A 57671-nucleotide genomic window follows, 5' to 3' on the forward strand; every position below is an offset into this window, starting at 1 on the left:
CGCACCTCGGCGACCAGCGCGCGCACCGCGGCCAGATCGGTCACGTCCAGCCGCCGTGCTGCGACTCCCGGCACGGCGATCTCACCGCCGTGGAACGTACCGACGACCGTGAACCCGGCGTCGAGGCCCCGCCGACACACCTCTCGCCCCAGAAACCCACTGCCCCCGACGACAAGCAACCGCATCTGAACCCACTCCCCCACCGACGATCAAGAGGTTTGCGTCATCTCGCCGGGCGATGATGACGCAAACCTCTTGATCAACCAAGCGAAGGGCGGGTGGGGGTGCCTCAGACCGGGTCGGCTACCGGGGCTGCGGGGCCGGCGGTGCCGGTGTGGGCCGCCGCGGCCGGCTTGGGCTTGGCGTCGATGCCGGCCTCGGTGCGCTGCTGTGCGGTGATCGGGGTGGGAGCACTGGTCAGCGGGTCGAAGCCGCCCCGGGTCTTCGGGAACGCGATGACCTCACGGATCGAGTCCGCGCCGGCGAGCAGCATGCAGACCCGGTCCCAGCCGAAGGCGATGCCGCCGTGCGGCGGAGCGCCGTACTTGAACGCCTCCAGCAGGAAGCCGAACTTGTCCTGCGCCTCCTCGGGGGTGATGCCGAGCAGGTCGAAGACCCGCTTCTGCACGTCACCCCGGTGGATACGGATCGACCCGCCGCCGATCTCGTTGCCGTTGCAGACGATGTCGTACGCGTACGCCAGGGCCCGGTCCGGAGCCTCCTCGAACCGGTCGACCCACTCCGAGTTCGGCGAGGTGAACGGGTGGTGCACGGCCGTCCAACCGCCCTCGTCCGTGCGCTCGAACATCGGCGCGTCGACCACCCAGCAGAACGCCCAGGCGCTCTCGTCGATCAGGCCGGACCGCTTGGCGATCTCGACGCGGGCCGCCCCGAGCAGCTCCTGTGCCTCCCGGGTGGTGGCGCTCGCGGCGAAGAAGACCGCGTCACCCGGCTTCGCGCCGACCGCGTCGGCGAGCCCGCCCAGGTGCTCGGCGGAGAGGTTCTTCGCCACCGGGCCACGTGCCTCGCCGGTCTCCGCGTCCAGCACCACATACGCCAGACCGCGCGCGCCACGCGCCTTCGCCCAGTCCTGCCAGCCGTCCAGCTCCTTGCGGCTCTGCGCCGCGCCGCCCGGCATCACCACCGCGCCGACGTACCCGCCCCCGTCGATGGCCCCGGCGAAGACCCGGAACTCGGTGCCGCGCAGGTACTCGGTCAGCTCGGTCAGCTCGACGCCGTAGCGCAGGTCCGGCTTGTCCGAGCCGTACCGTGCCATCGCGTCGTGCCAGGTGATCCGCGGGATCGGACGGCTGATCTCGTGCCCGGCCAGGTCCTTCCACAGCGCCGAGACGATCGCCTCACCAAGGTCGATCACGTCGTCCTCGGTCACGAACGACATCTCGATGTCGAGCTGGGTGAACTCCGGCTGCCGGTCGGCGCGGAAGTCCTCGTCGCGGTAGCAGCGGGCGATCTGGTAGTACCGCTCCATGCCGCCCACCATCAGCAGCTGCTTGAACAGCTGCGGCGACTGCGGCAACGCGTACCAGCTGCCGGGCTGAAGCCGCACCGGCACCAGGAAGTCGCGGGCCCCCTCCGGCGTCGAGCGGGTCAGCGTCGGCGTCTCGATCTCCAGGAAGTCCCGCTCGTGCAGCACGCCCCGGGCCAGCTGGCTGGCGCGCGAGCGCAGCCGCAGCGCGTTCGCCGGGCCACTGCGGCGCAGGTCCAGGTAGCGGTACCGGAGTCGAATGTCGTCGCCGGCCTCGATCTGGTCGTCCACCGGCAGCGGCAGCGGCGCCGCCTCGGAGAGCACCTCCAGCTCGACGACGGTCACCTCGACCTCGCCGGTGGGCAGCTCCGGGTTCTCGTTGCCGGCCGGACGGCGGGTCACCTCACCGACGACCTTCACGCAGAACTCGTTGCGCAGCGCGTGCGCGTCTTCCTCGCGGAACACCACCTGGACAACACCGGAACCGTCGCGCAGGTCGACGAAGATGACCCCGCCGTGGTCGCGGCGGCGGGCCACCCAGCCGGCGAGCGTCACCGTCGAGCCGGCGTCCGCGGCGCGCAGGCTTCCGGCATTGTGGGTACGGATCACGGCTGGCAACTCCTCATCGTGGAACAGTCCTCACCCGCATTCTGTCAGGGGTGGCCGCCCCGCCTCCGGGCACCCGGCAGGCCGGCACGATTCGCTGGTGGGGTGGACCCGCGAACCCGACTCCCCCGGCAGCCGAGCCGGTTAACGTGGCGAAATGCGGCCCGTACCGAACTGGGCCGTCGCCACGGCGGCGGCGGCACCCGTGCTGCTGGTGGCCGGTTGGACGGTGGCGGAGGCCCGACAGCCCGTCGGGTACGACCCGGTCCGGGACACCATCAGCGAGTTGGCAGGACAGGACGCCACCGACGCCTGGATCATGGTGGTGGCCCTGGTGCTGCTCGGCTGCTGCTACCTGTCGGTCGCCGCCGTCCTGCACGCAGCCGGGCTGCCCAGCCGTTTCCTGCTCGCGATCGGTGGGGTGGCCACCATCGCGCTCGTCGCCTTTCCCCGGCCGCCGGTAGGCGGTTCACTCAGCCACGGCGTCGCGGCGACGGTGGCCGTTCTCGCCCTGGTGCTCTGGCCGGCCGGCTCGGCACTGCGGCTGCCGCGCGGCCACGACACCGAGCACCCCACCCGATCGGAGCCGCCCTGGGCGTTCCGCCGGGCGGTCGGGCTGAGCGCCACGCTTGTGTTGCTCGCGCTCTTCGGCTGGTGCGCGTTCGAGGTGACCAGTGGCTCCCGCACGGGGTTGGCCGAGCGGGTGACGGCGGTGGCGGTCTCCCTCTGGCCGCTGCTGGCGGTTCTCTCCGCCCGGCGGGCGTACCTCGCCTGGTCGACCGGCGGCACCGTACGCGTCGGCCCGGACCTGCCGACCATCGGCGTCGTACCCCCGGATCCCCTCGGACCACCGAGCGGGCCTGCTTCCGGGCGCCCCGACCGGCTGCCGTGAGTCGGCGGCCCGTCTGATCTTTCCGTCGCCCGCGCCTGTTCGAGCGTCCGCACCGGCGGCCGGTCAGCCCGAGCATGCGGCCCGGAAGCGGCTTCGGTCTCGCATCGTTACGATCGCCCGATGTCCACCGTTCCCCGTTGGGCCCTGCTGTCAGCCGGCGGCGCACCACTGTTCCTTGTCGGCGGCTGGACTCTGGCGCAGGCCGCCCAGTCCGACGGATTCGACCCGGTGCGGCAGACCATCAGCGCGCTCGCCGCCACGGGTGCGGACCATCGCTGGATCATGACGGTCGGGCTGGTCGGCCTGGGCCTCTGCCATCTGACGACCGCGCTCGGCCTGGTCGGCGCCGCACCGGCGGGCCGAGCGCTACTCGCACTGGGCGGGCTGGCGACAGTGGTCGTGGGCGCGTTCCCGCAGCACCTGACCGGTGACTCGACGACCCACGCCGTGGCCGCCGGTGTGGCGTTCGGGGCGTTGGCCGTCTGGCCGGCCCTGGCGGTGCCGCGTCGCGCGAGGCCGTCTCTCGACCGCGAGCACCACCACGCTCCGGCTTTCGTACGCCGGCTGGCGCTCGCGGCGGCGGTGGTCCTCCTCGCGCTGGTGGGCTGGTTCGCCGCCGAGCTCTTCACCGACGGAGCATGGATCGGGCTGACCGAGCGGCTGGCGGCGGCCGCCGAGGCGGGCGTACCGCTGGCCGCCGTGCTGGTCTCCCGGGGCCGACCGGGACCGTCCGGGCCCGGCTGAGCGTCGTCGTGTTCGGTGGCTGTCAACGCGACGCGGGCCGCCGGAGAGTTCCGGCGGCCCGCGAGCGGTGCGTGGATCAGAAGACGCTGACGCCGTAACGGCTGAGCGCCTCGGTGACCGGCTGGAAGTAGGTCGTCCCACCGGTGCGGCAGTTGCCGCTACCACCGGAGGTCATACCCAGGGCGGTGCCGCCGGCGAAGAGCGAGCCGCCGCTGTCGCCCGGCTCGGCGCAGACGTTGGTGCGGATCAGACCGGAGACCGAACCCTCGGCGTAGTTCACCGTGGCGTTGGTCGCGTTCACCGAGCCGCTGCGCAGGCCGGTGGTGCTGCCGGAGCGCTGCACCGACTGGCCGACCGACGCGTTGCCCGAGCCGGTGATGTCGCGGAAGCTGCCGTTGTAGAGGGAGACGTTGCCGGCGGCGTTGGCCGAGTTGCTGTGCCGCACGATGCCGTAGTCGTTGCCCGGGAAGCTGGTGCCGGTACGGGTGCCGATCAGCGAGGTCTGGCCGGAGTTCGAGTACCAGCTGGCCGAGATGTTGGTGCAGTGCCCAGCCGTCACGAAGTAGTAGGTGCTGCCACTGCGCACGTTGAAGCCGAGCGAGCAGCGCCCGCCCCCGCCGGCGTAGATGGCCTGGCCGCCGGAGATCCGGGTGCTCAGCACGCCCGCCTCGGCCTCGACCCGAACCGCGCCGTTGGCCCGCGCGGCGGCGGCCTTGACCCGCTCCAGCTTGGCCCCGGTGACGGTGCTGTCGACGGAGACGACGACCTGGTTGGTGACCGGGTCACTCCACCAGGCGGTGCCTGGGATCTTGGCGGAGCGCTCCAGCTCGGCGGTGGCCCGGTTGAGCTCGGCGGCACCGCGGGTGACGTAGCGGACGACGGCGCCGGCCTTGCTCGCCTTACTGGCGGCGGCCGCGTCGGTCACCGTGACGACGGATTTGCCGCTGGCGTCGATGTACGAGCCGGCGGAGCGGTCGCCGAGTTCCGCGGAGATCGCGGCGGCGGCGTCGGGGGACGCGGCAGGAGCGGCCTGGGCGGGCGCGCCGATGAGCGAGCCGACGACCAGGGTTCCGGAAACGGCGACTGTGGCCGCAACGCGGAATGAGGACCTCGTGGGTCGCATGTAACAAACCTCCTGGGCGGGGGAGCGGGTCTGCCGGGGGCGACTGACCCGAGGGCAACGCGGCCGATCTGGGGAAACCGGCCGGCTGAGACTGAAGTATTCACATACTTAAGATCATTAACAAGGCTTGGATTCGCCCGAATTCGTCGACCTCGGCTGGTCGCACGGCCGCAACACCCCCGACACGCTGGTGAACAGCCACCGTCACACCCAATCGGCGACCGCCGCACTTTCGGCGCGTACGGTCATCGATGCCTGCTCTGAGTCGCCGCTCAGCGTGGGGCGCGCCCTCGTCGGGTCAGGGGGTACGGCGTCGGGCGCCGGGGCCCGGGCTGGGTACCACGTCACGTGGCCGCCCCACGTCGTGACCGTCGGCGCAGCGCAGGTCGGCGCGTACCTCGGCGCCGCAGTTGCGGTGCGTGACGCGCAGCGGTGGGCCCTCAGCGTCGGCGAGGTACCGGTCGCCCCAGGCGAGGACGGCGACCAGCACCGGCCAGAGGTCCAGACCCTTGTCCGTGAGCCGGTACTCGTGGCGCAGCCGACTGCCGGGCTCCCGGTACGGCTCGCGACTGAGCACGCCCTGCTCCACCAGGGTGGCGAGCCGATTGGTCAGCACCTGGCGCGGAATGCCGGTGCGTACCCGCATGTCGTCGAAGCGGCGTACGCCGGTGAACACCTCACGGAGGACCACCAGAGTCCACCGCTCACCGAGGACCTCCATCGCGCGGGCGATGGTGCAGTTCTCCACTGACCAGTCCAGAGCCGCGGGTCGCATCCGACCAGGCTAGATCTCGTTGACAGACTCAGCAACCGGCTGACAGGCTGCGTCCATGACGCAGACGCAGGAACCAGCGCGCAGCCGTACCTTCACGTGGGCGGACCCGGCGACCAACGCCGCCCAGGTCGGTCGGCGAAGCGGCCTCGACATGCTCCGGGCGATGATCGCCGGCGAGCTGGCCGCGCCGCCGGTGATGCACCTTCTCGACATGGCCAGGATGGAAGCCGACGAGGGCCGGGTCGTCGTCGAGCTGACTCCACAGGAGTTCCACTACAACCCGCTCGGCAGCGTCCACGGTGGCGTGCTCTCGACCCTGCTGGACACCGCCGCGGCGTGCGCCGTGCACACCACCCTGCCCGCCGGGGTGGGCTACACCTCGCTGGACCTCAACGTGAAGTTCCTCCGCCCGGTCACCGTCGACAGCGGCACCCTGCGCTGCGAGGGCACCGTGCTGCAACGCGGCCGCCGTACGGCCCTGGCCGAGGCCCGCATCACCGACGCCACCGACCGCCTGGTAGCCCACGCCACCAGCACCTGCCTCCTACTCCCCCTCCCCTGACCCCACCTCCTCCCCAAGTTGATCATGAAGTTATTGCCCCGACACGCCGACGCGAGTGGCAACAACTTCATGATCAACAGGCTGGTGCCGGGGGACAGGGTGGGGTGGGTTTCAGCGGAGGGCTAGGCGGGCGGCTCGGGCGTCGCGCTTCTCCTCGAAGCGGCTCGCGGCGCGGTCCAGGCTCTCCAGCTGGGCGGCGAGCTGCTCGCGGGCGGCCTCACCGTCGGCGTTGAGGCCGGTCACGTTGAAGACGTCCCACTGACGCAGGACCGGCTGCAGCACCTCGTCGCGGTGCTGGCGCAGGTCGTAGATGCCGGCCAGGGCGATCGCCACCGACTTGCGGGCGAACCCGTCGATGCCGCTGCCCGGCATCTGGAAGTCGGCCACCACGTCGGCGACGGCCCGCATGGCCTGGCTCGGGGCCAGCTCGAACGCCGCAGCGAGCAGGTTGCGGTAGAAGACCATATGCAGGTTCTCGTCGGCGGCCACCCGGGCCAGCAGTGCCTCGCAGGTGGGGTCGCCGGTGGCCTTGCCGGTGTTGCGGTGCGAGATCCGGGTGGCCAGCTCCTGGAACGAGACGTACGCCAGCGAGTGCAGCACCTCGTCGCCGTGGGCGTTGGTGTAGCCCTCCGACATGTGCGTCATCCGGGCCCGCTCCAACGCCACCGGGTCGACCGCCCGGCTGACGGTCAGGTAGTCGCGGATCGCGACGCCGTGCCGACCCTCCTCGGCGGTCCACCGGTGCACCCAGGTGCCCCACGCGCCGTCGCGACCGAACAGGGTGGCGATCTCGTGGTGGTACGAGGGCAGGTTGTCCTCGGTCAGCAGGTTCACGATCAGCGCGGTGCGGGCCACGTCCGGGATGGTGGAGTCGGTCGGTGACCACGCCTCGCCGCCGAGCGGGCCGTCGAAGGTCCGTCCCTCGCTCCACGGCACGTACTCGTGCGGGAACCACTCCTTGGCGAGCGAGAGGTGGCGGTCCAGGTTGCGTGCGACAACCGGCTCCAACTCGACGAGCAGCGCGGTCTGGCTCACTGTGGTGCTGACGGTCACGAGAAACTCCCTACGGTGGCGTAACTTACGCTACCGTAGGTCCCCGCGGCCGTCAGCGCCAGTGGGGGCACTCACCCGACAGTGGGTTTGAGGTCTCCCGGGGGTGGCGTCCACTCCCCCGCACCGGCCGTGACCTGCTCACCGGAGCGGATGTCCTTCACCTCGTCCGGCGCCCCCTCGGCACCGGGGAACCACACGTACGGGATACCGCGCCGCTCGGCGTAACGGATCTGCTTGCCGAACTTCGCCGCGCTCGGCGACACCTCGGTCGGCACCCCACGCCGCCGCAGCGCCTCGGCCACCCGGTTGCTGGCCGTACGCTGCTCCTCGCTGGTCACCGCGACGAGCACGGCGGTCGGCACCTCCCGCGAGACCGACAGCTCCCCCGCGCCGAAGAGCAGACCGAGCAGCCGGGTCACACCGATCGAGATCCCCACCCCCGGGTACGAGACAGCGCCGGCGCTGGCCAGATTGTCGTACCGGCCGCCGGAGCAGATGGAGCCGAAGCGCTCGTAGCCGCGCAGCTGGGTCTCGTAGACGGTGCCCGTGTAGTAATCCAGCCCACGGGCGATGCGCAGGTCGGCCACGCAGAGGCCGGGCGAGTGCTCGGCGGCGGTGTCCACCACCCGGACCAGCTCCTCGATGCCCTCGTCGAGCAGCGGGTCGCTCACCCCGAGCGCCCGGACGGCGTCGGCGAACGAGGCGTCCGGGGCGGAGATCTCGGCCAGCGCCAGGCACGCCTTGGCCTGCGCCTCGCTCGCCCCGGCGGTCTGGGCCAGCAGCTCGGCCACCTTCGCCGGGCCGATCTTGTCGAGTTTGTCCACGGCCCGCAGCGCCGCCTCCGGGTCGGTCAGCCCGATGCCCCGGTAGAAACCCTCGCAGATCTTGCGGTTGTTGACCTGGATCGTCACCGGTGGGATCGGCAACGAGCGCAACGCGTCCCCGATGACCAGCGGCATCTCCGCCTCGTGGTGCGCGGCCAGGGTGTCCCGGTCGACGATGTCGATGTCGGCCTGGACGAACTCCCGGTAGCGGCCCTCCTGCGGCCGCTCTCCCCGCCACACCTTCTGGATCTGGTAGCGGCGGAACGGGAAGCTCAGCTTGCCGGCGTTCTCCAACACGTACCGGGCGAACGGCACGGTCAGGTCGAAGTGCAGGCCGAGCTGGTCGTCACCACCGGCACCCTCGGCGTCGGCGTGCAGCCGCCGGATCACGTAGACCTCCTTCGAGGTCTCGCCCTTGCGCAGCAGCTGGTCCAGCGGCTCCACGGCGCGGGTCTCCAGCGGCGCGAAGCCGTACAGCTCAAAGGTGGCCCGGATCCGGTCGAGCACGAACTGCTCGATCATCCGCTGTCCGGGAGTCCACTCCGGGAAGCCGGAGATGGGCGTGGGCTTGCTCATCGGCGTACTCCTTGCGGTTCCGCGCCGGTGGCGCGGTGGTGTCGTGGGTCCGCGCGCGGCGCGGACAGAAGATCTAGAGGCCCCGGGTGGGAGCGGCCGGCGACGTGCCAGCCACCTCGATGAGGTACGGGTTGCTGGCGCGCTCGCGGCCGATGGTGGTGCTGGGGCCGTGGCCGGGCAGCACGACGGTGTCGTCGGCCAGCGGGAGAATCTTGTCGCGCAGGCTGGTGAGCATGGCCGGCATGCTCCCGCCCGGCAGGTCGGTGCGGCCGATCGACCCGGCGAAGAGGACGTCACCGGAGAGGCACAGCTCGTCAGCCTCCCAGCCCGACCCGGCGCCCGGCAGCCGGAACAGCACCGACCCGCCGGTATGGCCCGGGGCATGGTCGACGGCGATCTCCAGGCCGGCGAGTGTGAGGGTGGCGCCGTCGGTCAGCTCCGCCACGTCCTCCGGCTCGGTGTAGCTCAGCCGGCCGCCGAAGAGCGACGTCAGGTCGGTCGAGAGGCCCTTCGACGGGTCGGCCAGCATCTCCCGGTCACCGGGGTGCACGTACGCCGTGATGCCGCGCGCGCCGCAGACCGGCGCGACCGAGAAGGTGTGGTCGAGGTGGCCGTGGGTGAGCAGCACGGCGGCCGGATGCAGGCGGTGCTCGGCGAGCAGCGCGTCGAGCTGGTCGAGCACCCCGATGCCCGGGTCGACCACCACGCACTGCTCCCCCGGCGCGATGGCAACCACGTAGCAGTTGGTGCCGAAGGCGTCCGCGGGAAAGCCGGCCACGAGCACAGGCGCTGTCCTTTCCGTCGAGCAGCTGTCGTCCTGCACAGCAGCCTATCGGGCGGGCCGAGCGAGTTTGCCGCGTCCGTCCCACACGTCCCGTCAGGCACAGTGACAACCTCCGATAAGCGCTGCTCGGGATGGGGTGGACCTCGTACACCACATTCCCAGTCACTAGCCGTACACTCTGGCGGGCGTGTGGCGCGGCACACGTGACGCCCGGACGGGCCGGGGCGACCGGCCGCCGGCGACGACCAGGTAGAGGAAAGGGGAGCACCGGTGGCTTCCAGCAGGGACCGGCAGCGCAAACTGGCGCGGGCCAAGCTCGACCGGCAGTTGGCCCGCCGGGCCGCCTCGACGCGGCGCCGACGGCAGATCCAGGCCGGAGTCGGGGCCGCTCTGATCCTCGTGCTGGTCGTGGCCGGCTCAGCCTGGGCGCTCGGGGCCTTCGACTCCGACCCGAAGCAGAACACGGCCGCGGAGGACACCTGCCTCTGGACGCCGCAGGACGCGACGGCCAACACCAACCTCAAGGACGTCGGCACGCCGGCCACCAAGGATCTGCCCACCGACGGCACCCGGGCGATGACAGTGACCACCAACCAGGGCGCGCCGATCACCGCGGAACTGAACCTGACCAACTCTCCGTGCGCGGCGGCGAGCATCGCCCACCTGGCGAGCCGGTCGTTCTACGACAACACCAAGTGCCACGAGATCACCGCCGAGGGCGCGCTGCGCTGCGGCGACCCCAGCGGCACGGGTCTTGGTGGGCCGACCTACTCGTTCTACGACGAAGAGGTGCCGACCGTGCCGTCGGCGTCGCCGTCGGCCAGTCCGGCCCCCGGCCAGCCGCCGACGTACCCGAAGGGCACGGTGACGATGGTCTCCAACCCGCCGGGCAGCAACGGCAGCCAGTTCCTGATCTTCTTCAAGGACTTCACCACCGCCGACCCGAAGTACCCGGTCATCGGCCGGGTGACCGGCGGGCTTGACGTGGTGGAGAAGATCGGCGCCCTCCCGACCGTGGACAATGGGACCGGGGCGAAGGTCAAGCCCAGCACCGATGTGACGATCCAGAGCCTCACGGTCGGTGAGCCGGTCACCGGTGCGGCACCGGCTCCGTCGGCCTCCGGCACCCCGGCCAGCAGCCCGAGCGCCGGCTGACCGGGCGCCACCAACAACCCAAGCGGCACCCAGCAGCAGACAGCCAGGAGGATCCAGGCGTGACGTCCACCAGAGAGCGGCAGCGCGCGGCGGCACGCGCCCGGCTCGAGAAGGAGATGGCCGAGCGCGCGGCCAAGGCCCGCAAGCGCCGGCAGACGACGGCGATCGTCAGCGCGGCTGCCGCGCTGGTGCTCGTGGTCGCCGGCACCGTCTGGCTGGCGGTGAGCCTCGGCGGCGACGACGACAAGAGCGACACCGCCGCGCCGGCGGCCGGTGCGGCCGAGTGCGCGTACAACGCGCTGCCCACCGACCAGCGGCCCCCGCAGATCAAGGACGTGGGGGTGCCGAGCAACGAGCAGTCCGCCACGGGCGTGCAGACCATGACGATCGACACCAACCTCGGCCCGATCACGGCCAAGGTCGACCGGTCGCTGGTGCCGTGCACGGCGGGCAGCTTCACCTACCTCGCGGAGAAGAACTTCTTCGACAACACCAAGTGCCACCGCCTCGTGAGCGAGGGCATCAAGGTGTTGCAGTGCGGTGACCCCAGCGCCACCGGCAACGGCTGGCGGGACACCGACGGCCAGGGCGGCCCGAGCTACCGCATGGCCGAGGAGAACCTGCCCACCGACAAGCGCCCGCCGTACCCGGAGGGCGTCATCGCGATGGCCAAGTCGCAGGATCCGGGGAGCACCGGCAGCCAGTTCTTCATCGTCTACGGCGACTCGCCGCTGGACCCGGCGTACACGGTGCTGGGCACCATCACCGGCGGCATGGACCTGGTCAAGGACGTGGCCAAGGCCGGCGACGACGGGGCGTTCGCCCAGCAGGCCGGCGGCGGCCACCCGAAGAAGGAGGTCATCATCAAGGACCTCACGATGAGCAACCCGCAGGGCTGACCCCACGCGCACGACGAAGCGCCCGCCGGCTGAGCCGGCGGGCGCTGTCGTGTTCCCAGGGTACGGGGTACGGGCGCTCAGGCGCCTGAGGTGACCCGGTAGGCGTCGAAGACGCCGTCGACCTTGCGAACCGTGGCCAGCAGGTGGCCCAGGTGCTTCGGGTCGGCCATCTCGAAGCTGAACCGGCTCACCGCCACCCGGTCACGGGTGGTGGTGACGGTCGCGGAGAGGATGTTGACCCGTTCGTCGGAGAGCACCCTTGTGACGTCGGCCAGCAGCTTGTGTCGGTCCAGGGCCTCGACCTGGATGGCGACCAGGAACGTCGACGCGGAGGTGAGCTTCCAACTCACCTCGACGACCCGCTCGCTCTGCGCGCGCAGGTCCTCGGCGTTGGCGCAGTCGTCGCGGTGCACGCTCACCCCGCCGGAGCGGGTGACGAAGCCGAACACCGAGTCCGGTGGGACCGGTGTGCAGCAGCGGGCCAGCTTGATCCAGACGTCGCTGACGCCCCGGACCACCACGCCCGGGTCGCTGCTGCTCTGCCGGCTGCGTGGAGGCCGGGTGGCGACGGCGGTCTCGGCGATGTCCTCCGCCGCGCCCTCCTCGCCCCCGTACGCGGCCATCAGCTTCTGCACCACCGACTGCGCGGAGACCTGACTGTCGCCGACCGCCGCGTAGAGCGACGCCACATCGGCCAGGTGCAGGTCCCGCGCGATCGACATGAGCGCGTCGGAGGTGAGCATCCGCTGCAACGGCATGCCCTGCTTGCGCATCGCCTTGACGATCGCGTCCTTGCCGGCCTCGATCGCCTCCTCGCGCCGCTCCTTGTTGAAGTACTGGCGGATCTTCGTCCGGGCGCGAGGGCTCTTGACGAAGCCCAACCAGTCCTGCGTCGGGCCGGCCGTCTCGGACTTCGACGTGAAGATCTCGATCACGTCGCCGTTGGACAGCGTCGATTCCAGCGGCACCAGCTTGCCGTTGACCCGCGCGCCGATGCACTTGTGCCCCACCTCGGTGTGCACCGCGTACGCGAAGTCCACAGGCGTCGACCCGGTCGGCAGCGGGATGACGTCACCCTTCGGGGTGAAGACGTACACCTCCTGGCTGGACAGGTCGAAGCGCAGCGCGTCCAGGAACTCGCTCGGGTCGGCCGCCTCACGCTGCCAGTCGAGCAACTGCCGCAGCCAGGTCATCTCGTCGATGTGCGCGGGCGGGCCGACGATCTGGGTGCCCTTGTGCTCCTTGTACTTCCAGTGCGCGGCGATGCCGAACTCAGCGGTGCGGTGCATCGCGTACGTGCGGATCTGCATCTCCACCGGCTTGCCGGTGGGCCCGATGACCGTCGTGTGCAACGACTGGTACATGTTGAACTTGGGCATCGCGATGTAGTCCTTGAACCGGCCCGGCACCGGCTGCCAGTTGGCGTGGATGACCCCCAGCGCCGCGTAGCAGTCCCGAACCGTGTCGACCAGGATCCGTACACCGACCAGGTCGTAGATGTCGTTGAAGTCGCGACCCCGCACGATCATCTTCTGGTAGATCGAGTAGAGGTGCTTCGGCCGCCCGGTGGTCTCCGCCTTGATCTTGGCGGCCTTCAGGTCCGTCTGCACCTTCTGCGTCACCTGCCGCAGCAGCGCCTCGCGCTGCGGCTGGTGCTCCCCGATCAGCCGGTTGATCTCCTCGTAGCGCTTCGGGAACAGCGTGCCGAAGGACAGGTCCTCCAGCTCCCACTTGATCGTGTTCATACCGAGCCGGTGCGCCAGCGGCGCCAGGATCTCCAGGGTCTCCTTGGCCTTCTGCTCCTGCTTGGGGCGGGGCAGGAAGGTCAGGGTGCGCATGTTGTGCAGCCGGTCGGCCAGCTTGATCACCAGCACCCGCGGGTCCTTGGCCATGGCCACGACCATCTTGCGGATCGTCTCGGCCTTGGCCGCGTCACCCAGCTTGACCTTGTCGAGCTTGGTGACGCCGTCGACCAGCAGGGCGACCTCGCCACCGAAGTCGGCGCGCATCTGGTCGAGGGTGTACTCGGTGTCCTCGATGGTGTCGTGCAGCAGCGCGGCGACCAGCGTGGTGGTGTCCATCCCCAGGTTGCCGAGGATCGTCGCCACGGCAAGGGGGTGGGTGATGTAGGGGTCACCGGACTTGCGGTACTGCCCGGAGTGCCACCGCGCGGCCGTGTCGAAGGCGCGCTGGAGCAGCCGGGCGTCCGCCTTGGGGTGGTTGTCCCGGTGGCTGGCGATGAGCGGCTCCAGCACCTCGCTGACCTGGGAGGTCTGCCAGGGCGCGTTGAACCGGGCCAGCCGGGCCCGGACCCGCCGACCGGTGGGCGCGTTGGACAGCCCGAACCCGCCGCTGGGCGACGGGTCGATGCCCGCGTCGGTCGGGAACGGCACCACGACGCCATCGGCGCCAGGGGACGCCTCGACGTTCGGCGGGCCGCTGGTCGGCTTCACCGCGCTCTCGCCGGGAGCCCGACCGGAGCCGTTGCCGTTGCCCGTCACCCGGGCCGGCGCGTCGCCTGTCGGGTCGGTCACCGAGCCGTCAGCGTCGCCTGTCGGGTGCACCGTGCCCTCCGCCGGAGGGACGACATCGTGGGACACCGGCCTCCTCACCGCTCGCCGGAAACACGCCGGCCGAAGATCGGCCGACCTGGTCTCGCCCGCCGGACGGGATACCGCCGGCGTCAGCAAAGGGCAATGCTACCCGCACGGACGGCCCCCTGCCGCTCCGCCGGACGGTCGGCGCCGCGTCCATCCGACCGGTCCGGGACCAAACGGTCAGCAGAGTACTGACCGGCTCAAACAGTCAACAGGGCGTGGACGGGACGCGGCGCCAGTCGCTCGCGCCCACCCAGGAAGCCGAGTTCCAGCAGCACAGTGAAGCCGGCGACGGTGCCACCGGCCCGCTCGACCAGGTCCAGCGTCGCCTCGGCCGTGCCACCGGTGGCCAGCACGTCGTCGACCACCAGCACCCGGTGCCCGGCGGTGAAGGCGTCCTCGTGCACTTCGAGGGTGGCCTCGCCGTACTCCAACTCGTAGGAGACCGAGTGCGCGGGGCGCGGCAGCTTGCCGGCCTTGCGCACCGGCACCACGCCCATCCCGGTCGCGTACGCGATGGCCGCCGCGACGACGAACCCGCGCGCCTCGATGCCGACCACCACGTCGAAGGTGTCCCGCCCATGGTGGGCAACGATCCCGTCGATCACCTCACGGAAGACCGTGCCGTCGGCGAACAGTGGCATCAGGTCCTTGAACATGACGCCGGGCTTGGGAAAGTCGGGCACGTCCAGCACCCGACTGGCGACCAGTCGGGCCACCTCCGGGCCACTGTCCCCGTGCGCTACGGCGCTGTGGGTCTCCGTCACGGCTGTTTCGCTCTCCTTCGACGACGAACGGCGTCCGGCAACAGCATGCCGGACGCCGTTCGGGTGTTTCCTGTCGGGTCAGCGCCGCTTGGCGCCACCCGGCCGGTTGCCGCCACCACCCGGGCGACCGCCCCGGGCACCGGTGGACCGCTTGGCCGCCGGCCGAGCGCCCACCTTAGGGGCGGCACCGGCCAGCGCCGCGGCGTCCTGGTCGACCGGCTCGTCGGTCGCGTCGGCCTGGGCCACCGGGCTCGCGGCAGCACCCTTACCGGTGACCTCGCCGCGGCTGATCGCGCCCCGCCGGGTCAGGACGCGCTTGTTGTGCGCCTGGATCCGCGGGTCGTAGTTCTTCAACAGCGCCAGCAGCGGGGTGGCCACCAGGATGGAGGTCAGGAACGCCACCGCCATACCGACGAACAGCACCAGACCCAGGTCCTTCAGCGTGCCGGCACCGAGCAGGCCGGCACCGATGAAGAGCAGACCACCGACCGGCAGCAGGGCGACCACCGAGGTGTTCAACGACCGCATCAGGCTCTGGTTGATGGCCAGGTTGGACGCCTCGGCGTACGTCTGGTTGTTGTTTGCGGTGATGCCCCGGGTGTTCTCCTGGACCTTGTCGAAGACCACCACCACGTCGTAGAGCGCGAAGCCCAGGATGGTGAGGAAGCCGATGATCGTCGACGGGGTGACCTCGAAGCCGACCAGCGAGTAGATGCCGGCGGTGAGGATCAGGTTCGTGATCAGCGAGGCGACCGCGGCCACGGCCATCCGCCACTCGAAGCGCAGGATCAGGTAGACCATCACCAGCGCGATGAAGATGACCAGACCGAGTACGGCCCGCTCGGTCACCTGGCTGCCCCAGGCCTCACTGACCTGGTTGTCGCTGATCTGGTCGGCGCTGATGCCGAGGTCCTCGGCGATCTGGGCCTTGACCGCGGTGGCCTGCTCGGCGGTGAGCTGCGGCGTGCGGAGCTCGTAGGAGTCGCCGCCCGGACCGCCGACCTTCTGCGTGGTGGCCACCGTGACGCCGGTGTTCTCGGCGGCGAGGGCCGAGTTGACCTCCCGCTCGGCGTCGTCCAGGGTGCCGACGCTGGCCGGCACCTGGAACGAGTTGCCGCCGGCGAACTCGATGCCCAGGCTGAACCCACGGATCGAGAAGCTGAGGATCGCGATCAGGATGAGGAGCCCGGCGACGCCGAACCAGAGCTTGCGTCGACCGACGATGTTGAGACCGGCCTCGCCGTTGTAGAGGCGGCTCGCCAAACCGTTTTCAGCCATCTCAGGCCTCCTTGGCGCGCGGGTTGCGGGGCTGAGTCGGCTGGTTGCGAGCCGGCAGTGCTCGGCCCAGACCGCTGACCCGCGGGGACAGGAACGCCTGGGTCCGGGCGAACATCGTCATGATCGGGTGCCGGAAGAGGAAGACCACGACCAGGTCCAGCACGGTGGCGAGGCCGAGCGCGAACGCGAAGCCCTTGACGGTGCCGACCGAGACCACGTAGAGCACCACAGCGGAAAGCAGGGTGATCGCGTTGGCCGAGATGATCGTCCGACGGGCCCGGATCCAGGCGCGGGGCACCGCGCTACGCGGGCTGCGCCCCTCCCGGATCTCGTCTTTCAGTCGTTCGAAGTAGATGACGAACGAGTCCGCCGCCACACCGAGCGAGACGATCATTCCGGCGATGCCGGCGAGGGTGAGCGTGAAGCCGATCTGCCGGCCGAGCACCACCAGCGCGCCGAAGACCAGCAGCGCGGAGAGGATGAGGCTCAGGAAGATCACCGAGCCGAGCAGCCGGTAGTAGAAGAACGCGTAGATGATGACCAGCAGCATGCCGATGCCGGCAGCGAGCAGACCGGCGCGCAGGTGGCTGGCACCCAGCGTGGCGGTGACGTTCTGCGCTTCCTGCTGCTCGAAGGTCACCGGCAGCGCGCCGTAGCGGAGCTGACCGGCGAGGGTGCTGGCGTCCTTCTGGGTGAAGGTGCCGGTGATCTGGGAGTTGCCGGTCAGCACGCCCTGGATCTCCGGGGAGGAGACGATCTTGTTGTCCAGCACGACGGCCACCCGGCACTTGCCGTCCTGGCCCAGGGCGGTCGCGTCGCAGGCCTGACCCTCGTTGTTGAACGCCTCACGGGTCAGCGAGGTCCACTTGCCCTGACCGTCGCCGGTGAAGTCCAGGCTGACCACCCAGGCGTTGGTCTGGTCGAGCACCGCGTCGGCGTCGGACACGTCGGTGCCCAGCACCTTGGCCTGGTCGAGCAGGTACTTCGACGCGCCGTCCTCGCAGGAGACCACCTGCTGCTTCGCGTCGGAGATCGACGCCGGGGGGCGCTGGTCGAGCTGTGCGCAGCCGATCGTCGGCACGTTGAACTGCATCTGCGCCGGCAGCACCGCGACCTCCTGCGGAGACAGCGTGCCGAACGGCTTGAGCTTCTCGGCCAGCGACGGGTCGGCGGTCAGATCGGCCGGGGCCTGCAACCCGTTGGCTGCCTGCCACGCGGCGGCGCCGACCTTCTGCTCGACGGCCTTGCGCTGCTGCTCGACGCTGGCCGGCACCGGCTCGGCACTGGCGCTCGCGCTGGGCGCGGCGGCGCTCGGCGAGGCCGTGGCGGACGCGGAGGGGGTCGGCGTGGCGCTGGGCGACGCCGGGGCCATTCCGCCCTGACCGCCGCTGGGCGACGAGGTGACCTTCGGCGAGGCGCTGCCGGACGGGGTCGCGGCACCGGACGGGGTCGCGCTGCCGGTCGGGGCGGCGCTGCCGGAGGGGGTCGGCGCGGCGGCGGGCGGCGCCTCGGCCACCCCGCTGCCGGACGCGGCCTTGAGCACCTTACGGAAGCGCAGCTCGGCCGCTTCGCCCACGTCGTCGAGGTTCCGGTTCTCACCGGGCAGGGAGATGACGATGTTGCGGTTGCCCTCGGTGACCACCTCGGCCTCGGCCACGCCGAACGCGTTGACCCGACTCTCGATGATCTCGCGGGCCTCCTCGAGGTTCTCCGCCGTCGGGGGCTTGCCGTCGACGCTGTTGGTCGCCTCCAGTGTCACCCGCGTGCCGCCGATGAGGTCCAGGCCGAGCTTGGGCTCGAGCCGGTCCTTCCAGCTGCCGCTGGCGCCGGCGAAGAACACCAGAAGATAGAGGACCACGAAGATGAACCCGAGCACGGCGAGCTGCCGCCCGGGGCGCATCTGTCCCTGAGGTGGTGCCACGGCTGTCCTGTCTCCCTGTACGGTCGCGCCGCTGTCGCAGCGGCGGCGGTGTCGGGCCGGGGGTCCCGCCCGACGGGTCTGCCTTGAGCCGACGGAATGCCGACACGAGGACCGGGCGCCCCCGGCGCGGAACGCCGACGGTCACGGGAACGTGCCGACGCCCGGCGTCGACCCAACTATCCAGTTTTCACGTCTCGCCCGCTGCCCCGTCCGGGCGCGACGACCCCGGAAGCCGGCCGACCGGCCGTACGCCGCAATCGCCGCTCCCCGAGGGAAGGGGTCACTCCTTGACGGTGTCCGCGTCCTCGGTGACCGGCTCGCTCGGCAGCTCCGCGCGGGTGACGACCCGCGCGATGGCCGGGCGGGCGTACCGGGTCTGCACGCCCGGGGCGACCTCGATCAGGACGGTGTCGTCCTCGATGCCGGTGACAGTGCCGTAGAGCCCACCGATGGTCACGACCTCGTCGCCGGGGCCGAGGTTGGACTGCATCGCCTCTGCCTCTTTGCGGCGCTTCTGCTGCGGCCGGATCATCATGAAGTACATGACACCGAAGAGCAGGGCGATCATCAGGATCGGCGTGAAACCGCCGGCCCCGCCACCCGCTGCTGCCAATTGCACGGTTACTGACCTTCCCATTGGCCACCTGCCCGGCACCGGGGTGCCGGAGCGGAGGCGGATTCTCACGTCCTGTACAGACCGCGGCGAAGTCTAAACCCTGCACCTGGGAACGCCGAATGCGGCACAGATCACGTTCACATCACGGCTGATCGACGTCCAAGGAGAACAAGTCGGGCACAGGTGGACTATCCGCACCAAATGTACCATTCGGTGGTGTGCGCCCCAGATGCCGCCAAGCGGCCTCGGTCGCCACCCGACCCCTGGGCGTACGGGCCAACAACCCAGCCCGCACCAGGAACGGCTCGCAGACCTCCTCGACCGTGTCCGGCTGCTCCCCCACCGCCACCGCGAGGGTGGACAACCCGACCGGGCCGCCCCGGAACGAGTCGACCAACGCGGTCAACACCGCCCGGTCCAGCCGGTCCAGGCCGAGCGCGTCCACGTCGTACACGATCAGGGCCGCGCGCGCGGTGTCGAGATCGACCACCCCGTCCGCCCGGACCTCGGCGTAGTCGCGGACCCGGCGCAGCAGCCGGTTCGCGATCCGGGGCGTGCCCCGGGACCGACCGGCGATCTCGGTGGCGCCCTCCGGGGTGATCGGCACCCCCAGGATCCGCGCCGAACGGTGCAGCAGCGTCTCCAGATCCGCCGGCGCGTAGAAGTCGAGGTGCGCCACGAAGCCGAACCGGTCCCGCATCGGCCCGGTCAACAGACCCGAACGGGTCGTCGCGCCGACCAGGGTGAACGGCTCGACGTCCAGCGGGATCGCCGTCGCACCGGGCCCCTTGCCCACCACCACGTCGACCCGGAAGTCCTCCATCGCGCTGTACAGCAACTCCTCCGCCGGCCGCGCGATCCGATGGATCTCGTCGATGAAGAGCACGTCGCCCTCGGCGAGGCTGGTGAGGATCGCCGCCAGATCGCCGGAACGCTCGATCGCCGGGCCGCTGGTCACCCGGATGCCCGCGCCCAGCTCGGCGGCGACGATGTTGGCCAGACTCGTCTTGCCCAACCCGGGTGGGCCGGACAGCAGGATGTGGTCCGGCGGCGACCCCCGCCGCATCGCGCCCTGCAACAACAGGTCGAGCTGGTCGCGTACCCGGTCCTGGGCGATGAACTCGGCCAGCCGCCTCGGCCGCACCGTGGCCTCCGCGTCCCGATCGGCGTCGCTGACGTACGCCGAGACGAGCCCCTCGGTCTCACTCATCGTGCCGCCTTTATTCGCGACTGCGGGGCTCGCAAACCCGGCTCACTCCTCGCGCTCATCGTGCCGCCCGGGCGGTCATCGGGTGCGGCCCAGCAGTCGGATGGCCTGCTTGAGCAGGACCGGCACCGGCGGGGTCTCACCCTCGATCGACTCCGCCACCGCGGCCACCGCCTGATCGGCCTGCCCGGCCGTCCAACCCAGCCCCACCAGCGCCTGCCGGACCTGGTCGGGCCAGCTGCCGCGGGTCACCCCGGCCGCCCCGTCGGCACCGATCGGCACCGGGCCGATCCGGTCCCGTAGCTCCAGCACCAGACGTTCCGCGCCCTTCTTGCCGATCCCGGGTACGCGGGTCAGGGCGGCCGTGTCCGCGTTGGCGATCGCCTTGCGTACCGCGTCCGGGGTGTGCACCGCCAGCACCGCCTGGGCCAGTCGCGGGCCGACGCCACTCGCGGTCTGGAGCAGCTCGAACAGGGACTTGGCGTCATCGTCGGCGAAGCCGTAAAGAGTCAGCGAGTCTTCCCGCACGATCAAACTGGTGGCGAGCCGGGCGACCTGGCCGACCCGCAGCTCCGCGAGGGTCCCCGGGGCGCAGTGCACGGCGAGCCCGACCCCGCCGACCTCGATCACCGCCTGGTCCGGACCCGTCGCGGTCACCGTGCCGCGCACGCTGGCGATCATCGTGCTCCTCCTCGTCGTGCCCGGTCCGCCGCGGCGGCCAGCTTGGAGCGGGTCCCGCCGCGCCACACATGGCAGATGGCCAGGGCCAGCGCGTCGGCGGCGTCCGCCGGCTTCGGCGGCTCGGCCAGCCGCAACAGCCGGGTCACCATCGCGGTCATCTGCGCCTTGTCGGCCTGACCGGACCCCGTCACGGCGGCCTTCACCTCGCTCGGGGTGTACGTCTGCACCGGCAGCCCGGCCCGCGCCCCGGCCAGCACGGCGATGCCACTGGCCTGCGCGGTGCCCATCACGGTACGAACGTTGTGCTGACTGAACACGCGCTCGACGGCGACGCTCTCCGGTTGATGCTCGGCCACCAGCTTGTTCAGCGACCGGTCCAGGTGCAACAGGCGCAACGCCAGGTCGTCGGCCGGGTCTGTGTAGACCACGTAGTAGGCGACCAGGGTGCAGGGCCGGCCGGGCACACCCTCGACCACACCCACCCCGCACCGGGTCAACCCCGGGTCCACACCGAGCACGCGCACGCCGCCCCCTCCCCAGCCGTCAGCAGTACGTGTGTTCGACACCCTAACCGGCGCCCTTCCCACCAGCCCCACGGGACACGCCCTCCCACACCCCCAACGCCCCCACGCCCTATCCCCCGCGCCCCGCGCGCCCGCCCCCGCGCCCCGCGCGCCCCGCGCGCCCGCCCCCGCGCCCTCGCGCCCTCGCGCCCTCGCCCCAAGATCTGCGCAACTTGCTGGATGTTGCTGCCTCCGGCGCGCGAGAGACAGCAACATCCCTGATATTGCGCGGATCTTGACGACAAACGCCGCTCCGACTGACCGGGGGCGGTCTGCGGGGCGCCCACCGTCGTCAAGGTCACGCTCGATCCAGGATTTAGTGGCCACGGCGCGCCTGGATGCCACTACATCCAGGATGTTGCGCGATCTTGCGGCGCGCGGGACGGGGCGGGGCGGCGAGAAGGGCGGCGCGGCGCGGGAGCGGGTGGAAGGGGGCGGTGGGTGGGAGCGGGTAGTAGGGGGCGGGTGGGGCCACACAGCTTTGGTACGGAGTATGTGTCGCTGGCCCATGTGCCGGGGAGCACACAGCTCGTAACTTCTTGCGCCATGACGGCAGAACCCGTGGTGGTCCCCCACGTCGTACAGCTCGACCTCTCCGGTCGGACCGCCCTGGTGACCGGGGGTGGCAGCGGTATCGGGCGGGCGTGCGCCCTGCGGCTGGGCGCGGCCGGCGCCAAGGTGCTCGTGGTGGACCGCAACCTGGAGGCGGCCAAGGCGGTGGCCGCCGAGGTCGGTGGCCGGGCCGAGGGCGTGGACCTGTCCGACGCCGCGGCGGTGGATTCGCTCGACGTGGACGTGGACATCGTGGTGAACAACGCCGGGCTCCAGCACGTCGCACCGTTGCAGGACTTTCCCGTCGAGCGGTTCGAGTACATCCAGCGGGTGATGGTGGAGGCGCCGTTCCTGCTGATCCGCCGGGCGCTGCCGCACATGTACGCGCGGGGCTGGGGGCGGATCGTCAACATCTCCTCGGTGCACGGGTTGCGCGCCTCGCCGTACAAGGCGGCCTACGTCTCGGCCAAGCACGCCCTGGAGGGGCTGTCGAAGGTGGTCGCGTTGGAGGGCGCCGCGCACGGCGTCACCGCCAACTGCATCAACCCGGCGTACGTGCGTACCGCGCTGGTGGAGAGCCAGATCGCCGACCAGGCGGCCAGTCACGGCATCGACGAGGCCGAGGTGATCGAGAAGATCATGCTGGCCCGGGCCGCGATCAAACGGTTGATCGAGCCGGAGGAGGTGGCCGAGCTGCTGGCGTACCTCTGCTCGCCGCCGGCGGCGTTCATCACCGGGGCGTCGATCGCCCTCGACGGGGGCTGGACGGCCAACTAGTGGGGCTGAGCACAATGTCGACCATGTCTTCGCCGGTGGAGTTCCTGGAGCTGCTCGCCCGAGAGGCCGCGGCGGTCGAGTTCGAGGGACCGCTGGTGGCCGCGCGGGCCGCCGGGCTACCGCCGGACCGGCTGGCCGAGCTGGAGCAGGCCAAGTCGGTGGCGTTGCGGGTCCGCGCGCTGCTGGAGCGTCGCCGCCGCCGGGAGAGCGAGCTGTCCGGCCTGTACGACACGGTCAGCGACCTGGCGGGGCTGCGCGATCTGGACGACGTGTTGCGGGCGATCGTGCACCGGGCCCGTCATCTGCTGGGCGCGGACGTGGCGTACATGACGCTCAACGACGACGAACGTGGCGACACCTACATGCGGGTGACCGACGGGTCGGTCTCGGCCCGTTTCCAGCGGCTGCGTCTGCCGATGGGTGCCGGTCTCGGTGGCCTGGTGGCCCAGTCCGGTGCCCCGTACGTCACCGCCAACTACGGCGAGGACGCGCGCTTCCACCACACCGGCGAGATCGACGCCGGGGTGGGCGAGGAGGGTCTGGTGGCGATCCTGGGGGTGCCGCTGCGGCTCGGTTCGACCTCCATCGGCGTGCTCTACGCGGCCAATCGTTCGGCCCGGCCGTTCGTTCGGGAGGAGGTGGCGCTGCTGGTGTCGCTGGCCGCGCACGCCGCGGTGGCGATCGACACCGCCCGGCTGCTGACGGAGACCCGTTCGGCCTTGGCCGAGTTGTCAGCGGCGAACACCACCATTCGGGCGCACAGCAGCTCGGTGGAGCGGGCCGCCGCGGCACACGACCGGATGACCGCGCTGGTGCTGCGCGGCGGCGGCGTGGAGGACGTGGCGGCCGCAGTGACCGAGGTGCTGGGCGGCGCGCTGCTGGCGCTGGACGCCGAGGGCCGCCTGCTGGCCCGGGTGGGTGAGATCGAGGAGCCGGACCGCGCGGACATCGTCGAGGCGGTGGCCGCGTCCCGGACCGAGGGGCGCAGCGTACGTCGGGGTCCGCTCTGGTACGCGGCGGTGGTGGCGGGCGCGGAGAACCTGGGCGCCCTGGTGCTGCGCCCGGACGACGAGTTGGTCGACGCCGACCAGCGCATCCTGGAGCGGGCCGCGTTGGTGACCGCGCTGCTGCTGCTGTTCCGCCGGACGGTCGCGGAGGCGGAGGGACGGGTGCGCGGCGAGTTGCTGGACGACCTGATCGCCCGCCCGTTGCGCGACACCGACGCGCTGCGCAGTCGGGCCCGTCGGCTCGGGGTGGACCTGGACGCGCCGCACGTGCTGGTGGCGGTGGGCGACGACGCGATCGCCGCGACCGGCTCGGCTCGGCAGCGGGTGCTGTCCTGGGCCACCACGTACGCGTCGGCGCGCGGCGGGCTGGCCGCGGCGCGCGACGGCCGGGTGGTGCTGATGCTGCCGGGGCTGGACGCGGGCGGCAGCGCCCGCGCGGTGGCCCGGGACCTGTCCCGGGTGACCGGTCGACCGGTGACCGCCGGGGCGAGTGGCCCGTCGAACGCGCCGTCGGCGCTGGCCCTGACGTTTCAGGAGGCGGACCGGTGCCTGACGGCGCTGGGCGCGCTGGGCCGCGCCGGGCAGGGCGCGAGCACCGTGGAGTTGGGCTTCGTCGGGTTGTTGCTGGGCACTGTCGGGGACCGGGGCGAGAAGGACGTGACCGAGTTTCTCACCGCCACCGTCGGGCCGGTGCTCGACTACGACGCCCGGCGCGGTACGGCTCTGGTGAAGACGCTGGAGGCGTACTTCGGTGTGGGCGGCAGCCTGGCCCGGGCCGCCGAGCAACTGCACGTGCACGTCAACACGGTGACCCAGCGGTTGGAGCGGGTCGGGCAGTTGCTCGGTGTCGACTGGCAGCGGCCCGAGCGGGCGCTGGAGGTGCAGCTCGCGCTGCGCCTGCACCGACTGCGCACACCAGCCGGCTGACCGATGCCGGCCGGCGGCAGGAACGCCGCCGACCGAGCAAGCAGCGTCGGCGGACAACAGCCGCCGACCGACCAGCCGGTGTCAGCGGGCGGGCAGCCTCAGCCGGGCACGAACGCGCCGACCGAGCACCCGGCGTCAGCGGGCCCGGATGCCCTCCAGCACGGCGTCGACGACCCGTTCGGGCAGGGTCTGCTCGTCCAGGTCCGGGTTCCACTGGAGCACCCGCTGGATCAGCATCGGCCCGGTGAGCAGCGCCATCGTCACCTCGACGTCGATGTCGGCGCGCAGCACCCCCTCGTCGATGCCGCGCCGCAGCACCTCGCGCATCAGCTGCCGTCGGGGCGAGATGATGTTCTGGTAGAGCTGGAACTGGTCGGCGCTGCGGTTCACCGCGGGTGCCAGGCAGGGCATGATCTTGGCTGCTCGCGGGTCGACGTTCTTGCCGATCGCGCCGACCAGCAGCACCAGGTCGTCGCGGACGGAGTGGCCCGCCGGCTGGGCCATGACGCCCTTGAGGCGGCGCAACGCGTCCAGCAGCAACGCGTCCTTGCCGGCCCAGCGGCGGTAGATGGTGGCCTTGCCGACCCCGGCGCGGGCGGCGATCGCCTCGATCGAGAGCGCCTCGATGGTGCTGCCCTCGGCGAGCAGGTCGAGGGTGGCCTCGATGATGGCCTCGTCGGCGCGGATGCTCCGCGGTCGACCGGGCGACCGCGGAGCATCAGCAGTGGACGTCATTTCCGTCATTCTTCCCGGACCTATGCCGTGCCGGCCAACTCGGGCTCGGCGACCGGCGCCGCCGGGGCGACGCTCGCGTCCTCCTTGCCCGGCATCCAGCGCAGCACCACGATCATCCCGAGTGCGGCGATCACCGCGGACAGCCCGGCCGCCCAGTGCATGGCGGTGACGAAGGCGTCATTGGCCGCCGAGATCAGCCCCGGGGCCGCTGGGCCGAGCTGGCCCGCCGCCGCGTACGCCCCGGAGATCGATTCGTTGGCCGCGTCCTGGGCCTGGGTGGGCAGACCGGTCAGGGCGTCACCGATGTCGCTGCGGTAGACCGCTGAGAGCACCGAGCCGAGGACGGCAACGCCGAGCGCACCGGCCACCTGGCGGATGGTGTTGCTGACCGCGGAGCCCACACCGGCCTTCTCCCGGGGCAGCGCCGACATGATCGACTCGGTGGCCGGCGGCATGATGTTGGCCATCCCGGCGCCCTGAATGAGGAAGACCAGCAGCACGATCCAGATCGGGGTGGAGGCGCCGATGAAGACGAAGGCGGCGAGGGACACCACAGTCAACCCCAACCCGACGGCGGCGACGGCCTTACCGCCGTAGCGGCGGACCATCGCGGCGCTGCGCGGCGCGAAGACCAGCTGGGCGCCGGCGAACGGCAGGAAGAGCAGGCCGGTCTGCAACGGGCTGTAGTCGCGTACGAGTTGCAGGTAGAACGAGCCGAAGAACATCGAGCCCATCGCGGCGAAGAAGACCAGGCCGACGATGGCGACCGGCGCGGCGAACCGGGGCACCTTGAACAGTCGGACGTCCAGCGACGGGTGGTCGCTGCGCCGCTCGTGCTGCACGAACCAGGCCAGCACCGCGATGCCCACCAGGATCGAGCCCCAGGCCAGCGGGCGGTCGAAGCCGTGCTCGCCGCCGTCGATGATGCCGTAGGAGAGGGTGACCAGGCCGACCACGGAGAGCAGCACGCCGAGCACGTCGATCCGGCCGGGCCGCGGGTCACGCGACTCGGGGACCAGCAGCGCCACCAGGACCACGCCGGCGGCGACCACCGGCACGTTGATCAGGAAGACCGAGCCCCACCAGAAGTGCTCCAGCAGCGCGCCGCCGAGGATCGGGCCGATCGCCACGGCGAGACCGACCGCGCCGGCCCAGACACCGATGGCCCGACCACGCTCGCGCGGGTCGAAGACGTTGGAGATGATCGACAGTGTCACCGGCATGATGGCCGCGCCGCCGACCCCCATCAGGGCGCGGGCCGCGATGAGCTGTCCGGGGCTCTGGGCGTACGCGGAGAGCAGCGACGCCAGGCCGAACAGCACCAGACCGATCATCAGGAAGCGCTTGCGGCCGGCGCGGTCGCCGAGGACTCCGAAGGTGAACAGCAGCCCGGCGAAGACGAGCGTGTAGGAGTTGATGGACCACTCCAGCTCGCCCTGGCTGGCGCCGAGACCGTGCACCGGGTCGGCCAGGGTGCGCAGGGCGACGTTGAGGATCGTGTTGTCGAGGACGACCACGAGGAGGCTGATCACCAGCACCCCCAGGATCGCCCACCGCCTCGGGTGTCCGGTGTTGTTGTGCAGCTCCATGCCTGGCTTTCCCCCCACGCTTGTCACCCGAGACGCAATACGATACGGGTCAGACTCGTAACGCGGATCAGCCTACGACGCGCATTAACGATACGGCACCGATCCGTATCGTATGTGGTGGGCATCACGCCCGGTCGCGACCGACAGGCAGGCGTCGACGGCCTCCGTCAACGTGCCGAGTCGCACCGCCGGACCGCTGAGCGGCTCGATCCAGCCCGGCCCCGCGCCGTACACCCGAAGGCGCGGAAAGTCCCGGGCGAAGCGCACCAGGCGGTACGCGCGGCCGGTCAGCGGCGTCTGCGACCAGAGCACGACGGTGCGCGGACGGGCCCGGTACACCGCACTGGTGAGCGCGGACCAGGGCAGCGCGGGGCCAAGGTTCAGACAGCCGCGACCCTGCTCGCGCAACGCGGCTGCGAGCGCCAGCAGACCCAGGCTGTGCGCCTCCTTCTCGGCACCGGCCAGCAGCACCCCGCCGGTGCGCAGTGACCGGCCCGGCTCCCGGCGGTACGCGTCCAACCCGACCCGGACACCCTCGCAGAGGGCGTGCTCGACGACGACCTCGACGGCGGTACGCCCCGACAGCCGGGCCAGCAACGGACGACAGACCTGCTCCCAGAGCGCCGGCACGCCCCAGGCCTCGGCCAACTCCAGCACCAGCGTCGCGACGGCGTTGGCGTCCAGGTCCTCGGCCGCCAGCGACACCTGCTTGTGCGCGATCTCCACGGCCTCCGCCGGCATCGGATCGGTCAGCACCAGACGTACCCCCGGGTAGACGTTCTCTACCCGGGGGTTCGCTCGGCGGGCACCTGGTGGATGCGCCGATCGCGGAATTTCAGCGGCGGCGGGCCGCCAGCCGGTGGGCCAGCGCGGCGACGCTGCCCCAGATGCCGCGCCGGAACAGCACCACGACCAGGACGAAGATGCCGCCGGTGACCAGTCCGATCGCCTCGAACCCGGAGAACGACAACCAGTCCTCCAGCCGGACCACGAGGGCGGCGCCGAGCACCCCACCCCAGAGGGTGCCGATCCCGCCGAGCACCACCACGATGACCGCCTTGCCGGAGGTGGTCCAGTGCAGCACGTCCAGCGAGACGAACCGGTGGCCGACCGCGAACAACCCGCCACCGAGGCCGGCGATGAACCCGGAGAGCACGAACGCGGTGAGCTTGTAGCGGTGCACCGGGTAGCCCAGCGCCCGCGCCCGCGCCGGGTTGTCCCGGATGCCGACCAGCACCCGACCGAACGGTGAGTGCACGATCCGCCAGGCGGCGGCGAGCCCGAGCAGCACGATCGGCAGGATCGCGTAGTAGAAGAAGTAGTCGTCGGTGAGGTCGACGCCGAACAGCTCGCGGGGCACCCCCTGGAGGCCGTTCTCGCCCTGCGTCACCGAGCGCCACTCGTTGGCGACGTAGTAGACCATCTGCGCGAAGGCCAGGGTCACCATGGCGAAGTAGATGCCGGTCCGCTTGACCGCCAGGTACCCGATCGGCACCGCCAGCACGGCCGCGGCGAGGGCCCCGGCCAGCACCGCGAGGGGAAACGGCAGGCCGACGTGGATGGCCACCAGCCCGGTGACGTACGCGGAGGTGCCCCAGAACGCGGCGTGGCCGAAGGACATCAGCCCGGTGAAGCCGAGCAGCAGGTCCACCGCCACGGCGAAGAGCGCCCAGCAGAGGATGTCCACCGCGACCGCCGGGTAGAGGCCGTTGGGCAGCCACGCCGCGACGGCCAGGCCGACGGCGAGCAGCGCGTACCGGACCCAGCCGGGGGCCCGGGCCACGGCGATCAGCCCGGACGGTGGCGTCGAACGGGACGCGTCGGTAGGAGTGTCCACGGTGTTGGTCATGCGGGGGCCTCCTCCCGACCGAACAGGCCGGCCGGGCGCCAGAGCAGCACGCCGGCCATCACGACGAAGACGATCGTCTGCGAGACGAGCGGGAAACTGGAGAGGTACGCCTCACCCCACGCCTGCACGAGTCCGATGCCGAAGCCTGCGGCGACCGACCCGAAGATCGAGCCCAGCCCGCCGATCACCACCACCGCGAACACCACGATGATCAGGTCGGCGCCCATCAGCGGGTTGACCGCGCGCATCGGCGCGGCCAGCACACCGGCGAGGCCGGCCAGCCCGATGCCGAAGCCGAAGACCGGGGTCACCCACCGTCCGACGTCGATGCCGAACGCAGGGGTCAGGTCCGGCCGCTCGGTGGCCGCACGGACCACCATGCCGATCCGGGTCCGGGTCAGCACCCACCACACCGCGACGCAGAGCAGCACCGCGAAGCCGAGGATGAACACCCGGTACGTCGGGAAGTCGAACAGCCCGAAGTCGACCGACCCGCTCAACAGCGACGGCGTCTCGTACGGGCTGGACTGCACGCCGTAGCGCAGTTTCACCAGGTCCTGAAGGATCAGCGTCAGACCGAAGGTGAGCAGGAAGTTGTAGAGCGGGTCCAGTTTGGTCAGGCGGTGGATCACCGCGCGTTCCAGCGCCATGCCGAGCAGACCCAGCCCCACCGGCATGATCACCAGGGCGGCCCAGAACGGCACGCCCGCCTCGCTGAGCAGCACGTACGCCCCGAACGCGCCGAGCATGTAGAACGCGCCGTGGGCGAAGTTGACGACTCGCAGCATTCCGAAGATGACCGCGAGCCCGAGGGCGAGCAGGGCGTAGAACGCCCCACTCACCAGCCCGTTGAACGTGTTCTGCGCGAATCCGCTCACCGCGTCACATCCGTTCGTGACTGCGGGGCTCGCACAACCCGCTCACTCCTCGCACTCACAGCTTGCAGTCCGCCGAGGGCGCGCGGAACGCCTCCGCGGCGGGGATCGTCTTGAGCACCTTCACGTAGTCCCACGGCTCGGCGACCTCGGACTGCGACTTCACCTGGGCCAGGTACGCGTCGTGCACCACCCGGTGGTCCTCGGCGCGGATCTTCCCGTTGCGCAGGAAGACGTCCTCGACCGTCTTGCCCTCCAGGCCCTTGACCACGGCGTCCGCGTCGTCGGTGCCGGCGGCCTGCACCGCCTCCAGGTACTGAAGGGCCGCGGAGTAGTTGGCGGCGTGCGCGAAGGTCGGCCGGGTGCCGGCCTTCTGCTGGAAGCGGTCGGCGAACTCCCGGTTCTTCGCGTCGAAGTTCCAGTACCAGGCGTCGGTGTACGTGGTGCCGGCCAGCGCGGCCGGGGTGAGCGAGTGGATGTCGGTGAGGAACATCAGCCCCACCGCCAGGCCGACGCCCTTGTCCCGCAGCTTGAACTCGTTGTACTGCTTCACCACGTTGACCAGCTCCGCGCCGGCCTGCATGGTGCCCAGCACGTCCGGCTTCGGGTTCAGGTTCGGCGCCTTGAGCAGGAAGGTGGAGAAGTCACCGCTGGTGTTCGGGAACGGCGCCCCGTCCTTGCCGACGACAGTGCCGCCGGCCGCCGTGATCGCGGTGGAGAAGCTCTTCTCCATGTCCTGACCGAAGGCGTAGTTCGGGTAGAGGATGTACCAGTTCTTGCCGATCTGCTCGGTGGTGGTCTTTCCGGTGCCGTTGGCCAGCATGTACGTGTCGTACGCGTAGTGGAAGGTGTACTTGTTGCAGCTCTTGCCGGTCAGGTCGGTGGTCGCCGCCCCGATGTTGAAGTAGAGCTTCTTCTTCTCCTTCGCCACGTCGGCGACCTTCAACGCGGCCGACGAGGTGGGCACGTCCAGGATCAGGTCGACGCCCTTGCGGTCGTACATCTCCTGGGCCTTGGAGTTGGCCACGTCCGGCTTGTTCTGGTGGTCCGCGGTCTCCACGGTGATGTCCTTGGTCACCGCCTTGTCGCCGTACTTCGCGGTGAAGTCGGCGATGGCCATCTCCACGGCCGCCACCGAGTTCTTTCCGGACAACTCCGAGTACGCCCCGGACTGGTCGTTGAGCACGCCCAGCACGATCTTGTCGCCGGTCAGCTTCTGGTCGCCACTCGACTGGGGGCCACCGCCACCGCACCCGGCGGCCAGCACCACCACGGCCGACGCCGCGGCCACACCCATCGTCCTACGCATGCCCACTCCATCCATTCCGCGCGGCGTCGCGCGGGTCGTCGTTGAGAACATTCAGATCCCGAGGTACGCGAGCAGTTCGCGTTCGCGCGAACGCACCTCGGAGTTGTCCATCGCCTCGGCGACCCGGCCCTCGGCCAGCAGGTAGTGCCGGTCGGCGACACCGGTGGCGAAGTGCAGGTTCTGCTCGACCAGCAGCACTGTCACCCCGTGCCGTTTGGCCTCGCGCAGCAGGTCGCCGACCTGCTGCACCAGCAGTGGCGACAGCCCTTCGGTGGGCTCGTCGCAGAGCAGCAGCCGGGCGCCCATCCGCAGTACCCGGGCCAGCGCGAGCATCTGCTGCTCGCCGCCGGAGAGCATGGTGGCCGCCGAGTCCCGTCGGGTGTACAGGGCCGGGAACGCCTCGTACACCCGCTCCAGCGACCACGGGTCGGGGCCGACGGTGGGTGGCAGCGTGAGGTTCTCGGTGACGGTCAACGTGGCGTAGCTGCCCCGGTCGTCGGGCACCCAGCCCAGCCCCAGGCGGGCCCGCTTGTGCGCCGCCAACCCGGTGATGTCCCGCCCGTCCAGCTCCACCGTGCCGCGCTGACCGGGGTGCAGCCCCATCACGCAGCGCAGCAGAGTGGACTTGCCGGCACCGTTGCGGCCGACCAGGGTGACCACCTCGCCGGCGGAGACCTCGAGGCTGACCTCGCGCAGCACCTGTGCCTCGCCATAGAAGGCGGACAGGTTCTCAATGCGCAGCATCGGCGGCTCCCAGGTAGGCGGTGATCACGCGCTCGTCGGCGCGGACCTGCTCGTACGGGCCCTCGACGAGGACCTTGCCGGCCTGGAGCACGGTGACGGTGTCGGCGAGGCGGCCGACCACGCTCATGTTGTGCTCGACCATCACCACGGTCCGGCCCTGCCGGACCCGACCGATCAGCTCGACGGTGCGGTCGACGTCCTCCAGGCCCATGCCCGCGGTCGGCTCGTCGAGCAGCAGCACCTTCGGGTCCAGCGCCAGGGCGATGGCCAGCTCCAGGGCTCGTTTCCGGCCGTACGCCAGGGACGCCGAGGGGGCGTGCGCCAACTCGGCCAGTCCCACCATCGCCAACAGTTCGTCGGCCCGTTCGGTGTAACGGCCCATCAGCTTCGCCGACCGCCAGAACCGCCAGCCCAGCCCGCTGGACGACTGCAACGCCAGCGCGACGTGTTCGCGCGCGGACAGTTGGGGAAAAAGACTGGTGATCTGGAACGAACGGGCCACGCCGAGCCGTGCCACCTGCTCGGGGGGCAGCCCGGTGACGTCCCGCCCGGCCAGCTCGATCCGGCCGCCACTGGGGCGGAGGAAGCCGGTGAGCAGGTTGAACAGGGTGGTCTTGCCCGCGCCGTTCGGGCCGACCAGCGCGTGCACGCTGTCCGACGCCACGTCGAGGTCGACGTCGTCGACCGCCCGGAAGCCCCGGAAGTCGCGGGTCAGCCCACGGGCCGACAGGAGCGCTTGCCCGGCCATCGCCTCATCCTCCGCACGTCGCGGCGACGGTCGGCTCGGTGACCACGGTCACAGGCCCGTCGCGTGGACGAAACCTACGGCGGGCCTCCGGAGTCGAACCATGTCGATGGGATCCATATTCGCCCCGCAGTTGACGTGCCTGAACTCCACTCCCCCGCGCCGTCGACTTGACCGGACCCCCTAGGTTGATGATCCACACAGCCCACCGGAAGGTCCCCACCCCATGCCCGTCGGCTTCACCATGGCGATCGTCTTCGCCGTCGCCCTGGCGGTCAGCGCCGTCGTCGCTCTCGTCGCTCCCGCACGGCCGCTCAAGCGGATGGCCGCCCTCGCGGCGCTCGGCTTCCTCGCCCTCACGCTGGTGGTCGGCGTCGCCTCGAGCGCCCATTCCGTGCCCATCCGCTCGGTCGGCATCGTCACCAGCTTCGGCAAGCCCACCGGGCAGGTGACCGGCTCGGGCCTGAAGTGGGTGGCGCCCTGGCAGAAGGTCGGCGAGTGGGACGCGGGCCGCCAGAAGTACGACCACATCGGCGGCAACAACTGCGTACGCGTGCGCACCGGCACCCTCGCCGACGCCTGCGTCGAGGTGCTTGTCGAATGGCAGGTCAAGCCGGAGAACGCGCCGAAGCAGTTCATGGACTACAAGGGCGACTTCGGCAGCTTCCGGGGTCAGCGGGTGGGTGTGCAGCTGGACAGCGCGGTCAACGACGCCTTCGCCGCGTACAACCCCCTGGAGAAGATCGACGCCCAGACCGGCGACCTCAACGTCGACCTGAAGCCGTTCGCCGCGAACATCAAGACCAGCGCGGAGGCGCGCCTCGCCACCGACGTGGACATCCTTTCGGTGACCATCACCCGGGTGAACCACGACGACAAGACCGAGGGCAACATCAAGGCGTTCCAGGACAAGCTGGCGCAGACCCGCAACCTGGAGCAGGACCGCAAGAACGCCGAGATCTCCAAGCAGATCACCGAGACCAACGCGAAGGTCGACAAGGTGACCCGTTGTCTGGAGATCGCGGAGAAGAACGGCGCGAATCCGGGGCTCTGCATCAACCCGGGCATCGTCACCGGCAAGTAAGCCGAGGCTGGCCCACCCCTGGCGGGGTGGGCCAGAGGTCGAGCGAATCGCCGCCACCGGCAACTGTGGTACCGCGAACGGCGTTGTCCGGGTTAGCCTTTGCGCATATGGCTACCTTTCGCAGCGCCTCAGTGCTCCTTTCCGCAGACGGCACCAGGACCCCCGGCACCGCCGCGCTCTTCGCCGAGCCGGCCCGTAGGGGCGGGATTCCGCCCTGGGCAGGCGACTTCCGACCCGCCAACAGCGCCGGAAACGGCCCCAAGAACGCGGTCGGAAAGACCTTCACCCTGGAGCTGCCCGACGGCAGCACCGGCAAGGTCGTGGTCCAGGGCCTCAAGAGCGGCAAGGGTGGCGTCGTGCTGGCGCTGATGGGCGAGGACGCCCCACCCTTCTGACCGGTCGCCCGGCTCTCGTCGCCAGGGTGCCCAGGGTTGGCCCTTCCCGGGCCGACCCCAGGCTCCCTGGCCAGACACGCCAGTCGCCCCGACAAATCGCTGGGATGTCGATGGTCGCGTCGCGGCGGCGGTGACCAGCGTCAGTCCAGCGTGACCACCCAGCGAGCGCCCTCACCCCGCGCCAACCGGTCGAACGCCGCAGGCGCCTCGTCCAACGGAATCGTCCCACTGACCAGCACACCCAGATCCAGTGCGCGGTCGGCGAGCTCGGCGGCCAGCACCGGCACCTCCCGGTCCGGATCGGACGAGCCGTACACCGAGGAGCGCAGGGTGCGCGCGGAGTGGAAGATGTCGAGCGCGCCCAGGCTGACCATGTCGTCCTTGGCGCCCATGCCGACCACTGTCACCGCTCCCCCACGCCGGGTCAGCCGCCAGGCGGCGCGGATGGTGGCGGCCCGACCGACGCACTCGAAGGCGTGGTCGACGCCCCGGCTCTCGGTGCGCGCCCGTACCTCCTTGGAGAGCCGGTCGTCGGAGAGCAGGAAGTCGGTCGCCCCGGCGGCGAGCGCCAGGTCCCGTTTCGCCTCGGCGACGTCGATGGCCAGGATCGTCGTGGCACCGGCCCGGCGGGCCGCGCTGAGCACGGCGAGCCCGACGCCACCGAGCCCGACGACCGCGACCGACTCGCCGGGTGTCACCCGGGCGGTGTTCCGGACCGCACCGACGCCGGTGAGCACCGCACAGCCGAGCAGTGCGGCCTGCTCGGGCGGCAACCCGGCGGGGATCGGAATGACGGCACGTTCGGGTACCACCACCGCCTCGGCGAGCGCGCCGAGGCCGAGGGTCAGGTGCAACGGGACCCCGTCGTCGGTCTCGCCGCGCGACACGGTCGGGGCCGTGGTGTCGGCGCAGAGCCACGGCTCGCCACGCCGACACCACCAGCAGGCCCGGCACGCCGGCGCCCAGTTGAGCACCACCGGTGTGCCGACGGTCAGCTGACTGCCCGGCCCGACCTCGGCCACCACACCGGTCGCCTCGTGCCCGAGCACCAGCGGGAACCTCGCGGCGAGGGTGCCGTTGACCATGGACAGGTCGGAGTGGCAGACACCGGCCGCCCTGATCGTCACCCGCACCTCGCCGGGGCCGGGCGCGGGCAGGCGTACCCGCTCGACCCGCAGCTCGGCGCCGGAGCCGCGCGCGACCAGCGCGCGAACGATGACCGGCGCGGACGCCGGCCCGGCGCCGCCACCCGGCGCGGCCGGGGACAGCTCGGGCCGGCCTGCGGGCACGGCCGGGGACAGCTCGGGATCGGTCATCGCTGGATCGCCTTCAGTTCGCAGAACTCGGCCAGCCCGTGCACGCCCAACTCCCGGCCCAGGCCGGACTGCTTGTAGCCACCGAACGGGGCGAGCGGGTTGAACGGGGCGCCGTTGATGTCGACAGCGCCGGTACGCAACCGCCGGGCCACCGCGAGCGCCGCGTCGGTGTCGGCTGACCAGACCGCGCCGGCCAGCCCGTACTTCGAGTTGTTGGCGATGGCGACCGCCTCGTCGGTGTCGGCGAACGGGATGACGGCGAGCACCGGGCCGAAGACCTCCTCCTGGGCCAGCGCGCTGTCGGGGTGCACGTCGGCGAAGACGGTCGGGGCGACGAAGTGCCCCCGGGACGGCACCGGGGCGTCGGGCCCGCCGGCGACCAGCCGGGCGCCGTCGGCGAGGGCCCGGTCGATGTGGCCACGCACCCGCTGGGCCTGGGCTGCGGAGACCAGCGGGCCGAGCCGGGTCGCCGGGTCGAACGGGTCGCCGAGTCGGTAGCCGGCCACCGCCGCGGCGATCAGGTCGAGGGCTTCGTCGTACCGGTCGCGGTGCACCAGCATCCTGGTCCAGGCGGTACAGGTCTGCCCGGAGTTGAGCAGGGCGTTGCCGACGCCCACCTTGACGGCGGTGGCCAGGTCGGCGTCGGGGAGGACCACGTTGGCGGACTTGCCGCCCAGCTCCAGCGCGACCCGGGCGATCCGGTCGGCGGCGAGCCGCATGATTCGCGCGCCGGTGGCGGTGGAGCCGGTGAAGGAGACCAGGTCGACGTCGGGGTGCCCGGCGAGCGCCTCACCTACCACCGGCCCGGTGCCGGGAACCAGGTTGAGCACGCCCGGCGGCAGGCCGGCCTCGGTGACCGCGTCGAAGAGCAGGTACGCGGTCAACGGGGTCAGCTCGCTGGGTTTGAGCACCACGGTGCAGCCGGCGGCCAGGGCGGGTGCGAGCTTCGCCATCACCTGGTGCAGTGGGTAGTTCCACGGGGTGATCGCGCCGACCACGCCGATCGGCTCCCGGACGACGAGGGAGTTGCCGATGCTCTCCTCGACCGGCGCACGGGCGGCGAGCGCGACGTGGTCGCGCAGCACGGTCAGTGGGAGCCCGACCTGCACCCGGGTGGCGAGCTTGAGCGGAGAGCCCAGCTCGACGGCGATGGTGCGGGCGAGGTCGTCGGCGCGGGCGGTGAGCGCCGCGTGCAGCCGGTCGAGGTGGGCGGAGCGCTCGGCGGGGGTGGCGGCCGACCAGCCGGGAAACGCGGACCGGGCCGCGGCAACGGCGCGATCCACGTCGGCCGGGGTGCCGGCCGGCACCTGCCCGATCAGGTCCCCGGTGCTCGGGTTCTCCACGTCGATGAGGCCGGAGTCGGCGGGAGGGGTCCACTCCCCGCCGACGTGCAGGTGACGCCGCAGGCGCAGGGAGTCGGGCAACAGCGACGGCGGGGCGGCGAGGTCCATGTCGTCCCTTCGAGGGGGTGGGCGATGGGGTCGCGACGGGCGATGAAACTAGCGCTGGGAGTTTGGACGTTACCCGTCGGGCCGGGCGGACTCCACCGTGTCGACGCTGCGGGTGTACTCGGCGGCCAGACCGTGCAGCAGGGCGTCCAGGCCGAGGGCGAAGGCTCCCTCGTCCACGCTCTGCTGGTGCTCGGCGAGCCGGTGGGCCTGTCGCAGGTGCGGGTAGTGCGCCGCGTACAGCTCGGGGTCCTCGACGAAACCGCGGGCGAACGAGCCGAGCGCCGACCCGGCCACGAAGTACCGCAGCGCCGCGCCGATGTGGGTGGCCCGGGCCGGCGGCCAACCGGCCCGGACCAGCCCTCCGTAGACCGCGTCCGCCATGGCGAGGGCCGCCGGTCGACGACCCGGGCCCTGCGCCAGGTACGGCACGACGTTCGGGTGCGCGGTGAGCGCCCGCCGGTACGACCACGCCCAGTCCCGCAGCGCGGCGAGCCAGTCCCGGCTGGCGAAGCCGCTGGTGTCGACGGCACCGGTGACCGTGTCGGCGACCGCGTCGAGGATCTCGTCCTTGGTGGCGAAGTGGTTGTAGAGCGAGGGACCCTGCACGCCGAGCGCGGCGGCGAGTCGGCGGGTGGAGAGCGCGTCGAGCCCGTCGGCGTCGATCAGCGCGAGCGCCGTCTCGACGATCCGGTCGCGGGTGAGCAGAGGCCGTCGAGGTCGGGGCACGTCAGAACTCCTCGGTCTGCGGTGTCCCTCCCCGTGGGAACCACCTGTTCACGCACCCTATCGGGGACCGCCTGCGGGCGGGCGTCACCACGTCGGCCGGAGAAGGGGTCTGGACGAATGAAAACTTACACCGCTAGTTTATGAGGGACCGCTACGGCCCGTGGCGGCGCACCACCACGCCGACCGAGGGGGAACCGTGGACTTCGCACTGTCCGACGAGGAACGCGCCGTCCGGGACACCGTGCGCGCGTTCATCACCCGTGAGGTGATGCCCCTGGAAGCGGAGGTGCTCCGCCGGGAACGGGCGCACCAACCGGGCCTCGACCACTCCGAGGTGCGCGAACTGCAACTCAAGGCGCGCAAGTTCGGCTTCTGGGGCCTGGCCACCCCGGAGGAGTACGGCGGGATGAATCTGCCAGCCGTACTCCAGTCGTTGATCTGGACCGAGCTGGGCCGCACGTTCGTGCCGTTCCGCTTCGGCGGCGAGGCGGACAACATCCTGTTCCACGCCACCGAGGAGCAGAAGCGGGAGTTCCTCATCCCGACCATCGAGGGCGAACGACGCTCCTGCTTCGCGATCACCGAGCCGGGCGCCGGATCCGACGCGGCCAACATCCGGCTGTCCGCCCGCCGGGACGGCGACGACTGGATCCTCGACGGCGAGAAGACCTTCATCACCGGCGGTCACGACGCCGACTTCGCCATCGTGGTCGCCGTGACCGACCGGGAGAAGGGCGCCCGCAACGGCGGCGCCACCGCGTTCCTGGTGGACCGGTCGATGGGCTGGCGCTCGGAGTTCATTCAGACGATGGGTGAGGGCGGGCCGGCGTCACTCATCTTCGACGGCGTACGCGTGCCGCACCGCAACATCCTCGGTGAGATCGGGCAGGGCTTCACGCTCGGCATGGAGTGGATCGGCAAGGGGCGCTACACCATCCCGTCGCACGCCATCGGCATCGCCGAGCGGGTGTTGCAGATGGCCATCGAGTACGCCAACACCCGGGAAACCTTCGGCACGAAGATCGGCACCAACCAGGCCATCCAGTGGATGATCGCCGACTCCGAGACGGAACTGGAGGCGGCCCGCTGGCTGGTGCTGCGCTCGGCGTGGACGGTCGACGCGGGCCTGGACCCCCGGCACGCCTCGTCGATGGGCAAGCTCTACGGCGCCGGCATGGTCAACCGGGTGGTCGACCGGGTGCTCCAGATCCACGGCGGCATGGGCTACACCCGGGAGCTGCCGATCGAACGCTGGTACCGGCAGGTCCGGCTCTACCGGATCTTCGAGGGCACCGACGAGATGCAGCGGCTGATCATCTCGCGTGACCTGCTGCGCGGCTACACGAAGATCGGTGGCCACCTGGCCTGACGCCCGGCCGTCCTCGGTGCCAGGTTCAGCCGGTCAACGCCGTCAGCGCGGCGTCCACGTCGGCCTCGGTGGAGTAGATGTGGAACGAGGCCCGGACCCGTCCGGCCCGCACCGCCGCCCGGATACCGGCCGCCGCCAGACGCTGCTCCGCGTCCGGCACGTCCACGCTGACGATGGCACTCTCCCCCGGCTCCCGACCCAGCCCGGTCAGGAACCGGTTGGCCAACGCCACGTTGTGCGCCCCGATCGCCGGCACGCCGATCTCGGCGACCACCTCCAGGGCGGGCGCCGCACCGACCCAGCTGAACCAGGCCGGTGAGATGTCGAACCGGCGGGCGTCGTCGGCCAGCCGCAGCGGCGGGCCGTAGTAGGAGGCGTGCGGGTCGCGGCCCGCGTACCAACCGGCCGCGTCGGGGCGCAGCCGCTCGCGCAACCCGGGGGCCAGATAGGCGTACCCGGTCCCGCGCGGATTCATCAGCCACTTGTAGCCGCCCACCGCCACCACGTCGGCCCGGCTGCCGTCGAACGGCAGCCAGCCGCACGCCTGGGTCGCGTCCACCGCCACCAGCGCGTCGTGCGCGCGGGCCGCGGCCACGATCTCGTCGTACGGCGCGACCGCCCCGTCGGCCGACTGCACCAGGCTGAACGCCACCAGATCGGTATCGGCGTCGATGGCGTCGACCAGAGACCCCAGCGGCACCGTGCGGACCTTGACGCCACGTTCCTCCTGCACCAGCCAGGGGAAGAGATTCGAGGTGAACTCGACCTCGGGGACCACCACAGTGGCACCGGCCGGCAGCGCCGCCGCGACCGGCGCGAGGAGCTGGGACACCGCCGCGCCGACGGCCACGTCAGCGACCGGCACCCCGATAAGGCCGGCGAAGGTTGCCCGAGCCCGGCTCGTCGACTCGCCCCAGCCCTCCCACGACGTACGACCGACCCGCCAGACTGCTAGAGCCTCCTGCAACGCCGCCCACGCCGGCTCCGGCGGCAACCCGTAGCTGGCGGTGTTCAACCAGCCCGGTTCCGGCTCCCACAGCTTCTGCGCCTGCTCGATCTCCATGCCCTCGACGCTAGGCCGAACGACGCGCGACGGGCACTACCAATCGGCGATCGGCGGCCCGTCCGGTGGCGGGCTGGGAGCCGGCTCATCGGCGTCGGGCGGGCGGGTGGATCCGGGCGAGACTGTCGGCGAGGCTGGCGAGCCACCTGTCGACCTCCACCAGGTGCCGGACCGACTGATGGTCGGCCCCGCCGAGGAGCGGACGGATCCGGTCCAACTGGTCGACGCAGGTGGTCGAGAAGGGCTCCCGGTCCGATGCCCGGCCGTGGGCGACGTCATCGGCGAGGGCGTCGTACGCCGATCGCAGGCGCCCGGCGGAGTTTCGCAGGAGCGTCGCCGCACCGGGCCAACCGGCGAGGCAGCCGGGCGGGTTGCGCCGCAGCAGCGACTCCGCCCCGGGCACGACGTGGTGCCCGGCGCTCAGCACGGCGTCCCAGTTCACCTGTTGCCGGTGCGGATCGTGCCGCTCCGAGTGGTACTGGCAGTACGACGAGTCGATGAGGACCATCCGGCGACGGACCCGGTCGAGGGCGCCCGCGGGCGGCGGAGCGTCACCGAGGATCGCCTGGACCGTCTGTTCGACAGCGTCCGCGCTGGCCGCCAGGTAGCGGGTGGCGTTGCGCCGCAGGTCGTGGCCCGCGCCGCGCGGCCAGATCGCCACCCCGGCGAGCACGCCGATCACCGCGCCGAGCAGCACGTCGACGAGGCGTGCCTCGGCGAGCCGCCAACCCTCCGGGCTGAGCTGGGCGAAGACGACTGTCAGCAGCACTGTGAACAGCGCCTGCTGCCACACCGGGCCGAGCAGCCGGCCGACGCCGAAGGCCAGCAGCAGGGTGACCGGCAGGGCGACGGCGTACACGATCGGCTCGTCGACGACGAGCATCACCCCGCCGCTGACGGCCGCACCGACGATGGTCCCCAGCACGGCCGGTCGCAGCGCCGTGCGGGTGTCGGCGGCGGACGTGCGCAGGACCGTGAGGGTGGCCAGCAGCACCCAGAACCCGTGGGTCAGCTCCAACACCCCGGCGGCCACCCGGGCGATGGCGAGCGCCACGGCCAGCCGCAGCGAGCTGTGCAGGTGGGCCGAGCGCGGCGCCAGGTGTGAGCGGAACTGCCACCAGTACAGCGTCCACGGGCTGCGCCGGGCGTACGCGAACAGCTCCGAGGAGTCGTCGTCGCCGCCGGGCCGCGCCCCGGTCGCCACCCGGGAACCGACGACGAAGACCCGCACCTGGTCCGCGAGGGCCAGCGCCGTCGCGTCCCGGCACAACCGGGGTACGTCCGGCGCGTCGCGGACCTGGCCGGAACCCACCGGGTACGCCGCCTCGGCCCGTCCGACCGCCACGTCCAGGTCGGCCGGGGCCGCCGCCGGGGCACCCGGCGACAGGCTCCGGCCGGCCGCGCGGGTGGTGTCCGCGCACGAGCGCAGCAGACGCGCCGCTGCCAGGTCCGGGATCGGCTCCGGCGGGGCGTCCGCCGCCAACCGGTCCGCGTCGGCGAGCACCTCCCGTAACGCTGCCCCGCAGATGCGCAACGCCCGATCCTGAGCGCCCGCCGCGGTGGGCGCCCACGCCGGAGGGCTGCGGTTCAGCGCGATCGCCGCCACCACGTCGTGCGCCCGCTCGCGTCGCGGGTTCCGGTCGCCCACGGCGGCGTGCGGGTCGGTCAGCCGCTCGGCGGTGGCGTCGAGGAAGGCGGCGATGCCGTCGGCCGCCTCGGCCAGGCGCTGCCGGTAGGAGACCGGCACCGGGTCGGGCCAGAGGAACACCTCGGCCACGGCGAGCAGCACGACGGCGAGGGTCACCCCACCGAGTCGCTCCGGCAGGGTGTCCGGTTGGTACGGCGGGAACGACGCCAGGATGTAGAAGAGCTGAAACGCGCTGGCCAACCCCACCAGGCGCGGGTTGCCGACCCCGGCGAACGCCACCACGAACCCGACGACCAGCATGCCACCGGCGGCCGCCCAGGTGCTCCACGCCAACAGCGAGCCCGCCGCGATCAGCGCCCACACCACCGGCAGCGACAGCACGAGGATCCGCGCCCGTTGCGGCGCCGGACCAGGGAGCTGCGCGAACGACCCGGCGGCGATCGTGCCGAACAACCCGTACGTGGCGAGCGTCGAGCTGCCCGCGCCGTACCGGCAGCCGTAGAAGACGACGGACGCGACGAGCGTCAGCCGGACCGCCCGCCGCAGGACGGCGTCACCCGGGTCACGGCGGCGAAGCCGGCCAAGGAGGCTGGTTGCGAGCACTACCGCTCCCCCGGTTCGTCGCGGCACCTCTCCCCGGCCCACCATTCTTCACCGCGCCTCGCGACCGACGGCGGGTTTGGGGACGAATCACCGTCGGGAGCCGCCGAGCAGGCCGAGCCGGAGGGCCCGGAACAGGGTGCCGGGGCGGCTCAGGGCGGCCGGGTGGTCGAGCATGGTGGTGACCCGGCCCAGCCGGGCGTTGAGCACCGGGTCGGTCAGCGACGCCCGGAAGAGCAGGTCCCCGAACCACTTGGTGACCTTGTAGCCGGGCGGGTACGGCCCGTCGACGTGCGGCAGCTCGATGTCGGCGGTGGTGGAGATCTGCCAGGCGGCGTCGACCACCACGCGGACCTGGTCGAAGTACGCCCGCGCGGGCTCGTCGTGCGGCCTGGGGCCGGAGCGCAGGTACTTCGACAGGCAGGAGGCGTGCAGCGTCGCGGAGGTCATGCCCTGGCCGTACACCGGGTTGAAGGAGGCGACCGCGTCGCCGGCGGCCACCAACCCGGCGGGCAGACGGTCGAGCTTGTGGAAGTCTCGGCGTCGGCTGTCCGCCTGGTGGTACGTGACCACCCCGCCGAGCATCTCCCCGTTTTCGGCGATGTCGCCGAACATCTGCGGGTAGTGCTCCCGGCAACGGGCGGTGAAGTCGGCGACGTCACGGCTGGGCCGGTCCCCGTCGTAGCCGGCCACCAGCATGATCCAGCGGTCCCCCTCGACCGAGTTGATCCCACCGATCCGGGCGGTACGCCCCTTGCCCGCCATGGTGTGGAAGACCGCCACCCAGGCGTCGCTGACCTCCTCGTCGCGCTTGAAGAGCGCCGTGGCGTAGTTCAGCTTGATCGGCATGCGGTGCAGCGGCGGGCGCGGCCACCCGTGCTCGGCCAGCCAGTCGCTCAACCGGCTGGACCGCCCCATCGCGTCGACCACCAGGTCCGCCGCTTCGACGACGGGCTCGGTGCCGCCCTCGGGCACGTACCGGGCGCCATTGACCCGCCGCTCGTCGAAGAGCAGACCCTCCGCCCGGCCAAACACCATGCGGATGTTGTCGATGGCGAGGGTGCGTCGGCGGACCAACGCCTCCAGGAACGGACGCGTGGTGATCAGCGCCGGCCCGGTGCCGGTCGCCGCGGGCGGCAGACCCAACATGCCGTTCACGAAGACCTTCGCCGTGCCCGGGTCGTTCGGTGGTGGCGGGGCGCCGAGCGCGAGCGCCTCGTCGGCGATGCCGGGAAACCAGCGCTCCAACTGGACCTGACCGGCGGGCAGCAGCGCGTGGACCTGGCTGCCCTGGGGCACGCCCGGCCGTGGACCGGCGTCGACATCGGACGGATCCCGTTCGATGATCAGCACTTCCTCGGCGTGGTCGCTCAGCACCCGGGCCGCCAGCAACCCGGCCATGCTGCCACCGAGCACCACCGCCCGTCGCATGACCACTCTGGTCTCGGCGGGTGGTTCGGCCGTCGCTATCTCGGCGAAGAGCCGGGACGGAGAGGCGGGCATGCGATCACTCCTCGAACGGTCGGGAAACCTCGGCATTCACGACCGTAACCATCGCGACGCCAGCCGTCAGCGCTGAGTTGGCCCGCTACTTCGAGTTCGCGCCCCGGATGCGGTGGTCAGATGGGCGGCGACCCCTGCCGGCCAGGACCGCGCCGGGTCCGGCGACCAGCTATGAATGTCTGATGAGTGCCCATGCCGGTGCGACCCGGCCCCCGCGTGCCCCGGCCCTTCCGGACCCCAAGCCGGGCAGCCGAACCAGGCCGGTCGCCTGGTGGGGCTTCCTGAGCCTGGTGGTGGCCCTGGCCGCCTGCACGCCCGCGGGTGACTCGCGCCGGCACGCCACCCCGCCGGCCACCGGTGCGGCGCCGTCGACGGACGCCAGTGGTGGTGGGCCACCCTGCACGACATCGGTCGACACGCTGCCAGCACCGCCGGCGGGCTACCGGTTGGTGGGCGAAGACGTGGCGGTGCCCGACGCCCCCGTGATGTCGGCCGAGACTTCCGGGGAGGCCGATCCGGCGGCACGACTGTTCGCCAAGTGGGGGCTCGTCGTCCGCGCCGGCACGGTCGTCGACCTGCGGGTGGCACCGGGCTGGCAGGACAAGGCACGGCTCGGCTGGGGCGGCACCGGCACGCCCGCGGCGGCCGTCACCCTGCACGCCTGCGCACCGGAGGGTGGGCAGGCTCAGTGGATGGCCTTCGTCGGCGGCACCTGGGTCGCGCAGGCCGCCTGCGTACCGCTCATCGTGACGTCGAACGGCCAGACCGACCGCGTCAACGTCGGCATCGGCGTCCCCTGCAAGAGAACCACCGCCCCCTAGCCCACCGCGCACGCCCACCCCACCCACCTCAGCCCCGGTTGATCAAGAGGTTTGCGTCACCCATCCCGGGGTGTCGTGACGCAAACCTCTTGATCACCGGGGCTGAGGTGGGTGGGGTGGCGCTGCGCCGCCGCGAGCCCGGGTCCAGGCCTCGACTCAGGCCGGGGCTCCGGCGGGCGTGGCCTCCTTCTCGTCGGGGCGGGACGCCGCCTCGTCGTCGTGCTCGTCGACCATGGTGGCCTCGTCGAACGGGTCGTTGCCGCTCAGCACCGCGGTCGCCCGCTCCCGGTCGAACTCGCCGGTCCAGGTTCCCACCAGTACCGTCGCCACCGCGTTGCCGGCGAAGTTGGTCAGCGCCCGAGCCTCCGACATGAACCGGTCGATGCCGACGATCAGCCCGACCCCGTCGACGAGGTCCGGGCGGTGCGACTGGAGGCCGCCGGCCAGCGTGGCCAGCCCGGCGCCGGTGACACCGGCGGCACCCTTCGACGCGATGATCATGAACAGCAGCAGCGAGATCTGCTCGCCGATGGCCAACGGCTTGCCCAGCGCGTCGGCGATGAACAGCGACGCCATGGTCAGGTAGATCGCCGTACCGTCCAGGTTGAACGAGTAGCCGGTCGGCACCGTGATGCCGACGACCGGCTTGCTCACACCGAAGTGCTCCATCTTGGCGATCAGCCGCGGCAGTGCCGACTCCGACGACGAGGTCGACAGGATCAGCAGGAACTCCCGGCCCAGGTAACGCAGCAGCGAGAAGATCGAGATCCGGGCCACGAACCACAGCAGCGCGCCCAGGAACACCAACACGAAGATCAGACAGGTGGCGTAGAAGCCCACCATGATCTGGGCGAGGCTCTTGAGGGCGTCCACGCCGGTCGCGCCGACCACGGCGGCCATCGCGCCGAACGCGCCGATCGGTGCCAGCCACATGATCATGGCAAGGACCTTGAAGACGACCCGCTGGATGACGGTGATGGCACTGAGCACCGGCTCACCCCGCCGCCCCATGGCCTGAACGGCGAAGCCGACCAGCAGGGCGACCAGCAGCGTCTGGAGCACCTTGCCCTCGGTGAGCGAGGAGAGCAGCGTCGTCGGGATGATCCCGAGCAGGAAGTCGGCCGTACCGGCGGCCTCGTCACCGGCGGCGGCCTTGCCGGAGCCGACCAGGTCCGGGCCGAGGTTCAGGCCCGAACCGGGGTGGATGAGGTTGCCGACGACCAGGCCGATGGCGAGCGCGACCGTCGACATGGTCAGGAAGTAGCCGAGGGCCAGGCCGCCGACCTTGCCGACCTTCGCGGCCTGCCGTACGGAGCCGACGCCGAGCACGATGGTGCAGAAGATGACCGGGCTGATCATCATCTTGATCAGGTTGACGAAGCCGGTGCCGATCGGCTTGAGTTCCTTGCCGAAATCGGGGGCGACCAGGCCGACCACGATGCCGGCGACCACGGCCACGATGACGGCCAGATACAGGTAACGGGTACGGTCCCGGCGGACCGCCGGTGCCGGGGTGGTGGCGGATGCGGTGGTGTCCATGTCGACAATGTGAAGCGCGTCTCACCCGTTGACAGCCTTGCGGTCATTCTGTTCACCGCGTCGGCGGAAACGGTGGCGCGACGAGGAGGGTGGTGGAGGTGGCCCGACGCCAGTGGAGCATCGCGGGGCAACTCTTCGCCCTCCAGGCGATGGTGGTGACGCTGCTCGTGCTGGCCGGCGCGGCGGGCGCCGTCTGGCTGGCCCGCAGCGACTCCCGCCAGGCCGCGCAGGAGGAGGTGCTCGCGGTGGCGCAGACCGTGGCCGGCTCCCCGGACGTCCGCGAGGCCCTCACGACCGTCGACCCCGCGAAGGTCCTCCAGCCGTACGCCGAATCGACAAGGCAGGCCACGGGCACCGACTTCGTGGTGGTGATGGCCCCCGACCGCACCCGTTTCTCGCACCCGACGAAGGACCGGATCGGCGAGCCGTTCGTCGGCGAGATCGGGCCCGCCCTGGCAGGCCGCCCGTTCACCACCACCAACGTCGGGACGCTCGGCGAGTCGGTGCGCGCGGTCGTTCCGGTGTACGACGAGCAGCGACGCCTCGTCGGTCTGGTCTCGGTGGGCATCACCACCCGCGCCATCGACAAGAAGCTGCTCGGCCAGTTGCCGGTGCTGTTCGGTGTGGTCACGCCGGCTCTGGCCCTCGCCGCGACGGGCTCCTGGCTGCTCAGCCGCCGGCTCCGCCGCCAGACACACGGTCTGGGGCCAGCCCAGATGACCCGGATGTACGAGTACTACGACGCGGTTCTGCACTCGGTGCGGGAAGGTCTCGTCGTGCTCACCACCGATCGTCGGGTGGCGCTCGTCAACGACGAGGGCCGCCGGCTGCTGGGGCTCGACGCGGACGCGCCAGTCATCGACCAGCCGGTGGCCGGGATCGACCTGCCGCCCGCGGCGGCCGAGCTGCTCGACTCCGGCCGCGACGCCCGCGACGAGCCGATCGTCGCCGGTGACCGGGTGCTCGTCGCCAACCAGCGGACCACCCGCTTCGAGGGCGCGGCGCTCGGCACCGTGCTGACCCTGCGCGACCAGACCGAGCTGCGCACCCTGGCCAGCGAGCTGGATTCGGTGCGCGCGCTGACCGAGGCGTTGCAGGCGCAGACCCACGAGTCGGCCAACCGGCTGCACACCGTGCTGACGCTGGTGGAGCTGGGTCGCGCCGACGAGGCCGTCCGGCTTGGCACCCGGGACCTGGCCCTCGCCCAACAGTTGACCGACCGGGTGGTCGGCGCGGTGACCGAGCCGGCGTTGGCGGCGCTGTTGCTCGGCAAGTCCGCACAGGCCGGCGAGCGCGGAGTGGATCTGGTCGTCGAGCCGGACTGCCGCCTCGACGACAGCCCGCTGCCGACCGGAGATCTCCTCACCGTTGTCGGCAACCTGGTCGACAACGCCCTGGAGGCGGTGGCCGGCACCCCGGCGCCGCGCCGGGTGCGGGTCTTCGTCGGCGCGACCGATGACGAGCTGGTGGTTCGGGTGGCCGACAGCGGCCCCGGTCTGGCACCTGAGCGGGTCGCCGACGCGTTCCGGCGCGGCTGGTCCACCAAGAGCACCGGCCGGGGTCTCGGCCTGGCGCTGGTCGGCCAGGTGGTACGCCGGCACGGCGGTAGCGCCGAGGTCTGTCGCTCCGACGACGGCGGCAGCCTGTTCACCGTTCGGCTGCCGGGCAGAATTGGGCGGTCATGAGCGCCATCCGGGTACTGGTCGTCGAGGACGAGCCGCTGCTGGCGGAGGCGCACAGCGCGTACACCGAACGGGTTCCCGGTTTCGTGGTGGTCGGGGTGGCGCACACCGCGCGGGCGGCGATGGCGGCCCTGCGCGCCAACGACGGCGGCGACGTGGACCTCGTACTCCTGGATTTTCGGCTGCCCGACCTGCACGGCCTGGACGTCTGCCGGGCGCTGCGGGCGGCCGGCAGCAGCGTCGACGTGCTCGCGGTGACGTCCGCGCGGGACCTGGCGGTGGTGCGCACAGCGGTGTCCCTCGGGGTGACCCACTACCTGCTCAAGCCGTTCACGTTCGCCGCGTTCCGCGACAAGCTGGAGCGGTACGCCGACTACCGCGCCCAGGCGCTCGCCGACGGTGAGGTCGCCGCCCAGCACGAGGTGGACCAGATGTTCGCCACCCTGCGCGGCACCGCCGGGCACAGCCTGCCCAAGGGGCTCGACGCGCAGACCCTCGATCGGGTACGCGCCGCGCTCACCGACGGCACCCGCACGGAGGTCGGGCTGTCCGCGACCGAGGTGAGCGCGCTGACCGGCATCTCCCGGGTGACCGCCCGCCGCTACCTGGAGTATCTGGTGACCGTGGACCGGGCCGCCCGCACCCCGCGCTACGGCACCCCCGGCCGCCCCGAGGTCGAGTACCGACCCCGTTGAGCAATCCGTCGATCTTGCACTTTCTGTCGGGACCATTGACCTCAATAGCGACATTTAGGCAACAACAAGTGCAAGATCGACGGTCGAAGCAGGGCCGTCTGGAACACCGAGCGCTGCGCCCTATTGTGCTGGCGGACTGAAGATCCGTTGTTAGACTCGGCGGAGTTGGGCTAGTGACACGACCAGGGAGACCAGACATGGCGGGTGACGACGACATCTCCGGGTGAGACCGGATGTGTTCGGCCATCGGTTCGGCGCGCGTTCGGCGCAGCCGCCGGGGCCATGTCGTCGTTCCACCGGTTCCCGTTGTCGTCGGGCGGCTGAGGCGCGCCCACCCCACCCTTCGAGGTCACTCGCATGTCTGATGCGTTCATTGTCTGCTCGAACCTTTCCTTCTCCTGGCCGGATGACACCCCGGTCTTCTCGGAGCTGTCCTTCACCGTCCCGGGCGGTCGCACCGGCCTGGTCGCGCCCAACGGCGCCGGAAAGAGCACCCTGCTGCGGCTGATCGCCGGGGAGTTGCCGCCCAGCGGCGGCAGCGTCACCGTCGACGGTGTGCTCGGCTACCTCCCGCAGACGTTGCCGCTGGTCGGCGACCTGAGCGTGGCGCAGGTGCTGGGCGTCGCCGAGCGGATCGCCGCGCTGCACGCCATCGAGGCCGGCGACGCCGCCGAGGAGCACTTCGCCACCATCGGCGACGACTGGGACATCGAGGAGCGCACCCGCTCGGAGCTGGACCGCCTCGGCCTGGGTGAGCTGTCGCTCGACCGCCGGCTGCACACCCTCAGCGGCGGCCAGGTGGTCTCCCTCGGTCTGGCGGCGCAACTGCTGCGCCGCCCGGACGTGCTGCTGCTCGACGAGCCGACGAACAACCTGGACCTGGAGGCCCGGCACAAGCTCTACGACGTCCTCACCGAGTGGTCCGGGTGCCTGCTGCTGGTCAGCCACGACCGGGAACTGCTGGACCGGATGGACCGCATCGCCGAGCTGGACCAGGGCGAGATCCGTTGGTACGGGGGCAACTTCACCGCGTACACGGAGGCGGTGCAGGCGGCGCGGGAGGTGGCCGAGAGCAACCTGCGCAACGCCGAGCAGGAGGTGAAGCGGGAGAAGCGGGAGATGCAGCAGGCCCGCGAACGGGCCGACCGGCGGGCCAGCAACGCCTCGAAGAACCTGAAGAACGCCGGCCTGGCCCGGATCGTCGCCGGTGGGCTCAAGCGCAGCGCGCAGGAGTCGGCGGGCAAGGCGCAGGAAACGCACTCGTCCCGGCTCGGTCAGGCCAAGGCCCGACTCGACGAGGCGGGCCGGGCGGTACGCGACGAGGACCGGATCGTCGTGGACCTGCCGGACACCACAGTCCCGGGCGGGCGCACCGTCTTCTCCGGCCAGGGGATGCGGGCCCACTTCGACGACCGGGAGTTGTTCGGCGGCGACGGCGCCGACCTGGTGATCCGGGGACCGGAACGGATCGCGCTGACCGGGGCGAACGGCGTCGGCAAGTCGACCCTGCTGCGCCTGGTCAACGGTGACCTGCAACCGTCCGGCGGTGAGCTGAAGCGCGGCGAGGGACGGATCGCGTACCTGTCGCAGCGGCTGGACCTGCTGGACCTCGACCGCACGGTGGCGGAGAACTTCGCCGCGTACGCGCCGAGCCTGCCGGACGCCAAGCGGATGAACCTGCTCGCCCGGTTCCTGTTCCGGGGGGCCCGGGTCAACCTGCCGGTCGGGGTGCTCTCCGGCGGTGAACGACTGCGCGCCACCCTCGCCTGTGTGCTCTGCGCCGAGCCGGCGCCGCAACTGCTGCTGCTCGACGAGCCGACAAACAACCTGGACCTGGTCAGCGTGGGTCAGCTGGAGAGCGCGCTGTCGGCGTACCAGGGGGCGTTCGTGGTGGTCAGCCACGACGAACGGTTCCTCGCCGAGATCGGCGTGCAGCGTTGGTTGCGGTTGGCCGACGGCCAACTGCGGGAGATCAGCGCCCCCGAGCGGGTCTGAGCCCGGCGGTCCGGCCGGCGCAGGCCGGCCGGACCGATGCGGCTCAGCTCACGTTGGCCGGGCCGAGGACGCTCTTCAGGTCACCCATCAGCGCGGTCGTCGCCGCCACCCGGAACGGACCCAGCCGCAGGGTGGTGGTGCGCCCGCCGTTCTGGAGTTTGACGTGCACCTCGGTGTCGCCGGGGTGCAGCACCAGGGTTTCCTTGAGTTTCTCCACCAGCGGTGGTGTGCAGCGGTGCACCGGGATGGTGAGGGTGACCGGCTTGTTCGTGGCGCTGGTGCTGACGTCCGGCATGGACATGTCCATCGCCATGATCCGTGGGGTGTCGTCGCGGCGGTCCACCCGACCCTTGACCACCACGATGGCGTCCTCGGCGATGTACTGCCCGATCACCTCGTAGGTGTTGGGGAAGAACAGCGCCTCCACCCCACCGGCCAGGTCCTCCAGGGTGGCCGACGCCCAGGCACGGCCCTGCTTGGTGACCCGGCGCTGCACCCCGGAGAGGATGCCGGCGAGGGTGACGACCGCCCCGTCGGGCACCCCGCCCTCTTCGGCCAGGGAGGCGATGGTGGTGTCGGCTGCCGCGTTGAGGATGTGCTCCAGACCGAACAGCGGGTGGTCGGAGACGTACAGGCCGAGCATCTCCCGCTCGAAGGCCAGCTTGTCGCGCTTGTCCCACTCACTGTCGCCGATGGTCGGCATCACAGTGGTGCTGCCGGTGTCGGCGTCACCGAACCCGGCGCCGAACAGGTCGTACTGGCCGACGGCCTCCTTGCGCTTGACGTCGGCGTACGCGTCGATCGCGTCGGCATGCACCGCGAGCAGGCCCTTGCGGGGATGGTCGAGGGAGTCGAACGCACCCGCCTTGATCAGCGATTCGATCGTCTTCTTGTTGCAGACCACCGCGTCCACCTTGGACAGGAAGTCGTAGAAGTCGGCGTACTCGCCCTTCTCCTCCCGGCAGCGCATGATCGAGGCGACCACGTTCGCCCCGACGTTGCGGACGGCGGCCAGGCCGAAGCGGATGTCCTTGCCGACCGGGGTGAACGGCCCGGCCGAGGTGTTCACGTCCGGCGGCAGCACCTGGATGCGCATCCGGCGACACTCGGCCAGGTAGAGCGCCATCTTGTCCTTGTCGTCGCCGACGCTGGTCAGCAACCCGGCCATGTACTCGGCCGGGTAGTGCGCCTTGAGGTACGCGGTCCAGTAGGAGACCAGGCCGTACGCGGCGGAGTGCGCCTTGTTGAAGGCGTACCCGGCGAACGGCACCAGGACGTCCCACACCGCCTGGATCGCCTCGTCGGAGTAGCCGCGCTCGCGGCAGCCGTCCCGGAACGGGATGAACTCCTTGTCGAGGATCTCCTTCTTCTTCTTACCCATGGCCCGACGCAGCAGGTCCGCCTGACCGAGGGTGTAGCCGGCGAGGATCTGCGCGGCGCGCTGCACCTGCTCCTGGTAGACGATCAGGCCGTGGGTGGGCGCCAGGATCTCCCGCAGCGGCTCCTCCAGCTCCGGGTGGATCGGCGTGATCTCCTGGAGGCCGTTCTTGCGCAGCGCGTAGTTGGTGTGCGAGTCGACGCCCATCGGGCCGGGTCGGTACAGGGCCAGGACGGCGGAGATGTCCTCGAAGTTGTCCGGCTTCATCAACCGCAGCAGTGACCGCATCGGCCCGCCGTCGAGCTGGAACACGCCCAGGGTGTCACCCCGGGCCAGCAGCTCGTACGCGGCCTTGTCGTCCAGCGGCAGGCCCAGCAGGTCGAGCTTGCGGCCGTGGTTCAGCTCGATGTTCTTGACCGCGTCATCGATGATCGTCAGGTTGCGCAGGCCGAGGAAGTCCATCTTCAGCAGCCCGAGCGACTCGCAGGTCGGGTAGTCGAACTGCGTGATGATCGCCCCGTCGGCGTCGCGGCGCGTCAACGGGATGTGCTCGATGATCGGCTCGGCGGACATGATGACGCCGGCGGCGTGCACGCCGGTCTGCCGGATCAGCCCCTCGATGCCCTTGGCCGTGTCGATCACCTTGCGGACGTCCGGGTCGGAGTCGTACAGGCCGCGGATCTCGCCCGCCTCGGCGTAGCGGGGGTGCTTGTTGTCGAAGATGCCGGTGAGCGGGATGTCCTTGCCCATCACCGCCGGTGGCATCGCCTTGGTGATCCGGTCGCCGACCGCGTACGGGAAACCGAGGACCCGAGCCGAGTCCTTGATCGCGGCCTTCGCCTTGATCGTGCCGAAGGTGGCGATCTGGGCGACCTTGTCCTCGCCCCACTTGTCGGTGACGTACTTGATGACCTCACCGCGCCGACGCTCGTCGAAGTCGATGTCGACATCCGGCATCGAGACCCGCTCGGGGTTGAGGAACCGCTCGAAGATCAGGCCGTGCTGGATCGGGTCCAGGTCGGTGATGCCCAGCGCGTACGCGACGAGCGACCCGGCGGCCGAGCCACGGCCCGGCCCCACGGCGATGCCCTGGTTCTTCGCCCACTGGATGAAGTCGGCGACCACCAGGAAGTAGGACGGGAAGCCCATCTGGTTGATGACGCCCAGCTCGTACTCCGCCTGGACGACGTGCCCCTCGGGGATGCCGTTCGGGTAGCGGCGACCCAGGCCGGCGAAGGTCTCCTTGCGGAACCAGGACTCCTCGGTCTCCCCCTCGGGCACCGGGAAGCGCGGCATCAGGTTGTGGAACTCGAACATGCCCTTCGGGTCGACCTTCTCGGCGACCAGCAGGGTGTTGCGGCAGCCCTCCTGCCACAGCTCGGACGAGTCCACAGCGCGCATCTGGTCGGCGCTCTTGATGAAGTAGCCGCCACCCTCGAACCGGAACCGGTTGGGGTCGTCGATGTTGCTGCCGGTCTGCACGCAGAGCAGCACGTCGTGGGCGGTGGCCTGCGCCTCGTGGGTGTAGTGGGAGTCGTTCGTGACCACCGGCGGGATGTCCAGCTTGCGGGCGATCTCGGTGAGCCCCTCGCGGACCCGGCTCTCGATGGAGAGGCCGTGATCCATGATCTCCAGGAAGTAGTTGTCCTTACCGAAGATGTCCTGGTAGCTGGCGGCGACCTTGAGTGCCTCGTCGAACTGGCCCAGCCGCAGCCGGGTCTGCACCGCGCCGGACGGGCAGCCGGTGGTGGCCATGATCCCCTCGGCGTGCTCGGCGATCAGCTCCATGTCCATCCGGGGCCACTTGACGTAGTGCCCCTCCATGGAGGCGCGCGAGTTGAGGGTGAAGAGGTTCTTCAGGCCCTTCGCGTCCTTCGCCCACATGGTCTTGTGGGTGATCGCGCCGTTACCCGAGATGTCGTCGCTCTTCTGCTCCGGGCGACCCCACTTGACCCGCGCCTTGTGGTAGCGCGACTCCGGCGCCACGTACGCCTCGACGCCCAGGATCGGGGTCACCCCGGCGGCCATCGCCTGGTTGTAGAAGTCGTTCGCACCGTGCATGTTGCCGTGGTCGGTGATCGCCACGGCGGACATGCCCAGCCGCTTGGCCTCGGCGAACAGGTCCTTCAGTCGGGCCGCTCCGTCGAGCATCGAGTACTCGGTGTGCACGTGCAGATGCGCGAACGAATCAGCCATGCGTGGCGCCCCCCGGCGGTGTGGATCTTGTTGGTCGGAGCCGACCGGGACCTACCCTACCGAGGTGATCTCGGCGGCTCCACCGTCCGCGCCGAGGGTGGCCCTCGTCTCCTGATCCTCCCCGCGTGCGCCTAGTCTCGGAGGATGGCGAGGTACTACGACGTGCACCCGGAGAACCCACAGCCCCGGGTCATCGGCCAGGTCGCCGACCTGATCCGCGGTGGTGGGCTGGTCGCCTATCCGACGGACTCCTGCTACGCGCTCGGCACCCAACTGGGCAACCAGGACGGGCTGGACCGGATCCGGCAGATCCGGCATCTCGACGACCGGCACCACTTCACGCTGGTCTGCCACGACTTCGCGCAGCTCGGTCAGTTCGTCCAGATCAGCAACGCGGTCTTCCGCCTGGTGAAGGCGTCCACCCCGGGCAGCTACACCTTCATCCTGCCGGCCACCCGTGAGGTGCCCCGCCGGATGCTGCACCCGAAGAAGCGGACCGTCGGCGTGCGGGTCCCCCGGCACACAGTCACCCAGGCGCTGCTGGCCGAGTTGGCCGAACCGCTGGTGTCCAGCACCCTGGTCCTGCCCGGCGACGACGAGCCGATGACCCAGGGCTGGGAGATCAAGGAACGGCTCGACCACCAGCTCGACGCGGTGCTCGACGCGGGCGACTGCGGCAGCGAGCCGACGAGCGTGATCGACCTGTCCGGGCCCGAGCCGGAGGTCCTGCGCCGGGGAGCCGGGGACGTCTCCCGCTTCGAGTAGGGCGCCCGACGCGGCGAGCGCGTCACCAGTTAGATCACCCGGCCTGGCGTCCTCCGAGCGCCGGGCCACTGCCGTGCGCGCTTCCCTTTGCTCTGCTGCCGTATATGCACACCACCCCGCCGCACCCACCCGCGGCGCCGCCCTGGCGCATCCGCGGGTGCAGAGCAAAGGGAAGCGAAGAGCCTCCGCCCCCGGCACCGCGCGGGGTCGCGAGTCGCGGCCGACACCTCCAACAGACACGATGATATCGGCGTAGACAACACTGTGTGCCACACAGTATGGTGTGACACATGGTTAGCGAGGACGTTCTACGGACGCACCTACAGGAGTTGCGTCGAGGCACCGTCGTGGTGGCCAGCCTGGTCGCGCTGCGCCGACCGGACTACGGCTACGCACTGCTGCAACGGCTCAGCGACCACGGCTTCCCGGTCGACGCCAACACCCTCTACCCGCTGCTGCGCCGCCTGGAGGACCAGGGGCTGCTGACCAGCGAGTGGAACACCGAAGAGAGCCGACCGCGCAAGTTCTACCGGACCAGCGACGAGGGCGAGTCGATGCTGAACCGGCTCCTCGACGACCTCGCCGCCGTGCAGACCTCCATCACCGGGCTGATCCAAGGAGTGGAACGATGAACACCCTGACCGACCGCTACCTCGCCGCCACCCTGCGATCGGTGCCCGCCCAGCGCCGCGACGAGATCGCCAACGAGCTGCGGGCCTCCATCGACGACATGATCGAGGGCCGGACCGATGGCGGGCAGGACGCCACCACCGCCGAGCGGGAGGTGCTCACCGAGCTGGGCAACCCCGACGTGCTGGCCGCCCGGTACGCCGACCGCCGGTTGCAGCTCATCGGCCCGACCTACTACCTGCTCTGGCTGCGGCTGCTGAAGCTGCTGCTCAGCTTCATCCCGGCGCTCGTCGGCACGATCGTCACGGTGGTCGAGGCGGCGGAAGGAAAGGGTTTCGGCGCCATCGGGCCCGGCATCGTCGCGGCAATACAGGTGGCGGTGCAGATCGCCTTCTGGCTCACAGTGACCTTCGCCATCATCGAGCGCACCCAGACGGCCGTGGACCTGCCGGAGTGGACCGTCGACCAGTTGCCCGACGCGCCGGTACGACGAGGCATCCCCCTCGCCGACACCATCGCATCCGTGATCATGTTGGTGCTGACCATCGCGTACCTGCCGCTTCAGCACTACCACTCCTGGGTGAGCGACACCGACGGCGAGAACATCGCGATCCTCGACCCGGCTCTGTGGTCGTTCTGGCTGCCGGCGCTCATCGGCGTGCTGGCACTCAGTGTGGTCTTCGAGGTCGTGAAGTACCGGATGGACCGCTGGACCTGGGCCCTGTTCGGCACGAAGGTGCTGCTCGACCTGGCGTTCGCGGTGCCGCTGGCCTGGCTCGCGCTCTCCGACCGACTGCTCAACCCGGCCCTGGCCGAGCGCCTGAGCTGGGTGGCGGACGCCGAGAACCGGGAAGGCCTCGGCCTGGCCATCGCTGTGGGCGCGGCCGGGGTCGTGGTCTGGGACCTGATCGACACGGCCCGGAAGACCCGCGCTCAGACGACCACGTGATTGACACCAGAGACGGCGGCCCGGCGCGTACCCCGCGCCGGGCCGTCGCCCGTCGACGCGACCGGACCGGCACGAGCCCGCCCGGTCGACGGGCCTGGTGGACGGCGTGGCATCGTTCCTGGATGAGCGTGGCACCGAGAGAGGAATGGCGTCGTCCGGGTCCGACGGCGGAGCAGCGCCGAAACGACCTCTGGATCGGCCTGGGGATGACCGGGCTGGCGTTGGTCAGTCTGACCCTGGCCCGCAGCACCGGCGCGTTCCTCCTGGGCCCCCCGCCGTCCGGGCCGGAGCAGCTGTTCTGGACCGTCGCGGTGACCCTCCCGCTGATCTGGCGACGACGCTGGCCGACCGCGACCCTGCTGGTCGTCGCGGTGGCGTTCATCGCCGCCCAGGCCCGCTCGGCCCCGGAGACCCAGTTCTCCTCGTGGGCCCTGTTCTGCGCCCTCTACACCGTCGGCGCGTGGGGGCAGGACCGCCACCTGTCCCGCCGGCTGCGGATCGGCGTGATCGCCACGATGTTCGCCTGGCTCGGTGTCTACTACGCGGTGATGATCGACCACATCCCGGCGGATGCCTTCGCCGACGCGGTCGGACCGGTGCCACCGGTGCTCGCCGCGATGGTCACCGGCGTGCTGCTCAACGTACTGGTCTTCGGTTTCGGGTACTTCTTCGGCGAGACCGCGTGGGTGGCCGCGCGCCGCGAGCACGAGCTGCGCGCCCAGGCCGAGGACCTGCGCCGGTCGCAGGCCGAGGCCCGGGAGCGGGCGGTCCTCGGGGAACGGGTCCGGATCGCCCGCGAGCTGCACGACGTGGTCGCCCACCACGTGTCGGTGATGGGCGTGCAGGCATCCGCCTGCCGCCGGGTGTTCGACCGCGACCCGGGTAAGGCCCGCACCGCGCTGACCGCCATCGAGCAGAGCGCCCGCACCGCCGTCGACGAGCTGCGTCGGATGCTCGGCGTGCTGCGGACCTCCACCGGCACCGACGCCGCGACACCGCGGGCCGGTGGCGTCGAACGGATCGACGAGCTGGTCGAGCGGGCTCGGGCCGCCGGGCTGACGGCCACCCTCGGGGTGTACGGCGACCCGGTCGCGTTGCCCGAATCGGTCTCCCAGACGGCTTACCGGGTGACGCAGGAGGCGGTGACCAACACGTTGAAGCACGCCGAGGCGGCCCTGCTCGACGTGCGGGTCCGGTACCTGGCCCGGGAGGTGGAGGTCGACGTGACCGACGACGGGCGGGGCGGCGGGCGGGCCGACACCGACGGACTGGGCCTGATCGGCATGCGCGAACGGGTCACCGCCCACGACGGCGACCTGGAGGCCGGGCCACGGGCCGGCGGCGGCTGGCGGGTACGCGCCCGCTTCCCCCTGGCGGCGTCGCCGGACCGACCGGTGGGCCCACAGCGGGAGCCGAGCGACAGGCAGCAGGCGGCAGCCGGCGCGGAGCCGTCGGCATGAGCGCGGCAGGCCAGCAGGCGCGTGACGCCGGGCCGACGGTGCGGGTGCTGCTCGCCGACGACCAGCACCTTGTGCGTACCGGCTTCCGGGTCATCCTGGAGGTGGAGGACGACATCGAGGTCGTCGGTGAGGCCGCCGACGGCGAACGGGCCGTCACCATGACCCGAGCCACCCGCCCCGATGTCGTA

At 71.1% G+C, this 57671-nt stretch carries 50 protein-coding genes (2 of these 50 running past the window's edge); 19 read left to right on the plus strand and 31 right to left on the minus strand.

The window, feature by feature from the left end:
* Both AB0B68_RS15035 and aspS read right to left on the minus strand, forming a co-directional pair.
* Positions 1-185 carry the beginning of a sugar nucleotide-binding protein gene (locus AB0B68_RS15035; protein WP_357196136.1) on the minus strand. The gene continues 706 nt to the left of window position 1, outside the view, so 185 of the gene's 891 nt are visible here — the first part of the coding sequence; it begins with the start codon at positions 183-185; its stop codon lies beyond the left edge, outside the window.
* Positions 186-289: 104 nt separating this feature from the next.
* Positions 290-2095, minus strand: a complete 1806-nt coding sequence (gene aspS / locus AB0B68_RS15040; protein ID WP_357206817.1) for an aspartate--tRNA ligase — start codon at positions 2093-2095, stop codon at positions 290-292.
* A gap of 154 nt (positions 2096-2249) precedes the next feature.
* On the opposite strand from aspS, the gene AB0B68_RS15045 reads away from it, so the two are divergent.
* Both AB0B68_RS15045 and AB0B68_RS15050 read left to right on the plus strand, forming a co-directional pair.
* Entirely contained in the window at positions 2250-2984 is a 735-nt protein-coding gene (locus AB0B68_RS15045; RefSeq protein WP_357206819.1) for a DUF998 domain-containing protein, read from the plus strand.
* 120 nt (positions 2985-3104) lie between these two features.
* Positions 3105-3728, plus strand: a complete 624-nt coding sequence (locus tag AB0B68_RS15050) for a DUF998 domain-containing protein (protein ID WP_357206821.1) — start codon at positions 3105-3107, stop codon at positions 3726-3728.
* Positions 3729-3804: 76 nt separating this feature from the next.
* On the opposite strand, the gene AB0B68_RS15055 is transcribed toward AB0B68_RS15050, so the two are convergent.
* Entirely contained in the window at positions 3805-4851 is a 1047-nt protein-coding gene (locus tag AB0B68_RS15055) for a S1 family peptidase (RefSeq protein WP_357206823.1), read from the minus strand.
* A gap of 298 nt (positions 4852-5149) precedes the next feature.
* Positions 5150-5626 (minus strand): helix-turn-helix domain-containing protein, encoded by a 477-nt coding sequence (locus tag AB0B68_RS15060; RefSeq protein WP_357206825.1) that lies wholly within the window; start codon positions 5624-5626, stop codon positions 5150-5152.
* 55 nt (positions 5627-5681) lie between these two features.
* Between AB0B68_RS15060 and AB0B68_RS15065 the strand changes: the two genes are divergently transcribed.
* Positions 5682-6188, plus strand: a complete 507-nt coding sequence (locus AB0B68_RS15065; protein ID WP_355009233.1) for a PaaI family thioesterase — start codon at positions 5682-5684, stop codon at positions 6186-6188.
* A 111-nt stretch (positions 6189-6299) separates the two neighbouring features.
* Here the strand turns inward: AB0B68_RS15065 and AB0B68_RS15070 are convergent, their stop codons facing one another.
* The 3 genes from AB0B68_RS15070 to AB0B68_RS15080 form a co-directional block, all read right to left on the minus strand.
* Complete coding sequence (locus AB0B68_RS15070; protein ID WP_357206828.1) at positions 6300-7241, minus strand: acyl-ACP desaturase; 942 nt, start codon at positions 7239-7241, stop codon at positions 6300-6302.
* Positions 7242-7312: 71 nt separating this feature from the next.
* Complete coding sequence (gene hisS, locus AB0B68_RS15075; RefSeq protein WP_357260357.1) at positions 7313-8641, minus strand: histidine--tRNA ligase; 1329 nt, start codon at positions 8639-8641, stop codon at positions 7313-7315.
* A gap of 73 nt (positions 8642-8714) precedes the next feature.
* The gene (locus tag AB0B68_RS15080; RefSeq protein WP_357260360.1) at positions 8715-9425 is read right to left on the minus strand and encodes an MBL fold metallo-hydrolase; all 711 of its coding nucleotides are present in this window, start codon (positions 9423-9425) and stop codon (positions 8715-8717) included.
* A 270-nt stretch (positions 9426-9695) separates the two neighbouring features.
* On the opposite strand from AB0B68_RS15080, the gene AB0B68_RS15085 reads away from it, so the two are divergent.
* Both AB0B68_RS15085 and AB0B68_RS15090 read left to right on the plus strand, forming a co-directional pair.
* The gene (locus AB0B68_RS15085; RefSeq protein WP_357206832.1) at positions 9696-10580 is read left to right on the plus strand and encodes a peptidylprolyl isomerase; all 885 of its coding nucleotides are present in this window, start codon (positions 9696-9698) and stop codon (positions 10578-10580) included.
* Positions 10581-10639: 59 nt separating this feature from the next.
* Positions 10640-11479, plus strand: a complete 840-nt coding sequence (locus AB0B68_RS15090; protein WP_355009236.1) for a peptidylprolyl isomerase — start codon at positions 10640-10642, stop codon at positions 11477-11479.
* Between the two features lie 77 nt (positions 11480-11556).
* Here AB0B68_RS15090 and AB0B68_RS15095 read toward each other — a convergent pair whose 3' ends face one another.
* From AB0B68_RS15095 to ruvC, 8 genes are all read right to left on the minus strand, one after another.
* Entirely contained in the window at positions 11557-14079 is a 2523-nt protein-coding gene (locus AB0B68_RS15095) for a bifunctional (p)ppGpp synthetase/guanosine-3',5'-bis(diphosphate) 3'-pyrophosphohydrolase (protein ID WP_357199593.1), read from the minus strand.
* A 197-nt stretch (positions 14080-14276) separates the two neighbouring features.
* Positions 14277-14843, minus strand: a complete 567-nt coding sequence (locus tag AB0B68_RS15100) for an adenine phosphoribosyltransferase (RefSeq protein WP_357260364.1) — start codon at positions 14841-14843, stop codon at positions 14277-14279.
* Positions 14844-14921: 78 nt separating this feature from the next.
* A complete protein-coding gene (secF, locus tag AB0B68_RS15105) occupies positions 14922-16121 on the minus strand; it encodes a protein translocase subunit SecF (RefSeq protein ID WP_357260367.1) in 1200 nt (399 codons plus the stop codon).
* Position 16122: 1 nt separating this feature from the next.
* Positions 16123-18042 carry a protein translocase subunit SecD gene (gene secD / locus AB0B68_RS15110; RefSeq protein ID WP_357260370.1) on the minus strand — a complete coding sequence of 640 codons (1920 nt, stop codon included), beginning with the start codon at positions 18040-18042 and terminating at the stop codon, positions 16123-16125.
* 280 nt (positions 18043-18322) lie between these two features.
* On the minus strand, positions 18323-18661 hold the full coding sequence (yajC, locus tag AB0B68_RS15115; protein ID WP_357199605.1) for a preprotein translocase subunit YajC: 339 nt from the start codon (positions 18659-18661) through the stop codon (positions 18323-18325).
* 139 nt (positions 18662-18800) lie between these two features.
* Positions 18801-19868, minus strand: a complete 1068-nt coding sequence (gene ruvB / locus AB0B68_RS15120) for a Holliday junction branch migration DNA helicase RuvB (protein WP_112677965.1) — start codon at positions 19866-19868, stop codon at positions 18801-18803.
* A gap of 75 nt (positions 19869-19943) precedes the next feature.
* Entirely contained in the window at positions 19944-20546 is a 603-nt protein-coding gene (gene ruvA, locus AB0B68_RS15125; protein WP_210784947.1) for a Holliday junction branch migration protein RuvA, read from the minus strand.
* Positions 20543-21070: a crossover junction endodeoxyribonuclease RuvC gene (gene ruvC / locus AB0B68_RS15130; RefSeq protein WP_112584546.1), complete on the minus strand. Its 528-nt coding sequence runs from the start codon at positions 21068-21070 to the stop codon at positions 20543-20545. The genes ruvA and ruvC overlap by 4 nt, the downstream gene beginning before the upstream one ends.
* Positions 21071-21655: 585 nt before the next feature.
* Between ruvC and AB0B68_RS15135 the strand changes: the two genes are divergently transcribed.
* Together AB0B68_RS15135 and AB0B68_RS15140 are read left to right on the plus strand one after the other, a co-directional pair.
* Positions 21656-22438: a 3-hydroxybutyrate dehydrogenase gene (locus AB0B68_RS15135; protein ID WP_357199612.1), complete on the plus strand. Its 783-nt coding sequence runs from the start codon at positions 21656-21658 to the stop codon at positions 22436-22438.
* Positions 22439-22452: 14 nt separating this feature from the next.
* The gene (locus tag AB0B68_RS15140; protein ID WP_357260373.1) at positions 22453-24372 is read left to right on the plus strand and encodes a helix-turn-helix domain-containing protein; all 1920 of its coding nucleotides are present in this window, start codon (positions 22453-22455) and stop codon (positions 24370-24372) included.
* A 135-nt stretch (positions 24373-24507) separates the two neighbouring features.
* On the opposite strand, the gene AB0B68_RS15145 is transcribed toward AB0B68_RS15140, so the two are convergent.
* From AB0B68_RS15145 to AB0B68_RS15180, 8 genes are all read right to left on the minus strand, one after another.
* On the minus strand, positions 24508-25116 hold the full coding sequence (locus AB0B68_RS15145) for a TetR/AcrR family transcriptional regulator (protein ID WP_357233019.1): 609 nt from the start codon (positions 25114-25116) through the stop codon (positions 24508-24510).
* An 11-nt stretch (positions 25117-25127) separates the two neighbouring features.
* On the minus strand, positions 25128-26696 hold the full coding sequence (locus AB0B68_RS15150; protein WP_357260426.1) for an MFS transporter: 1569 nt from the start codon (positions 26694-26696) through the stop codon (positions 25128-25130).
* 84 nt (positions 26697-26780) lie between these two features.
* On the minus strand, positions 26781-27452 hold the full coding sequence (locus AB0B68_RS15155) for a transcriptional regulator (RefSeq protein ID WP_357199624.1): 672 nt from the start codon (positions 27450-27452) through the stop codon (positions 26781-26783).
* 79 nt (positions 27453-27531) lie between these two features.
* Positions 27532-28545: a branched-chain amino acid ABC transporter permease gene (locus tag AB0B68_RS15160; protein ID WP_357199627.1), complete on the minus strand. Its 1014-nt coding sequence runs from the start codon at positions 28543-28545 to the stop codon at positions 27532-27534.
* Entirely contained in the window at positions 28542-29423 is an 882-nt protein-coding gene (locus AB0B68_RS15165; protein WP_357199630.1) for a branched-chain amino acid ABC transporter permease, read from the minus strand. Before AB0B68_RS15165 ends, AB0B68_RS15160 begins: the two co-directional genes overlap by 4 nt.
* A gap of 55 nt (positions 29424-29478) precedes the next feature.
* Complete coding sequence (locus AB0B68_RS15170) at positions 29479-30717, minus strand: ABC transporter substrate-binding protein (protein WP_357199664.1); 1239 nt, start codon at positions 30715-30717, stop codon at positions 29479-29481.
* Between the two features lie 63 nt (positions 30718-30780).
* Positions 30781-31473, minus strand: coding sequence for an ABC transporter ATP-binding protein (locus AB0B68_RS15175; RefSeq protein WP_357199633.1), 693 nt, complete (start codon positions 31471-31473; stop codon positions 30781-30783).
* A complete protein-coding gene (locus tag AB0B68_RS15180) occupies positions 31460-32221 on the minus strand; it encodes an ABC transporter ATP-binding protein (protein ID WP_355502683.1) in 762 nt (253 codons plus the stop codon). Before AB0B68_RS15180 ends, AB0B68_RS15175 begins: the two co-directional genes overlap by 14 nt.
* A gap of 223 nt (positions 32222-32444) precedes the next feature.
* Here AB0B68_RS15180 and AB0B68_RS15185 point away from each other — a divergent pair, with 223 nt between their 5' ends.
* A complete protein-coding gene (locus AB0B68_RS15185) occupies positions 32445-33302 on the plus strand; it encodes an SPFH domain-containing protein (protein ID WP_357260376.1) in 858 nt (285 codons plus the stop codon).
* Between the two features lie 107 nt (positions 33303-33409).
* Entirely contained in the window at positions 33410-33697 is a 288-nt protein-coding gene (locus AB0B68_RS15190) for a hypothetical protein (RefSeq protein WP_357199639.1), read from the plus strand.
* Between the two features lie 140 nt (positions 33698-33837).
* Here the strand turns inward: AB0B68_RS15190 and AB0B68_RS15195 are convergent, their stop codons facing one another.
* The 3 genes from AB0B68_RS15195 to AB0B68_RS15205 all read right to left on the minus strand — a co-directional run bounded on the left by AB0B68_RS15195 (position 33838) and on the right by AB0B68_RS15205 (position 37190).
* The gene (locus AB0B68_RS15195; protein ID WP_357260379.1) at positions 33838-35013 is read right to left on the minus strand and encodes an alcohol dehydrogenase catalytic domain-containing protein; all 1176 of its coding nucleotides are present in this window, start codon (positions 35011-35013) and stop codon (positions 33838-33840) included.
* Positions 35010-36464, minus strand: coding sequence for an aldehyde dehydrogenase family protein (locus AB0B68_RS15200; RefSeq protein ID WP_357199645.1), 1455 nt, complete (start codon positions 36462-36464; stop codon positions 35010-35012). Before AB0B68_RS15200 ends, AB0B68_RS15195 begins: the two co-directional genes overlap by 4 nt.
* A 69-nt stretch (positions 36465-36533) precedes the next feature.
* Entirely contained in the window at positions 36534-37190 is a 657-nt protein-coding gene (locus AB0B68_RS15205; RefSeq protein ID WP_357234854.1) for a TetR/AcrR family transcriptional regulator C-terminal domain-containing protein, read from the minus strand.
* A gap of 196 nt (positions 37191-37386) precedes the next feature.
* On the opposite strand from AB0B68_RS15205, the gene AB0B68_RS15210 reads away from it, so the two are divergent.
* Complete coding sequence (locus AB0B68_RS15210) at positions 37387-38559, plus strand: acyl-CoA dehydrogenase family protein (RefSeq protein ID WP_238670770.1); 1173 nt, start codon at positions 37387-37389, stop codon at positions 38557-38559.
* Positions 38560-38584: 25 nt separating this feature from the next.
* On the opposite strand, the gene AB0B68_RS15215 is transcribed toward AB0B68_RS15210, so the two are convergent.
* The 3 genes from AB0B68_RS15215 to AB0B68_RS15225 all read right to left on the minus strand — a co-directional run bounded on the left by AB0B68_RS15215 (position 38585) and on the right by AB0B68_RS15225 (position 43373).
* Entirely contained in the window at positions 38585-39622 is a 1038-nt protein-coding gene (locus tag AB0B68_RS15215) for an aminotransferase class V-fold PLP-dependent enzyme (RefSeq protein WP_357260382.1), read from the minus strand.
* An 85-nt stretch (positions 39623-39707) separates the two neighbouring features.
* Positions 39708-41873 carry an FUSC family protein gene (locus AB0B68_RS15220; RefSeq protein WP_357260385.1) on the minus strand — a complete coding sequence of 722 codons (2166 nt, stop codon included), beginning with the start codon at positions 41871-41873 and terminating at the stop codon, positions 39708-39710.
* Positions 41874-41960: 87 nt separating this feature from the next.
* A complete protein-coding gene (locus tag AB0B68_RS15225; RefSeq protein ID WP_357260388.1) occupies positions 41961-43373 on the minus strand; it encodes an FAD-dependent oxidoreductase in 1413 nt (470 codons plus the stop codon).
* 182 nt (positions 43374-43555) lie between these two features.
* Between AB0B68_RS15225 and AB0B68_RS15230 the strand changes: the two genes are divergently transcribed.
* Positions 43556-44194, plus strand: a complete 639-nt coding sequence (locus AB0B68_RS15230; protein WP_357260391.1) for a hypothetical protein — start codon at positions 43556-43558, stop codon at positions 44192-44194.
* Positions 44195-44350: 156 nt separating this feature from the next.
* On the opposite strand, the gene AB0B68_RS15235 is transcribed toward AB0B68_RS15230, so the two are convergent.
* Positions 44351-45733, minus strand: coding sequence for a cation:dicarboxylase symporter family transporter (locus AB0B68_RS15235; protein WP_357206784.1), 1383 nt, complete (start codon positions 45731-45733; stop codon positions 44351-44353).
* Positions 45734-45831: 98 nt separating this feature from the next.
* On the opposite strand from AB0B68_RS15235, the gene AB0B68_RS15240 reads away from it, so the two are divergent.
* From AB0B68_RS15240 to abc-f, 3 genes are all read left to right on the plus strand, one after another.
* Positions 45832-47418 carry a sensor histidine kinase gene (locus AB0B68_RS15240; RefSeq protein WP_357260394.1) on the plus strand — a complete coding sequence of 529 codons (1587 nt, stop codon included), beginning with the start codon at positions 45832-45834 and terminating at the stop codon, positions 47416-47418.
* On the plus strand, positions 47415-48110 hold the full coding sequence (locus tag AB0B68_RS15245; RefSeq protein ID WP_355007291.1) for a response regulator: 696 nt from the start codon (positions 47415-47417) through the stop codon (positions 48108-48110). The genes AB0B68_RS15240 and AB0B68_RS15245 overlap by 4 nt, the downstream gene beginning before the upstream one ends.
* A 357-nt stretch (positions 48111-48467) precedes the next feature.
* Complete coding sequence (abc-f, locus tag AB0B68_RS15250; RefSeq protein WP_357206788.1) at positions 48468-50105, plus strand: ribosomal protection-like ABC-F family protein; 1638 nt, start codon at positions 48468-48470, stop codon at positions 50103-50105.
* A gap of 43 nt (positions 50106-50148) precedes the next feature.
* On the opposite strand, the gene dnaE is transcribed toward abc-f, so the two are convergent.
* On the minus strand, positions 50149-53679 hold the full coding sequence (gene dnaE / locus AB0B68_RS15255) for a DNA polymerase III subunit alpha (RefSeq protein WP_357206790.1): 3531 nt from the start codon (positions 53677-53679) through the stop codon (positions 50149-50151).
* Positions 53680-53823: 144 nt separating this feature from the next.
* Here dnaE and AB0B68_RS15260 point away from each other — a divergent pair, with 144 nt between their 5' ends.
* The 5 genes from AB0B68_RS15260 to AB0B68_RS15280 all read left to right on the plus strand — a co-directional run.
* The gene (locus tag AB0B68_RS15260; RefSeq protein ID WP_355007286.1) at positions 53824-54444 is read left to right on the plus strand and encodes an L-threonylcarbamoyladenylate synthase; all 621 of its coding nucleotides are present in this window, start codon (positions 53824-53826) and stop codon (positions 54442-54444) included.
* 290 nt (positions 54445-54734) lie between these two features.
* Positions 54735-55076 (plus strand): PadR family transcriptional regulator, encoded by a 342-nt coding sequence (locus AB0B68_RS15265; protein ID WP_124862757.1) that lies wholly within the window; start codon positions 54735-54737, stop codon positions 55074-55076.
* Positions 55073-56023 carry a permease prefix domain 1-containing protein gene (locus tag AB0B68_RS15270; protein WP_357260397.1) on the plus strand — a complete coding sequence of 317 codons (951 nt, stop codon included), beginning with the start codon at positions 55073-55075 and terminating at the stop codon, positions 56021-56023. The genes AB0B68_RS15265 and AB0B68_RS15270 overlap by 4 nt, the downstream gene beginning before the upstream one ends.
* Before the next feature lie 122 nt (positions 56024-56145).
* Positions 56146-57483, plus strand: a complete 1338-nt coding sequence (locus AB0B68_RS15275; protein WP_357260400.1) for a sensor histidine kinase — start codon at positions 56146-56148, stop codon at positions 57481-57483.
* Positions 57480-57671, plus strand: the 5' end (the start) of a protein-coding gene (locus tag AB0B68_RS15280; protein WP_357204338.1) for a response regulator transcription factor. Its footprint extends 525 nt past the window's final position; the window shows 192 of its 717 coding nt (coding positions 1-192); it begins with the start codon at positions 57480-57482; its stop codon lies beyond the right edge, outside the window. Before AB0B68_RS15275 ends, AB0B68_RS15280 begins: the two co-directional genes overlap by 4 nt.

The organism is Micromonospora sp. NPDC049049, assembly GCF_040649115.1.
In the GTDB taxonomy this organism is placed as follows: Bacteria; Actinomycetota; Actinomycetes; order Mycobacteriales; family Micromonosporaceae; genus Micromonospora.

Coding starts and splice junctions, on each gene's coding strand:
- AB0B68_RS15045 (WP_357206819.1), top strand. CDS start 2,250: ATGCGGCCCGTACCGAACTGGGCCGTCGCCACGGCGGCGGCGGCACCC.
- AB0B68_RS15050 (WP_357206821.1), top strand. CDS start 3,105: ATGTCCACCGTTCCCCGTTGGGCCCTGCTGTCAGCCGGCGGCGCACCA.
- AB0B68_RS15055 (WP_357206823.1), bottom strand. CDS start 4,851: ATGCGACCCACGAGGTCCTCATTCCGCGTTGCGGCCACAGTCGCCGTT.
- AB0B68_RS15060 (WP_357206825.1), bottom strand. CDS start 5,626: ATGCGACCCGCGGCTCTGGACTGGTCAGTGGAGAACTGCACCATCGCC.
- AB0B68_RS15065 (WP_355009233.1), top strand. CDS start 5,682: ATGACGCAGACGCAGGAACCAGCGCGCAGCCGTACCTTCACGTGGGCG.
- hisS (WP_357260357.1), bottom strand. CDS start 8,641: ATGAGCAAGCCCACGCCCATCTCCGGCTTCCCGGAGTGGACTCCCGGA.
- secF (WP_357260367.1), bottom strand. CDS start 16,121: ATGGCTGAAAACGGTTTGGCGAGCCGCCTCTACAACGGCGAGGCCGGT.
- ruvB (WP_112677965.1), bottom strand. CDS start 19,868: ATGAGTGAGACCGAGGGGCTCGTCTCGGCGTACGTCAGCGACGCCGAT.
- ruvA (WP_210784947.1), bottom strand. CDS start 20,546: ATGATCGCCAGCGTGCGCGGCACGGTGACCGCGACGGGTCCGGACCAG.
- AB0B68_RS15135 (WP_357199612.1), top strand. CDS start 21,656: ATGACGGCAGAACCCGTGGTGGTCCCCCACGTCGTACAGCTCGACCTC.
- AB0B68_RS15140 (WP_357260373.1), top strand. CDS start 22,453: ATGTCGACCATGTCTTCGCCGGTGGAGTTCCTGGAGCTGCTCGCCCGA.
- AB0B68_RS15145 (WP_357233019.1), bottom strand. CDS start 25,116: ATGACGGAAATGACGTCCACTGCTGATGCTCCGCGGTCGCCCGGTCGA.
- AB0B68_RS15150 (WP_357260426.1), bottom strand. CDS start 26,696: ATGGAGCTGCACAACAACACCGGACACCCGAGGCGGTGGGCGATCCTG.
- AB0B68_RS15160 (WP_357199627.1), bottom strand. CDS start 28,545: ATGACCAACACCGTGGACACTCCTACCGACGCGTCCCGTTCGACGCCA.
- AB0B68_RS15170 (WP_357199664.1), bottom strand. CDS start 30,717: ATGGGTGTGGCCGCGGCGTCGGCCGTGGTGGTGCTGGCCGCCGGGTGC.
- AB0B68_RS15175 (WP_357199633.1), bottom strand. CDS start 31,473: ATGCTGCGCATTGAGAACCTGTCCGCCTTCTATGGCGAGGCACAGGTG.
- AB0B68_RS15180 (WP_355502683.1), bottom strand. CDS start 32,221: ATGGCCGGGCAAGCGCTCCTGTCGGCCCGTGGGCTGACCCGCGACTTC.
- AB0B68_RS15185 (WP_357260376.1), top strand. CDS start 32,445: ATGCCCGTCGGCTTCACCATGGCGATCGTCTTCGCCGTCGCCCTGGCG.
- AB0B68_RS15190 (WP_357199639.1), top strand. CDS start 33,410: ATGGCTACCTTTCGCAGCGCCTCAGTGCTCCTTTCCGCAGACGGCACC.
- AB0B68_RS15195 (WP_357260379.1), bottom strand. CDS start 35,013: ATGACCGATCCCGAGCTGTCCCCGGCCGTGCCCGCAGGCCGGCCCGAG.
- AB0B68_RS15200 (WP_357199645.1), bottom strand. CDS start 36,464: ATGGACCTCGCCGCCCCGCCGTCGCTGTTGCCCGACTCCCTGCGCCTG.
- AB0B68_RS15215 (WP_357260382.1), bottom strand. CDS start 39,622: ATGGAGATCGAGCAGGCGCAGAAGCTGTGGGAGCCGGAACCGGGCTGG.
- AB0B68_RS15225 (WP_357260388.1), bottom strand. CDS start 43,373: ATGCCCGCCTCTCCGTCCCGGCTCTTCGCCGAGATAGCGACGGCCGAA.
- AB0B68_RS15230 (WP_357260391.1), top strand. CDS start 43,556: ATGAGTGCCCATGCCGGTGCGACCCGGCCCCCGCGTGCCCCGGCCCTT.
- AB0B68_RS15235 (WP_357206784.1), bottom strand. CDS start 45,733: ATGGACACCACCGCATCCGCCACCACCCCGGCACCGGCGGTCCGCCGG.
- AB0B68_RS15245 (WP_355007291.1), top strand. CDS start 47,415: ATGAGCGCCATCCGGGTACTGGTCGTCGAGGACGAGCCGCTGCTGGCG.
- abc-f (WP_357206788.1), top strand. CDS start 48,468: ATGTCTGATGCGTTCATTGTCTGCTCGAACCTTTCCTTCTCCTGGCCG.
- dnaE (WP_357206790.1), bottom strand. CDS start 53,679: ATGGCTGATTCGTTCGCGCATCTGCACGTGCACACCGAGTACTCGATG.
- AB0B68_RS15260 (WP_355007286.1), top strand. CDS start 53,824: ATGGCGAGGTACTACGACGTGCACCCGGAGAACCCACAGCCCCGGGTC.
- AB0B68_RS15265 (WP_124862757.1), top strand. CDS start 54,735: ATGGTTAGCGAGGACGTTCTACGGACGCACCTACAGGAGTTGCGTCGA.
- AB0B68_RS15270 (WP_357260397.1), top strand. CDS start 55,073: ATGAACACCCTGACCGACCGCTACCTCGCCGCCACCCTGCGATCGGTG.
- AB0B68_RS15275 (WP_357260400.1), top strand. CDS start 56,146: ATGAGCGTGGCACCGAGAGAGGAATGGCGTCGTCCGGGTCCGACGGCG.